Origin of the sequence: Georgenia sp. EYE_87 (assembly GCF_023148685.1) — a bacterium.
Lineage (GTDB): Bacteria > Actinomycetota > Actinomycetes > Actinomycetales > Actinomycetaceae > Georgenia.
On the sequence record NZ_JAHXNL010000007.1, the window covers coordinates 165,901 to 221,513 of the forward strand.

The window sequence follows — 55,613 nt, forward strand, 5'->3', positions numbered from 1 at the left end:
GACGACCGCAATCTTCTCGTCGTAGATGAGCACCCGAACTGGCAGAGCGATCGCAGTTCGGATCTGACCTCCCCGCTCTCGAAACCACTCCGCGTACTCGACAACACCATCGTCGTGCCGGGCGGCTGCCGGATAGAGCGTGCGCAGGCGCACGCCGCGCGCAAGGGCGAGCGCGTCGTCCGACTTCGCCTGGTTGAGAACGTGGGGAAGAGGTGCCTTCGTCACGATCGAGTCGACCGAGGACTCGACGTTCTGCCCGAGCTCCAGAAGGCGGGAGACGATGTGGTCGGTCCCGATGAGGCGTTCGAACTCGCCGTGCCGTGCGTTCTGGATCGTCCGGTGGTACTCGTCCACCAGGGCGGCTGCGCCGGACCGAGCCTGACTGAGCTCTTCCTGCTTGCGATGCAGCTCGATCTCGTGCTGGCCCACGAGCCGCTCGAAGGCGACCTGCGGCGACTCCGTGCGCAGGTTGGTCGGGTCGGAGTGCGATCGCCGGACGAAACCCTTCTCCTCCAGCTGCTCGAGGATCTCCGCGACCTCGCTGTCGTACCGAGAGAGGTGACCGGCAAGCTGGTCGGGCGACATGTCGGGGTTCGCCAGAAGGACGCGGTACGCCGCGACGGCGTCCGCGCTCAGACCCAGCGGCTCGAACATCTGTCTCCCATGTCTCGGACCTGTGCCGATGCTAATCGTCGTCCGCTGTGGAGGACGACTCGCCACGACGACAGCAGTCGACCGTTACCGGACGGCACGCGCAACTCATTTGAAGTGGCAAGTGGCACTTCCTGCCATGGCAGGAAGTGCGTGCTCCTATCCCGGTTGTTTTAGGTCTCGTTCGGGCGATTATCGATGCAGATGGCCAAACGGGCATCGAAAGTATCAGGAGGTGGCGACCATGGTTCGGAAAATTGTGGCGAGCGCGGTGCTCGCGGTTGGGCTGACCGTGACGGCCGCCGCAGTGCCGGCGATCGCGGCACCCAAGGATGACGGCGGCCGCGTCTCGACGGCGTGCACGTTCTGCTGGCCGGAGAAGTCGGCCAGGTAGCGGATCGACCGCAAGGGGCGGTGCGTCCGAAGATGCACCGCCCCTTCGTGCTGCCCGCCGACGTCTAGGTCACCCCAGCAGCTCCGGGAGCCCGCCCGACTCCTCCCCGAGCACGTGCTCGGCCAGGAACCCCAGGACCACCTGGTACCAGATCTTCGCGTGCTGCGGCGTGAGCACCCAGTGGTTCTCGTCGGGGAAGTAGAGGAAACGGTGTGCCGTCGAGCCGTCCTCAGCCTGCGGGAGCCCGGAGGCTGACAGCAGCTCGTACCAGAGGCGCAGGCCCTCGCCGACGGGGACGCGGTAGTCCTTGTCGCCGTGGATCACGAGCACCGGCGTGCGGATGTCCGCGACGTAGCGGTGCGGCGAGTTCACCTCTTGCATCTCGGGGCTCATCTCGCGAGCCCAGTAGTACGAGGCGTCCGTCGTCGGACCGAAGCTGTCCAGCGCCCACAGGCTCGCGTGCGTCACGATCGCGCGGAACCGGTCCGTGTGGCCGGCCACCCAGTTGGCCATGTAGCCGCCGAACGAGCCGCCCATCGCCGCCGTCCGCGACTCGTCGATCTCCGGCAGCGCCACGGCGGCGTCGGTCGCGGCCATGAGGTCCGTGAACGGCTCCAGGCCCCACCGGCCCCAGCCGCGCTGGATCATCTCCTGGCCGTACCCCGTGGACAGCGCCGGGTCGGGCAGCAGCACCGCGTAGCCCCGCGCGACCATCAGCCACGGGTTCCACCGCCAGCTCCAGGAGTTCCACGAGCCCAGCGGGCCGCCGTGGATCCACAGCAGCAGCGGCGCGGGCGCCTCGGCCGAGGCTGTGCGTGGCAGCGCCAGCCACGAGCGCAGCCGCACCCCGTCCGCCGTCGTCTCGACCTCCCTGAGGGTGCCCGGCAGCTCCGGGCGCGGGGCCGGACCGCGCAGCGCGGTCACCTCGGCCCCACCGTCGGAGGCGTCGGAGGTCAGGTCGAGGCGGACCACCTCCGCGGGGTGGGCGTAGGAGGCGCGCAGCGCGTACGCGCTCGCCCCGTCGGGCGCCACGACCAGGTCCGAGAACGCGCCGTCCTCGGTCAGCCGTGTCACGGCCCCGCTCCGGGCGTCGACGTGGAAGACCGGCGCGCGGCCGTCGTCGTCGGCCGTCATGAGCAGGCCGCTGCCGTCGGGCAGCCACCGCACCTCGCCGGGCCAACGGTCCCAGTCCGGTCCCAGCAGACGGCTCTCGCCGGAGGCGAGGTCGAGCACCCGCAGCGTCGGCCGTGGCGCGAGCTCGGTGGTGGAACGTTCCTCGTGAACGTACGCGAGCGACAGCCCGTCCGGGCTGATGCGCGGCGCGGAGTACTCGACGTCCTCGTCCGCGGCGAGGAGCGTCACCCGCTCGCCGGTCGCGAGGTCGATGCGCACCAGGTCCGTGCGCTGGGACCCACGCCCCTCCGGCACGACCCACTCGGTGACGAGGAACGATCCGTCGGGGGCGACGTCGTGGCTCGCCTCGACGAGGTGGGTGCGCGCGTCCGGGGTCAGGTCGCGCAGCGCGAGCGGCTTCTCCTCGGCCGCCGCGGCGTCGGCCGAGACGACGGCGCCGCCGTCTCCGAGCGCCATGGCGTAGAGCTTCGGCGCGGCCGGCCCGAGGTCGTGGTCCCAGTACCGCACCGGGTACCCGGCGTGCAGGATCGCGGAGACCTTCTTCTCCTTGCGCTCCTTGCGCAGCCGCTCCTCCTCCGACAGGTCGCCCGCACGCGGCAGCGCCGAGGCCGTCACCACGACCGTCACGCCCGTCTTGGCCGGGCGCGCGCCCTCGACCCCGCCCGGGTGGCGCGCCAGGACGCGCGCCTCGCCGCCGCCGGCGGGCAGCGTCCACAGGGCGGCGACCTCGTCGTCGTCGGAGCCGTCCGGCCGCGCGGCGACGAAGAGCAGGTCCCCGGCGGGCGTGAATCGCGCCTGCGACTCGCCCTTCGTGCCGCGGGTGAGGCGCCGGGCGGGCCGCTGCCCGGCAGGGTCGACCTCCCACAACGCGGTGACGTACCGGGTGCCGTCCTCGTCGAGGGTGCTCACGCCGGTGACCAGCCGCGTGCCGTCCGGGGACAGGGCGAGGGAGCCCAGCCGCGGGAGCGCGACGTAGGCGTCGAGGTCGTGGAAGGGCGTCGAGGGTGCTGTGGTCTCCGTCACGGGCCCATCCCATCACGGACGGTCACGGTCCGGGAGGAGGCCCGGCCCGCACCGGAGCCCCGCCGGTGTCAGGATTGACCGCATGCCCGAGCCCACCCGTTCCGTCCGCGCCGTGCGGACGCTGCGCGTGCTCGGCGTCGTCCTGCTCCTCGCCGTGGCCGTCGGGGGGCTGCTGCTCGGCTCCCGCCCGTTGCCGGGCGGGCCCTCCGTCGCGCCGGAGTTCCCGACGGCGGAGCCCGCGCCGACGGCGGCGCCGTCGCCGTCGACCCCGGCGAGCCCGGGCGTGCGGCCGCTCGAGGGCGTGCACGTGGTCCTCGACCCCGGCCACAACGGGGGCAACGGGGAGGCGACGGCCGAGGTCAACGCACTCGTGGGCGACGGCCGCGGCGGGAGGAAGGCCTGCAACACCGTGGGCACCTCGACGGCCGGCGGGTACATGGAGCACGCCTTCACCTGGGACGTCACCCGGCGGGCCCAGGAGCTGCTGGAGGCCGACGGCGCCGAGGTGACGCTCACGCGCCAGGACGACGAGAGCGTCGGCCCCTGCGTGGACGTGCGCGGGAGCACGGTGGGCGACGTCGACGCCGACGTGCTCGTGTCCGTCCACGCGAACGGCTCGGAGAACACCACGGCGAAGGGGTACTTCGCGATCGTCTCCGCGCCGCCCCTCAACGACGCGCAGGGCGAGCCGTCCCGGGACCTGGCCACTCACCTGCTCGCCGCCCTGGCCGACGGCGGGTTCACGCCCTCGGGGTCGTACGCGGAGGCGCTGAGCGAGCGGGCCGACCTCGGCACGCTGAACTGGGCCGAGCGGCCCGCCGTCCTCCTCGAGCTCGCGGAGATGCGCAACCCCGAGGAGGCCGCGCTCGTCGAGAGCGAGGAGGGACGGCAGCGCTACGCCGAGGCGATCGTCGCCGGCCTGCGCACCTGGGCGGCGGCTCGCTGACCCGAGGTCTGAGGGCTCGCTGACCCGCGGTCAGAAGGTCTGGAAGCCGGCACGGGCGACGGCGAACCCGCGGCCGGTGAGCGTCGACCAGCACGTCATCCCGCTCTGCTCGCTCGTGCAGGCGAAGAAGCCGGCCGTCGCGGACTGGCCGTACTCCAGCACGCCGTTGCCCGCGGCCGCGGGCTGACCGCAGTCCGGGGCGGCCTCGCCGTCGCGGGGCACGGCCAGGGTGGTCGGGCCGGAGCACCCCTCCGGCGGGGCGAAGTCGTAGTCGTCGATCGTGCACCGGGCGGAGTCCGCCAGGTCGCACGTGATGTTCTGCGACGGCGAGGCGAAGCTGCTGCGCTCCTGCGCGCCGGGCGGAGCGGCGCGGGCGAGGTCGACCCAGCCGGTGCCCGCCTCCGTCACGGTGGTGCGCAGGGCCTCGGGGGCGGCGTCGTCACCGGTGATGGCCGAGGCCACGGCGACGGCGTGGACGTTGTCGCACGAGTCCTGCAGCTGGTCGAGCGTGGTCATCACCAGCTCGCCCGAGGCCGGGTCGGCCCAGGCGCCGTCGGGCGCAGCGGAGGTCGCGAAGGCGGCGAACGCGCTCGCGTCGGCCACGGGGTCGGTGCAGGCCGAGGACTCCGGCAGGGCGACCAGGGCGTCCCGGGCGGCCTGCGCGTCGTCGGTGGCCGTCGGGGTGGGGGTCGGCGACGCCGACGCCGTGGGCTGAGCCTCGCCGGCGGTGGTGGCGGCGGGGGTCGGGCGCTCCTCGTCCTCGCCGCCGGAGAGCTGCCACACGACCAGGAGGACCAGGGCCAGGGCCACCGCGGCCAGGATGGTCAGCGGGAGCCACGAGCGCCGCCCGTGCTCGTCCGTCCGGGCGGCGGCGGCCGGCGCGCCGGCGGCGGCGCCGGTTCCGGCGGTGGCGTGGCGGTCACGGACCGGGGCAGCCCGGTCGGGGCCGCCTGGGTGCGTGGTGCGCCCGGGCCGGCCGGCCCGGGCGGGCGTCCACGCGGGGACGATCCGGGGCATCGCCTCGGTGGGGGAGTCGGTCGGTTCCGCGACGGCGGGCCGCTCCACCGGTTGCGCCGGGGCGAACGTCGGTGGTTCCGCGGCGTCCCGCGCGGGGACGTCCGGGTCGGAGTAGACCGCGGTGGCGTCGGGGTCGAAGGGGGCGCCGTCGCCCGCGCGGGGCCCGGCCTCGGTCGCGGGGACGGTGGGCATCGCCTGGGTCTGCTGGCCGGCCTCGGCCGCGGGGACGGCGGGCATCGCCTGGGTCTGCTGGCCGCCCACGGCGGCCGTGTCCTCGGCTGCAGCGGGACGCACCGCCGTCGGCTCGGTCCCGGACGCGGGCACGTCCGCGCCGGCAGGGGCGGCCGCGCGTGCGTGGGTCACGGGCGGCATGGCCGCGGTCGGAGACGTGTCACTCTCCGGCTCTGCGCCCCGGGCCTCGACCGGCGGCGTGGCGGGCGCGGCGGGGGCCGTCGGGGCGGCGGCCGAGGCGGCCCGACGGGCCAGGGCGGCGTCGACTTCCGGCATGCGCAGCCGTCCCAGCCAGTCCAGCAGCGCCGGGTAGGTGGAGGGGTTCTCGGCGATGGTCGCACGCAGCTCCGGGTGGTGCTGCGCAAGCTGCTGCAGGGTGGTCAGGGGCGTGCCGGGGTTGGCGGCCTGACGCCTCAGATCGTTCTCGCCGTCCATCTCTCACCTCCGCGATCCGACCCGACCCTACACAGATCGCGCACGTCAACGCCCTGGGGCGGCCAGGGGTGGGTCGGGCGGCTACCGCTCCCTGCGGCGCGGGGCGGGCAGGAAGCCGTCCTCGACGGCCCGCCTGTACAGGTCCACCTTGGTGGGCGCCTCCCGGCCGTCGCGGGCGTACTTGGCGCGGATGGAGCGCAGGTGCTCGATGACGGTGTGCTCGCTGATCCCGAGCGTGTGCGCCACCCGCACGGTCTTCTCCCCGGCGGCGTACAGGGCCAGCACCTCGGCCTCGCGCGGGGACAGGGCGGCGGAGTCGAGGTCCGGGTCGCCGTCGATCGCCGCCGCCCACGTGGCGGAGGGGACCGTCTCGTCCTGGGTGGCGGCGAGCACCGCGGTCGTCAGCGTCTCCACCGGGGCCGCCTTCTGCAGGACCCCCACCGCTCCCGCCCCGGCGGCGCGCCGGATGGCGTGCGGGTCGTCCCCCGCGGTGAAGACGAGCACCTTGATCCCCGCATCACGCAGGGCGCGGACGTTGTCGCCGGGGTCCGAGCCGTCCCCCAGCCGGAGGTCCAGCACGGCGACGTCGATCGGCCGTCCCAGCGCCAGGAGCCCCCGCACGGTGTCCGCGGAGCCGACCACCTCCACCGCAGCGTGCTGCCCCAGCGTGACGCGGAGTCCGAGCACCACGGACTCGTGGTCGTCCACGATTCCCACGCGCACTGTCACGTCGCATCCTCCTTCCCCCAAGGGTCGTCATGGTGGCAGAGACGGGCGGGGGGTGCAGTGTTTCGGCCCCGGGAGCCCACATGCCGGGCGGCGCGGACCGAGGGGTGGTCGGTCGGGACTCAGGGTCTTCGTCCGGCGGCGACCCCGCCGCCGGCCCGCATCCCGGTGCGGGCGGCAGGTCGCCTTCCGGGCGGATCCGGTCCGGGCGACCTACGTTGGCCGTATGCGCCGACTCCTCGCCCTGCTCGTCGCCGCCGTCGTCCTGGTGACAGCCGCCCTGGTGGTCGACCGCCTCCTGCGCGCGAGCGCGGAGGACCGGGTCGCGGGCGAGGTCGCCGCGGCCGTGGAGGTCGACGGCGAGCCGGACGTGACGGTCGAGGGATTCCCCTTCCTCACCCAGCTCGCGGCTGGTGAGCTGGACAGCGTGCGGGTCCGGGCGGACGCGATGGCCACGGAGGGCGTCCGGCTCCTGGACGTCACGGCGCACGCCCGGGCCGTCACCGTCGAGGAGCCCGCGACCGCCGGCCGGCTCGACCTCGACGGGACCCTGCCCGACGAGGTGCTGCAGGCGGCTGGTCCAGGAGGAGGTCGAGGGCGTGACGGTCGCGTCCGCCGCGGACGGCGTGCACCTGTCCACCGAGGTGCTGGGGCTCGACCTCGCGCTCGTCGCCGCGCCCGAGGTGGCCGACGGCGGCATCAGCGTGCGCGTGACGTCGGTGCGGCTCGGCGGCGCCGAGCTCGACACGGACGACCTCGCACCACTGCTGGGCGAGGACCTGCTCGAGCTGGAGCTGGACGTGCCCGACCTACCGCTCGGGCTTCGCCTCGTCCAGGTCGTCCCGGCCGACGGCGGGCTGCGGCTGTCGCTGACGGGCGAGGACGTGGTGCTCGCCGACGTCCCGTGACGGCGGCGGCCCCGACGACGGCGCGTCGGACGTCGCAGGACCTGAGGACGACGGGCCCGGCGACGGCGCGTCCGGGGAGTCCACCGCCCCGTCGGGACCGATGGTGGAGCGCCGGGTCCCCTCCGCCGTCTCCACGACGACCGAGGCCACCGCAGCCCGGCGCGGGGGCAGGATCCGGATCACGACCCGTCCGGCGGCCACGCCGTCGAGCAGGCCCGGGATCGGGGCGAGGACGGCCGCGGGGTCGGGCACGTCGGACAGCCCGCCGTCGTCCATCACCTCCACGGCCACCCCACGCAGCCGGGCCGCGCGCACGGCGGCGACGACCCCCGGGACGTCGAGCGCGCCGCCCCGGAGCCGGTCGCGCACCTCGGCCTCCAGCACCGCCAGTCGCGCGCGCTCCTCCTGTCCCGGGAGGTGGCCCTCGGCCAGCCGCTCCAGCGCCGGGCGCACGTTCTGCTCGAGCCAGGCCAGGCGGCGGTGGCGCTCGGCGGCCTCGGCGAGGCGGGCCGCGTGGGCGGCCCGGCGGGAGCGTGCGCGTGCCGCGACGGCGCTGATCTGCCGTGCGGCCCGGTGCAGGACCACGCCGGCGGTCGTGCCGACGACCAGGAAACTCAGGTGCGTGAGCAGCAGGTCCGGCAGCCCGCGCCAGTCCTGACCGGTCGTGCCGAACCAGGCGAGGGTCACGGCCACCAGGCCGGCCATCCCGCACCAGGCAGAGACGAGGTGGCCCCGGGCGGCGAGGAAGAACAGGACGAACGAGCCCGCGCCCAGGTGCCACGCCGAGTAGCCCGGGAACCGGTCGGTGGGCAGGTCCCAGGAGACCAGCAGGGCCAGCAGCCCGGGCACGACGGCGAGAGCGGCCGTGACGGCGCGCGTGAGCCGGCGGCCGGGCAGGAGCGCCGCGGCCGCCGCTGCCGCCGCGAAGATGACGAGCCCGACGACGTGGGGCAGCAGCGAGCCGCGGTCCGGCGACGTCGTGGCGACGAGGAAGACGTTGCAGGCGACGTAGCTGAGCACGACCGTCCAGCCCAGCGGGCCTGCGAGCCGGAGGTCCGGCGCCGACTCCTCGACGGTGCTCATGCCCGCCACCCCACGATCACCTCCGTGCCGGCGCCGGGCCGGGAGCGCACCTCGGCGTTCCCGCCGGGCAGTCGCGACATGCGGCCCAGGATGCTGCCGCGGACACCGAGGCGCCCCGCGGGGACGGAGGCGGGATCGAAGCCGGCGCCGTCGTCGCGGACGCGGACCTCGGCCCGTCCGGGCCGCACCGTCACGGTCACCGTGCGGGCCGCGCCCGGCCCGGCGTGCCGCACGCTGTTACGCAGCGCCTCGGCGGCGGCGGCCACGAGCTTCACTGCGACGAGCTCCGGGATCCGGGCGGGTTCGACGTCGGCCCTCACCTCGGCGCCGGCGCCGATGACGGCGGCGCGGAGCCGGAGGCGGAGCACCAGGTCCCCCGCCTCCACCTCGCCGGTGGCGGTGCTGGGCTGGCGCAGCTCGTCGAGGTCGTCGAGCGCCCGCCGGGCCTCCAGGGCGACGGCGGCGCGCGGGGCGGTCCCGGACGAGCCGGCGAGGAGCGCGGCGAGGACCCCGTCGTGGACGATGGCGGCGAGCCGGTCGCGCTCGGCGGCCCGGGACTCGGAGCGGGCCTCGGCGACGGCGTGCTCCGCGTCCGTCGCGGCGGCGGCGTCGACGGCCCGGGCCGCGCGGAGCACCAGCCAGACGACGGACATCACGATCAGCCCCGACGTGACGGCGTACACCGCGTCCTGCACGGCGAGCAGCGGCCGGGCCCGGCCGGTGTCCCACCACCGCGCGACGCCCCAGAGGGTGCACACCGTGAGGAGGTAGGCCACCGACACCCGCGCACGCCAGGCGAGCGCGGCACTGGCCAGGGCCGCACCGATGAAGCCCGAGATCCACTGGGTCTGGTGGCCCGCCGAGCCCTCCTCGAGCAGGGGGACGCTGGCGACCACCCCGAGGAAGAGCAGCGCCCACGCGCCCGCCACCATCTGCACCGCAGCGGCCGGCACCCGCGTGAGGGGGCCGAGAGCGGCGAGGACCACCAGCCCGCCGACGAGGACCGTGGCCGTGGTGATCCACCAGGGCGCCAGGGCGGCACGATGGGTGCCCGGCAGGTGGACCACGGTGAGCGCGAACGCGAGCCCGCCGACCCCGACCAGGCCCGCGACCACGTGGACCAGGTGCCGGTGCCCGTGATCCGGCTCGGTCCTCATGCCCGCAGGGTAAGGGCAAGCGCCTCGTGCGTGAACCGCCCGCCCGTGCGGAACGGTCGGCGGTCAGGGCTCCGGGGTGGGTCTCGCCTGCTCGCCCGGGGGGCCGGCCTGCCGGACGTCGCCGGCCGCGGGGCCGGTTGGGGCGCCCGCCGGGCCGGCGGGGCGGGCGTCCTGCTCGGCCATGGCGGCGAGCATGGCGTTGTAGGCGCGCAGCTCGGCGTCGTCGTCGCGGTCCGCCGCGCGGTCGGAGCGGCGGGCGGTGCGGGTGTCGTCCTGCGCCCACGCCACCGCGACGCCGATGGCGAGCGCCAGCGTGGGCAGCTCGCCGATGCCCCAGGTGATGGCGCCGCCCTTCTCCTGGTCCGCGAGGGCGTCCACGCCCCACGGCAGGCCGAGCCAGCCGAAATAGTCCGCGGCGAGCAGCGAGGTCTGGGAGATGATCGAGATCCCGAAGAACGCGTGGAAGCCCATCGTCGCCAGCAGCAGGAGCAGCCGCAGCGGGTAGGACGGCCGCGCCGGGCCCGGGTCGATGCCGACCAGGGCGTTCGCGAACAGGTACCCCGCCAGCGTGAAGTGGACGACCATCAGCAGGTGGCCCACGTGCGTGGTCAGCGCGAGCTCGAACAGGGGCGTGTAGTAGAAGACCACGAGCGAGCCGGCGAAGTTCACGCCCGCCACCACGGGGTGGGAGAAGAACCCGGCCCACCGCGAGTGCACCAGGGCCAGCAGCCACTCGCGCGGCCCGCGCGAGCCGTCCCGCCGGTGCGGCAGCGCCCGGACGGCCAGCGTCACCGGCGCCCCGAGCACGACGAAGATCGGCACCACCATCGCCAGCAGCATGTGCTGGAGCATGTGCGCGCTGAAGAGGACCGAGCCGTAGACCGTCGGGCCGCCGTTCGTCACCCAGAGGAACAGGACCATCCCGACGACCCACGAGAACGTGCGGGCGCCGGACCAGCCGTCGCCCCGGCGGCGGAGCCGCGCCGCCCAGCGGACATAGACCACGACCGCGGTGACCGCGACGAGGGCCAGCAACGGCTCGAGCCGCCACTGCGTGAGGTAGGTCAGCGCCGTCGGGAAGGGTGGCACGGAGTTGCCGGTCAGCAGGTAGGCGGGACTCGCGTCAGTGACCGGCTCCTGCGGGACGGGCGGGGCCGACGAGCCCAGCGCGATGGCGACGCCGATCACCACGCCCATGAGCAGCACCTCGCCGCCCGCGAGCCGCCAGAACGCCGCGCCGGGGCGGCCGCCGTCGCCGCCCGTGCGCAGGGCCGGGATGGTCGCACGGCGGTGCGCCCAGCCGGCGAGGCCGAGGGCCGCGGTGAGCAGGATCTTCAGCAGCAGCAGGCGGCCGTAGGGATGGGCGAGGAGGTCGGAGGGGGACCCCAGGCGGATGGCGGAGTTGACCACCCCGGAGTACGCCACGATCACGAAGCACCACAGGGCGACGGCGGAGTAGCGCTCGGCCCCGTCCGCCAGGTCCCGGCCGAGTTGCGCGGCCACCACGCACAGGACGGCGAGCCCGCCCGCCCAGACGCACACCGCGGCCACGTGCAGCCACCACGAGGACACCGCGATCTCGTGGCCGGCGGCGCCGGCGGCGTGGCCGGTCAGGGCCGTGGGGACGAGCGCGACGAGCGCGAGCACGCCCGCCCAGGCGGCGGAGGCGTAGCCGGCGACCGCGGCGGCGAGCAGCGCCACCAGCGCGGTGATCAGCGTGGCCCACATGAGGTTGCGGCCCAGCTCGATCTCGGTGACGAACTGCAGGAGCTGCGCCCCGAAGTCCGGGCCGCCGAGGGTGCCGACGACGGACGCGTAGGTCAGGATCACGTGGGCCAGCTGCGCCAGCGCCCAGACCACGGACGCGACGGCGCCCACGCGGGCCGACAGGGACCAGGCCCGGCCGTCGCCCGGCGTGGCCCGCGAGGGCCGGGCCGCGCGCTGGCCGGCGGCGTCGGCGCCCCGGCCCGGCGGTTCGGCCCTCGGCGGCGCGGGCAGTACGAGCGCGCACAGCGCGAAGGCGCCCACGGTGATCGCGGCGCCGGCGTGGCTCAGCACGGTGACGGCCGGCAGCCCCCAGCGCACCAGCGGTCCCGGGTCGAACAGCGGCGACGGGGCCGCCGCCCCGGTGACCACGAGCCCCGCGACCACCGCCAGGAGGGCGGCGGGCAGGGCGCCCAGCGCCCACGCCCAGGTGCGGTCGGGGACGGTTCGGGTGGTCGTGTCGGGCACCCGTCCAGGGTAGGCGCCGCCCGGAGGGCGCCTCGCGTCCGGTGACGGGTCTCACGCGGGGCGTGCGGCCCGGCTCACCGGGCGTGGGTCGCGTGCCATACGCTCGACCGCGTACCGGGACAAAATGGGGGCAGGATGAGTGAGTCGGCGGTGCGTCAGCACCAGGTGATCACCGAGTCGGAGACGGAGCGCGCCACGCGCCTCGTCTCGCGGGTCTCTGCCATCTTCGGCGAGCGGGTGGTGGGCCAGGACGGCCTGCGGGTCGCGCTGATCTCAACCCTCCTGGCCGGCGGTCACGTGCTGCTCGAGTCCGTGCCGGGTCTGGCGAAGACCACCGCCGCCCAGACCCTCGCCGGGGCCGTGTCGGGGACCTTCCACCGCATCCAGTGCACGCCGGACCTCATGCCCAACGACATCGTGGGCACCCAGATCTTCAACTACGCCACCAACGACTTCTCCACCCAGCTCGGGCCCGTGCACGCCAACTTCGTGCTGCTGGACGAGATCAACCGCTCCTCCGCCAAGACGCAGTCGGCGATGCTCGAGGCGATGCAGGAGAAGCAGACCTCGATCGGCGGCGAGGTCTACCCGCTGCCCAGGCCGTTCATGGTGCTGGCCACCCAGAACCCCATCGAGGAGGAGGGCACCTACGTCCTCCCCGAGGCGCAGATGGACCGCTTCCTCATGAAGGAGGTGCTCACCTACCCGACCCCGAACGAGGAGGTCGAGATCCTGGAGCTGACCTCGGCGGGCGCGTTCGACGAGCCGATCGACCACGAGCCGATCACCCTCGACGACGTCCACTTCCTCCAGGCTCTGGTCAACCGGGTCTACGTCGACCTCTCCATCAAGCAGTACATCGTGGCGCTGATCAACACCACCCGCGGCGGCGGGCCGCGCCCGCTGCCGAACTTCCACCAGCACGTGCGCGTGGGCGCCTCGCCGCGCGGGGGGATCGCGCTCATGCGCGTCGCGCAGGCCGTCGCCCTCCAGGAGGGCCGCACCTACGTCGTGCCCGACGACGTCAAGAAGCTGCGTCACCCGGTGTTGCGCCACCGGCTCGTGCGCACCTACGACGCGCTGGCCAACAACGTCGCCCCGGAGTCGCTCGTCGACGCCGTCTTCGCCACCGTCCCCACCCCCTGAGAAGCCCGGGACCCGCCGGATGTCCTCCACCACCTCCCGTCTCGCGAAGGTCCGCGCCCGGCTGGACCTGCCCACGGTCCGCCGCGCCGCGGGCATGCTGGAGGGGCGCCACCGGTCGATCTTCTCCGGCCACGGGCAGGACTTCGACGACCAGGTGGAGTACCGCCCGGGCGACGACATCGGGGACATCGACTGGAAGTCCTCCGCGCGCGCCGGGCACCCGATCATCCGGCGGTTCGTGCGCGAGTCGAACCTGGCGATGGTGCTCGCCGTCGACACCGGCCGGAACATGGCGGCCACCGCCCCGTCGGGCGAGGCGAAGTCGGCGGTGGCGATGTTCGCCGCCGACGTCGTGGCCTACCTGGCACGCGCCCGCGGCGACCTCGTCGCGCTCGTCGCCGGGGACGCCGAGCGAATGGTCCAGCTGCCCGGCCGCGGCGGCACCGCCCACCTCGAGATGCTGCTGCGCACCGTCGAGCGCTCGCTCAGCCTCGACGCCCCTCCCTCGGACCTGGGCCGCGTCCTGGACCGGGTGCTCACCTGGTTCACGCGTCGCTCGCTCGTCGTGGTCATCACGGACGAGGCCCGCCCCGGCCCCGAGCACGAGGACGCCCTGCGTCGCCTGCGAACCCGGCACGAGGTGATGGTCATCGCCGTCGCGGACGCGCTGCCCACGGCGCCCGGCGCCGGGCCGACCGCCGACGTCGACGGCGCCGCCGCGCTCCCCGCGTTCCTCCGGGACGACCAGAAGCTCCACGAGGAGGCGCTCGCCGCGGTCGAGGCCCGTAAGGGGGAGGTCCGGGCCGTGCTGCGACGTCGGGGCATCGAGGCGGTCACGGTGGCCGGCGAGGACGACCTGGTGGACCGCCTCATCGACCTGCTGGGGAGGCAGCGCCGTGTCGCCCGACGCTGACCTGCTGCCGCCGGAGGCCTACACCTGGTGGGTGCCCGCCCTCGGGGTGCTGCTCCTGCTGCTCGTCGCCGCCTGGTACGTCTTCGTCCACCGCTGGACCGACCCCGCCCGGGTGGCGGAGCGGGCTCGGCGCCGGCGCGCCCCGGTGACGATGAGCAACAACCTCCGCCAGCGCTTCGCGGCCGAGGTGGACGAGCACCACGGGCGCTACCGCGAGGGCGAGTACGACCTGCGAGAGCTCCACCTCGAGCTGTCCCGGACCATGCGCGAGTTCGCCTCGGAGCGGATCGGCACGGACGTGCGCGCCTGGACGCGCGGCGACGTCGCCGGCTACGACCCCACGCGACGGATCGGCGGCCTGCTCGCGCAGTGGGAGGAGCCGAGCTTCGCCGCCCGCTCCGACGCCGAGGCGGCCGAGTCGGCCCGGCACGCCAAGGAGGTGATCGCCCAGTGGTGAGCCCGTGGCTCGTGCCCGTCGTCCTGGTGGTGATCGCCGCCGCCGCGGCCGCGGGCTGGTTCGCCCGCCGCCCGGAGCGGCGGGCCGGCGCCGTGACGTGGGTGGCGAACTCCGGCTACCTGCGGTCCCTGGCCGGCTACCGCCGCCGGATCCGGGTGCTGCGCGGGGGGCTGGCGCTCGGCGCCGCGGCCCTGGCCCTGACCTCGCTGGCGACGGCGTCCCTCACCGCGCGCCCGGTGGACCGCGACGTGCGCTCGGAGATCCTCGCCACCCGCGACATCGTGCTGTGCCTGGACGCCTCGGGGTCGATGATCGAGCTGGACACGGAGATCGTGCAGAAGTTCTCCGAGATGGTGGAGTCCTTCGAGGGCGAGCGCATCGCGCTGAGCGTCTGGAACAACACCTCCCGGACCGTCTTCCCGCTCACCGACGACTACGCGCTGGTGAAGGAGGAGCTCGACGCCGCGGCGTCGGCCCTGGACTTCGACCTCGACGCCTGGGTGTACGACCAGGAGGCGCTGGAGAAGCTGGAGAACTTCCTCGTCGGCACCGTCTCCCTCGACAACGAGTCCTCGTCGCTGGTGGGGGACGGGCTGGCCACCTGTGCGCTGGCGTTCGACGCCTCCGACGCCGAGCGCTCGCGGACGATCATCCTCGCCACCGACAACCTCGTGCTCGGCACGCCGATCTACACCCTGCCCGAGGCGGCGAGCTTCGCGGCCGAGCGGGGCATCACCGTCCACGGCATGTACGCCTCCCTCACCGACGCGGACTCCGCAAGCGCGAAGGCCGAGATGCAGGAGGTGATCACCGGCCACGGCGGCCTGTTCCTGGAGGCGGACGACCCGGCCGCGGTGTCCGGCATCATCGAGGACATCGAGGCGCAGCAGGCGGTCGACCTCGACGCCGACCCCCAGCTCGTCGTCACCGACCGCCCGGACCGCTGGTACGGCTGGCTCGTCGCCGGGCTCGCGGCCTTCCTCCTCGTGGTCTGGAGGGTCCGCACATGATCCTCCGGATGGTCTGGCCCGTGTGGGCGCTCGTCCTCGTCGTCGGCCCGATGCTGGTGCTGTGCGCGCTCGCGTGGTGGCGCGCGCGACGCACCCGGGACGGCACGGAGCGCGCTTGGCTGCGCCGGACCGGCATGGTCCTGGCGACCCTGGCGATCGGGCTCGCCCCTGCGGTGCCCACGGAGACCGAGACGGTGGAGACGAACGCCGAGGTGTTCTTCGTCGTCGACCGGACCGGATCGATGGCCGCCGAGGACTACAACGGCGACCAGGCCCGGCTGGAGGGTGTGCGTCACGACATCGTCGCCGTCATGGAGGCGCTGCCCGGCGCGCGCTACTCCGTGATCGGGTTCGACTCCCAGGCCACGCGCCAGCTCCCGCTGACCACCGACTCGCGGGCCGTGCGGTCCTGGGCGGAGACGCTGCGCCAGGAGATCACCTGGTACTCGGCCGGCTCGACGATCGACCGTCCCGCGGCCACGCTCACCCAGACCCTCGAGGCGGCCGCGGAGCGCAACCCGGCCAACGTGCGGCTGGTCTTCTTCCTGTCCGACGGCGAGAACACCGACGGCGACAACTCCTCCGCGACGCCGCAGGAGGGCGCCTACGCCCACCTCGACCCGCTCGTCGACGGCGGCGCGGTGCTCGGGTACGGCACCGCGGAGGGAGGGCGGATGCGCTCCTACGACGGCACCGACGCCTCCGGGCCGGGCACCGACGCGCCCTGGATCACCGACGAGACCCAGCCCGGCGCGCCGCCGGCGGTCTCGCGCATCGACGAGACGAACCTGCGCCGCCTGGCGGAGGACCTCGGCGTGGAGTACGTCCACCGCATCGAGCCCGGCCCGGTGGACCAGCTCGTCGCCGGCATCGACGTCGAGGAGCTCGCCGCCGACGGGCGCCGCGAGATCGACACGTTCCGGGACGTGTACTGGCCGGCAGCGGCCCTCCTCGCGCTGCTCACGGCGTGGGAGGCGTTCGAGCTGGCCGCGCGCTGGCGCCGTCTGCGGGAGGTGGCCGCATGAGCGGGCAGCAGCGCGCACCGGGCCGGGGCCTCGGCCGGAAGAGCCCGCGCCCGCCCATCCCGGAGCACCTCGGGCTGCGCCGGCGGATGCTGGCGCTGTCCTCCCCGTTCGTCCTGGTCCTGCTCCTGGCGGGCAGCCTCCTGCTGGGCGTCACCTTCGGGAACCTCCACGCCCGCGCCGCGTACGACGACGCCCGCTACGTGACCGCCGCCGAGCGGTACGGCTACCAGGTGCCGTTCACGTCCGGGGTGATCGAGCCGTGGAAGACCTGGTTCAACGCGGGGACCGCGGAGTTCCAGGCTCAGGAGCACTTCCGGGCCGTCGAGGACCTGCGGGAGGCGCACCGGCTCGTCCCGCCCGGCACCACGGACCGGGACGGCAACCCGGACCCCACGACGCCGGAGTGCCGCGTCCGCACCAACCTCTCCCTGGCCCTGGAGGCGATGGGCGACGACGCGCAGGAGGCGGGGGACCCCGCCATGGCCGTCGTGCACTACAACGAGGCGATGGACACGATCGGCCCGTGCACCTCCGACGGGGAGTCGGAGTCCGACGAGCAGCCCGACGACCCGTCGCAGAACCCGCCGCAGGACCCCGGCGAGGACCCCTCGCAGCAGCCGGACCAGCCGTCCGAGCAGCCCGACGACCAACCCTCCGAGCAGCCGTCTGACCAGCCCTCCGACGAGCCGAGCAGCGGTGGGTCACAGAACCCCGGCGAGAACCCGTCGCAGACCCCGGGTGAGGACCCGAGCCAGCAGCCCGGCGAGGACCCGAGCCAGCAGCCCGGGGAGGACCCGAGCCAGCAGCCCGGCGGTGGCACGCCCGACGAGACCGAGCAGCGTCAGCGGCAGAAGGCCGACCGGTCGCAGCAGGACGCCCAGGGCGGTCGGAGCGGCGAGTCCCAGGACCAGCCGGGCGGTCAGGGGCAGGACGACCCGCAGGGGGGCCCGGGTCCCAGTGAGGAGGACGCGCCGTCCGGCGACGGATCCCAGGAGCCGATCGACCCCAGGCAGCGCGAGCTGGAGGAGCGCAACAGGGAGGCCGAGCGCGACCGCCAGGAGCAGGAGCAGCAGGAGGGCGGCGGGTTCGGCGGCGGCCAGAACTGGTGAGCTGGGGTCAGGCGACCTCGGCCTCGGCCTCGACCTCGGCCGCGCGGAACGCAGCAGGGCTGGTGACCGCGGCACCGACGGCGCGCAGCACGAACTCCTCGGTCGCAGCGACGAACGCGGAGCGGCCCGGCTCCTCCTGCGGCCCGCGCCGCCCGCTCAGGCACGCGTGCACGAGCGGCACGACCGCGTCGAGGTCCTGGGCCGGGATGGCTCCGGCCTCGATGGCGCGGGTGAGGATGTTGCGCAGCAGGCTCTCGACCTGACTGACGTGGGCACGCAGGTCGCGGGCTGCCTCGTGCGAGACGACCTCGCGCAGGTCCGGCCCGGGGGCGAAGTGGTACGCGGGCGCGAGGGCCAGCTGCTGGCGGACGTAGACCCGCAGCTGCTCCACCGGCTCGGCGACCTCTCCCAGCGACGCCTCGAGCGAGCGGACGTACGACGACGTCTCGTGCTCGATGAAGGCCAGGAGCAGTGACTCCTTGTCGGGGAAGTGGTTGTAGACGGCGGTACGACCGACGCCGGCCCGTCCGGCGATGTCCGCGAGGGAGATGGCGTCGAAGCCGCGCTCGGTCATGAGTTCCGACAGCGCGGCGAAGAGCGCGGTGCGGGTGCGCTCGCGGTGCTCCGCGAGGGAGCCGCCGATGATCTTGGGCATGGGACAGATCATGCCACTTGCTGACGAAGATGTACGAATCGTCGTGAAGAAGTTGTCCCAATTGTCGTGAAGGACCTGGCGGTCTGTCGTCATCCGCGTCCCGAGGATCGCTTTTCGGCGCTCCGGGGGTCATGCCCTAATCTCCGACCAGGACCGCCCGAAAAGAGGACCCGCATGACCGGCCCCGACCAGTTCTCCGCCTACGACGCCAGCAACCCAGTGACCCCGCCCGAGGTGCTGGCGCAGATCGCCGAGCACCGTCCAGAGCTGCGCCCGCTCGTGGCGGCGAACCCGTCGACGCCGGAGCCCGTGGCGCAGTGGCTCGGCGGACTTGGCGACGTCGCGGTGGACGCGGCGCTGCGCCGTCGAGCGGGTGCCGACTCCTTCGCCGCGCCCTCGGGCGGAAGCTCCAGCCCGGCGGGCGGTCCTGGTGCGTCCGCGGACCGGTGGCAGCAACCCGACGCGGGACCGCAGACGGCGTACGGTCAGCCCGCCACGTTCACCAGCGGCTACGGCCAGGAGCCGGGTGGGTACGGCCTGCAGTCCCACGGGCAGCAGCCTTTCGGTCAGCAGCCGGGCGGGTACGGCCAGCAGCCGTTCGGCCAGCAGCCGGGCGCCTACGGCCAGCTGCCGGGCTCGTACGGCCAGCAGCCGGGCGGGTACGCCCAGCAGCAGGGCGCCTACGGCCCTCAGCCCGGGTACGGCTACCCGGGCGGGCCCACGGCCGGTCCGTGGACCACCGCGCAGCCGCGGAGGTCCGGCTCGGCGGTGAAGTGGATCATCGCCGGGGCAGCCGTGGTGATCGCGATCGTCGTCGCCGCCATCGTCGCGCTGGCCAACGCCGGAGGTGAGGCGTACGGCGACGACCCGGCCCTCGACGCGCTCTGGGACGCCTGCGAGGCGGGCGACGCCCAGGCCTGCGACGACCTCTACCTGGACTCGCCCCTCTGGTCCGAGTACGAGGAGTTCGGCGGCTCGTGCGGCGGGCGGTTCCCAGGCACGGACCAGTACTGCACCGAGCTGATGTGACGGCGGGACGCGGGCTCAGGCCGTCGCGTCCCGCAGCGCCCTGACGATCGGCCGGTCGGGCTCCAGCCAGTCGAGGTCCTCGAGCGCCTCGCGGCCCACCCAGCGCAGCTCCGCGTGGTCCTGCAGGGGCGCGGCGGCGCCGTCGGTGATCTCGGCCAGCCAGACCCGCATCCTCAGGTGGTCCAGGATCGGCCAGTCGGTGCCGTCGTCGGCCGGCACCTGCCGCCCCAGGCGCACCTGGACCCCCAGCTCCTCCGCGAGCTCGCGGTGCAGCGCGGTCACCGGGCTCTCGTCCGGCTCGACCTTGCCGCCCGGCAGCTCCCACTTGCCGGCCAGCGCGGCGGGCGCGGAGCGGCGGGCGCAGAGCATCGACGTCGGCCGGTCGAGCGAGTCCACGATGGCCGCCGCGACCACCAGCCGCCGGGAGGCCCGCGACTCGCCCCCGCTCACGCCAGCCTCGCAGGGAAGCCGCCGGTGGCCACCGGCCCCCACGACTCCACGGTGACCCGAACCAGGGACTTGCCCTGCTCCTGCATGGCGCGCCGGTACTCGTCCCAGTCCGGGTGCTCGCCCGAGATCGAGCGGTAGTACTCCACGAGCGGCTCGAGCGCCTCGGGCAGGTCCAGCACCTCCGCCGTGCCGTCCAGCTGGATCCAGGGGCCGTCGAAGTCGTCCGAGAGCACGCACAGGGAGGCGCGGGGATCGCGCCGGAGGTTCACCGCCTTGGCCCGCTCGGGGTAGGTGGACACGACCACGCGGCCCGCGCCGTCGAGCCCGCACGTCACCGGGCTCAGCTGCACGCCGCCGTTGGCTCGGTGGGTGAGCAGCACGGCGTGGTGGCGGGCGGCGACGAACTCCTGCATGTCCTCGCGCGAGACGGTCGTCGAGGTCGCGATCTTCCTGGCCATGCCCCGGAGCCTAACGCTGCGGCGCCCGGCGGCCCGGCGGCCCGGCGGCCCGGCGTCAGGCTGCTGCGGCGTGCGGGGCGAGCAGGCTCTCCACCGCGCGCCACTGCTGGCCGGCGCTGCGCCGGCCCGGGCGGTGGAGGTCGCGGACCATGATGCCGCGCGCCGCGAGCTGGCGCCGCAGCAGCTCGGCGTCGCCGTGGGCGCCGTCGGTCAGGGCCGCGGACCGTGCCTCGAGGAGGCGCAGGTCGGAGGTGGTGAGCCCGCCGGCCGGGCACACCGGGACGAACGCGTCGTCGTGCGGGTCCTCGGTGAGCGGCTCCGGGTAGCCGTGCGCGTCGAGCGCCCGGCGCAGGGCGGCGCGGTCGACGTCGAGCCGGACCCGGGCCAGCTCGACGGTGCCGGGACCGATCAGCACGAGGTCCTCCGCCAGCACGACGGCGGAGACGAGGTGGCGGGGCACGCTCACCCGGGCGTCGTCCCACTCGAGGGTGAGGGACCGGGGGGTGACCCGGGCCCGCAGCGACTCGCCGTAGATCGTGCCTGCGAGCAGGACGCCCACCAGCGCGCCCAGCCCCGCCAGGACACCGAGCGCCACCGGCTCGCCCACATGGGTGCCGGCGCCGAGCAGGCCGTCGAAGCCGGTGCTGGCCTGAGCCAGCCACTCGAGGCCCAGGCCGGCCAGCAGGCCGAGCAGCACCCCGGCGGTGGGGTGGCCGACGAAGAGGGCGGTGCGCAGGCGGCGGGGGAGACGGACCGACGTGGCGCCGACCATGTGTGCCTCCTCATCCCGTGCTGCGGCCCGAGCCGCCCGACACGTCAAGCGTGCCGTGCGGGCTCGGGCGGGTGCATCACCTTTTGGGATGAAAGAACCCTGATCCTCTGCTGCCCCGGTCGTAGGGGGCTCCCCCTACGGGCGGGGCCGCGGAACCCTGAGACGCGGGCCGGAGGTCACGGCAGGCGGCGGTCCCCGGGGCGCTGCACCCGCAGCCAGCGGTAGCCGTACCCCTCCAGCGCGAGATCCACGCTGCGGCGCTCGTCGAGGCGGCACTCGCCCTCCTCCAGGAGGTCGACGAGCAGGGTGCCCTCCTCGTCGTCGTCGAGGGTCAGGGGCACCACCACGGACTCGGGGCCGAGGTTGTGCAGCAGCACCATCGACGCCTCGTCCCACGTGCACCGGTGGGCCAGCACGGAGATCTCGGGCTGCTCGAGGACGCGGAACTCGCCCCACCCCAGCTCCGGGCACTCCCGGTAGCGCTGGGCCATGAGCGTGATGTGCCGCAGCAGCGAGTCCGGGTCGTGCCTCGCCGAGGCCACGTTGACGTGCTCCGGCCCGAAGCCGCCGGTGACGACCGGGGCGACGAGCTTGCGCGCCGGGGCGGTGGAGAAGCCGGCGCCGGGCTCGTCGGTCCACTGCATCGGGGTGCGCACGGCCATGCGGCCCGACAGCTCCAGGTTCTCACCCATGCCGATCTCCTCGCCGTAGAAGAGCACGGGGGTGCCGGGCAGCGCGAAGAGGAGGGAGTAGGCCATCTTGAGGCGGCGCGGGTCGCCCTCGAGCATGGGGGGCAGGCGGCGCTTGAGGCCTCGCCCGAAGAGCTGCATCTCCGGCTCGGGCCCGAAGGCCGCGAAGACCTCCTGGCGCTCGGACTCGGAGAGCTTGTCGAGGGTGAGCTCGTCGTGGTTGCGCAGGAAGTTCGCGTACTGCGAGTCGGGCGAGATCTGGTCCAGCGGGCGCTGCTCGAGCGCCTTCGCCAACGGCCGGGCGTCGGCCCGCGCCATCGAAAGGTAGATGGCCTGCATGCCGATGAAGTCGAACATCATGGTCAGCTCGTCGCCGTTGGTGCCGCCGAAGAACTCCACCTGGTCCTCGAACGGCACGTTGACCTCCCCGAGAAGGATCGCCTCGCCGCTGCGGCGCTGGAGGAACTGGCGCAGGGAGCGCAGGTACTCGTGCGGCTCCGAGAAGTCGTGCTTGTCCCGGTCGGACATCCCGAGGTCGTTGAGGAAGAACGGCACCGCGTCCACCCGGAAGCCGTCGATGCCGAGCTGGAGCCAGAACCCCATGACCTTGGCGATGGCGTCCTGGACCTGGCGGTTCGCGATGTTCAGGTCGGGCTGGTGCTTGTAGAAGTGGTGGAGGTACCACTCGCCGGTCTTCTCGTCCTTCTCCCAGATCGAGTCCTCCTGGTCCGGGAAGACCACCTGGTCGGAGGTGTCGGGCGGCGGGTCGGAGCGCCACACATAGTAGTCCCGGTAGGGGTTGTCCTTGCTCTTGCGGGCCTCCTTGAACCAGGGGTGCTGGTCCGAGGTGTGGTTCACCAGGAGGTCGACGATCACGCGCAGGCCGCGGTCCTTGGCGGTGCGGACCAGCTCGACCACCTCGCCGTGGGTGCCGAGGCGCGGGTCGACGCCGTAGAAGTCGGAGACGTCGTAGCCGTCGTCCTTGCCGGGCGTCGGGTAGAACGGCATGAGCCACAGGCAGGTGACGCCGAGCTCGGCGAGATAGTCCACACGCTGGGCGAGGCCGGCGAAGTCCCCCACGCCGTCGCCGTCGGAGTCGAAGTACGTCTCGACGTCGAGGCAGTAGATGACGGCGTTCTTCCACCACAGGTCGGAGGTGTCGGTGATACGCACGGTCAGGACTCCTTCAGGGCGGGGAGGACCTCGGTGGCGGCCACGTCGAGCCACCGGGCCTGCTGCTGGCCGACGAAGTGCAGGTAGATCTCGTCGAATCCGAGCTCGGCGTACTCGCGGATCCACTCCACGTGCTGCGCGGGTTCGGCGGAGACGCGCACCGCGCCCTCGACGGTGGCCACCGTGACGTCGCGGCTGGCGACGTCGAAGTGCTCGGGGGTGTCGGCGTCCAGGCTGAGGGGGGCGTCGAAGACGTTCGAACGCCACTGGTCGTGGGCGATCGCCTCGGCCTCCGACCGGGTCGGCGCCCAGGACAGGTGCAGCTGCAGCGCGAGGGGGCCGCGGCCGCCGTTGTCGCGGTAGGCGGACACCACCTCGCGCAGCTTCTCGTGCGGCTGGTTGATCGTGATCATCCCGTCCGCCCACGCGGCCGCCCGGGCCGCCGTCGGCGCGGTGATCGCGGTCGCGAGCAGCGGCACGGGCTCGGCGGGCAGGTCGTACAGGCGGGCCCGGTCCACCCGGACCAGGCCGTCGTGGCTGACGTCCTCGCCGGCGTGCAGGCGGCGGATGACGTCCACGCACTCCTCCAGCCGCCGCATCCGTGTCTCCTTGTCGGGCCAGCGGTCGCCGGTGATGTGCTCGTTCATCGCCTGGCCGGACCCGAGCGCCACCCAGTACCGGCCGGGAAACATCTCGCCGAGGGTGGCGGTCGCCTGGGCGACGACGGCCGGGTGGTAGCGCTGCCCCGGCGCGTTGACCGAGCCGATGCGCAGCGACGTCGTCGCCAGCGCGGCGCCGAGCCAGGACAGCGTGAAGCCCGAGTGGCCCTGCCGGGAGCTCCACGGGAAGAAATGGTCGGAGGACATCGCCATCTGGAAGCCGGCACGCTCCGCGGCCTGGACGTCCGCGAGCAGCTGGCTGGGCGCTATCTGTTCGTGCGAGCAGTGGAAGCCGTAGGTGGTCACGGCCTCTTGTCTATTGCCAACGGGGCGGGTCCGCCTCCCGAGCGCGTCGTGCGCGGCCGGAGGCGCCCGTCCGCCGGGGGAGGATGGGGCCCGTGGGAGAGACCATGGACGACGTCGGAGCCTGGCTCGCGCAGGCCTGGTCCCGGCTCCAGCCCGGCCCGGTCCCGGCCGAGAGCCCGACGGTCCTCGCAGCGGTGCTGGCCGCCGTCGTCGCCGCGGTCGCGGTGCCCGTGCTGTGGCGTCACCTGCGGGTGGTGGTCACCGTGGTCCACGAGCTCGGCCACGGGCTCGTCGGCGTCCTGCTCGGCCGCCGCTTCACCGGTCTGGTGCTGCGCGCGGACATGTCCGGCCACGCGGTCACGGTCGGACCCGCCCGCGGTGCGGGGCGGGTGGCCTCGACCTGGGCCGGCTACCCGGCCCCCGGGCTCGTCGGGGCGGTGCTGGTGCGGGCGGCCGGCACCGGCTGGGCGCCGACCCTGCTCGGCACGGCCGCCCTCGTGCTCCTCGTCTCGATCGTCCGGGTGCGCTCCTGGTACACCGCGCTGGTCATGGTCGTGCTGACCGCGGGCACGGGCGTGCTCTGGTGGTGGGGGAGCGCGGCGCTGCAGGCGGCGGTGCTCCTGGGCGTGGGCCTGTTCCTGCTCGTCGGGGCGTGGCGCCACCTCGGGGCGCTGCTGGGCAGCCGTTCACCCGGGTCGGACCCCTCGGTCCTCGCCGGCCTGACGCGGGTGCCGCGCTGGTGCTGGATCCTCAGCTTCGCCGTCGTCCTCGGGCTCGCGACCTGGTTCGCGCTCGCCCCCTCGCTGGCGCTGGCCGGTCTCGCCTGACGGCCCTCAGACGCGCGTCGGCGTCGCGAGGACGGTGGCGAGGGAGTCGAGCGCGCCGGGGACCAGGGTGTAGTGGACGTTCACGCCGCGCTTGTCCCGGGTGAGGATGCCGGCGTCGACGAGGACCTTGAGGTGGTGGGACACGGTCGGCTGGCTGAGCTGGACGGGTTCGGTCAGGTCGCACACGCACATCTCTCCGTCCGGGGCCGCCGCGATGAGGGAGAGCAGGCGGAGCCGGGTCGGTTCGGCGAGGGCCTTCAGGCGCCCGGCGAGCTCGACGGCGGCGTCGTCGGCGATCGGCTCGTGGACCAGCGGGGCGCAGCACGGCTCCGCGGCCAGGGGCAGGGTCCGAAGGTTGCTCATGGCGCTCAGGATACCCGTCAAGATTGACCGCTGTCGATATTGACGAGCGTCGATGCCTGTGGCATCGTCCTTACACATCGACGACGATGGATGGAAAGATTCTCGATGAACGGGACGGACGACCTGCGCGAGCGAGTGAGGGTCAGGTACGCCGCCGCGGCCACGCAGGTGCGCGCCACGGGTGCCGGGTGTTGCGGCGCCGGCTGCGGCACCGGTGACGGCGGCTGCTGCACCGCGGAGGTCACCGGCACGGAGGAGTCCTTCGGTGCGCGGCTCTACGGCGAGCGGGACCGCGCCGCGCTCCCCGAGTCCGCCGTGCTCGCCTCGCTGGGGTGCGGCAACCCGGTGGCGGTCGCCGACCTCCACCCCGGCGAGCGGGTCCTCGATCTCGGCTCGGGCGGCGGCATCGACGTGCTGCTCTCGGCCCGTCGCGTCGGCCCGGAGGGCTTCGCCTACGGCGTCGACATGACCGAGGAGATGCTCGGGCTCGCCCGCGCCAACGCCGCCGAGGCAGGCGCGACCAACGTCGAGTTCCTCGCCGGCACGATCGAGGACGTGCCGCTGCCCGACGGTGCCGTCGATGTGGTCATCTCGAACTGCGTCGTCAACCTCTCGGGGGACAAGCCGGCCGTGCTCGCAGAGATGTTCCGCGTCCTCGTCCCCGGCGGCCGGGTCGGCATCAGCGACGTGGTCGCCGAGGACCACCTCACCCCGGCCCAGCGGGCCGAGCGGGGCAGCGACGTCGGCTGCATCGCCGGGGCGCTCTCTCGCGCGGAGTACCTCGACGGGCTGCGCGCCGCCGGCTTCGTCGACGCCGAGGTCACGTTCACCCACGAAGCCGCCCCGCAGATGCACGGCGCGATCGTCCGTGCCCGCAAGCCCCTCACCGCCGACAGCCCCATCGAGGACAGTACGAAGGAGCAGCTCCGATGAGCGACATCTGGCTCTACCTGCACGACGTCCGTGCGCGCGACCTGGAGGAGGAGGCGCGCCGGGCGATGCACCGGCGGGCGGCCGCCGAGCTTCGGCGCCGCGAGCGGGAGCACGCCCGTCGCGCCGCCTGGGCGCGGCTGGTGAGCGTGCTGCGCGGGAGCGAGCGGCGGGTGGTGAGCGCCCTGCGCGGGCGCGACGCGACGCCGGTGCCCTGCCCGACCTGCTGACGGTCGGTAGCGCTCGGTCGCTCGGGGACGGGGCCGGAGACGGGAGAAGCCGCACCGGCGGACCGGTGCGGCTCCTGCTGCTCGGAGCGGGTGACGGGAATCGAACCCGCGCTATCAGCTTGGGAAGCTGATGTTCTACCATTGAACTACACCCGCAGTACGCCTCATGAGTGCGCCGCCACTATACCCAACGACGGGTGGCAAGTACGAAATCCGCGATCCCGGGGCGGCGTGACCTGCGCCGCACCCGGACGGCCGCGGGGCCGGCTGCGAGGCGATGGCAGGATGGGCGCCGTGCTGCTCTCCGACCGCGACATCCGCGCCCAGCTCGACTCCGGCCGCGTGCGGCTGGACCCGTACGAGCCCGAGATGATCCAGCCCGCGAGCCTCGACGTGCGCCTCGACCGCTACTTCCGGTTGTTCGACAACCACCGGTACCCGGTCATCGACCCCTCCCAGGACCAGCCCGAGCTGACCCGGCTGGTCGACGCCGGGCAGGACGACCCGCTGGTCCTGCACCCCGGCGAGTTCGTCCTGGGCGCGACCTACGAGCAGGTGACGCTGCCCGACGACATCGCCGCGCGCCTGGAGGGCAAGTCCTCGCTGGGCCGCCTCGGCCTCCTCACCCACTCCACGGCCGGGTTCATCGACCCCGGCTTCACCGGGCACGTCACCCTCGAGCTCTCCAACACCGCGACCATGCCGATCATGCTCTGGCCCGGGATGAAGATCGGGCAGCTGTGCTTCTTCCAGCTCTCCTCGGCGGCCGAGCACCCGTACGGCTCGGGCGCCAAGGGCTCTCGCTACCAGGGCCAGCGCGGGCCCACCGCGTCGCGCTCGTACCTCAACTTCCACCGGACGCCGGTCGAGTGAGCGCGCCCCTCGTCCGTGCGCTCGCCGAGCCGCACCATCTGCTGGTGCTGCCCGCCGACATCCACCCCGACGAGCTGGAGGCGCTCGCCGTCTCCCGCAGCGAGACGGCAGGCTGGACCGGCGAGGCCGACCTGCGCCTCGCCCCCGGTGTGCACCTGACCGGGCCCTGGTCGCTGGACGCCGGCCTTCGCACGGCCTTCGACCTGCCCGCCTGGTCCGCCGAGGCCTACCTCCTGCGGTGCCCCGTCCAGCGCGGCGGGCCGCTCCCTGCCGAGCTGCGCGGGATCGACCCGCTGCTGGACGCGTTCCCGGAGGGCGTCCCGGTCGGTGTCGAGCAGGAGTCGCTCGACCACCTGCGCGCCTTCGCCCGCCGCCTCGGCGGGGCGCTGCGGTTGGCCGGCTCGGGCGCCGTCGTCGTGCCCGACCCGGAGGCGGCCACCGACCTGACGGTCCTCGCGCCGGTCTGGCTCGACCACGACGCCTGCCTCCAGGTGCTCGAGCAGTCCCTCCCGCACGTGCGCTCCCTCCTCGACGACGTCCCCGACGCCGCGGCCGCGGACCTCCAGGGCTACGGGATCGTCTCCGAGCTGGCTGGCGGCGATCTGGTCGAGCTCATCGCCTCCGGCTCCGCCCGCACGCCCACGGTGCTGCGCGGCGAGGAGTGGGCGGCCGACGGCGTCGTCACCTACGAGCTGCGGTGGCGCCCGGCCCGCCCGGAGACCGCCTTCGCCGCCCGGCCGCCGCTCGGGCAGCGCCGGGCCCGGTCCGAGGCCGCTGCCCTGATCGAGCGGGCGGCCGTCGCGCTCCACGCCGTCGTCGGCGGCGAGATCAGCGACGACGACGGCTTCCTCGTGGACCCGGCCGACCTCGACGGCTGAGCGGTCACCACTCGCGGGGCGGGTCGGCCCGCTGCACGCGCAGGCCGCCGGAGACGCCGAGAGCCGACACGCCGGGACGACACGCCGAGTTCTCGGAAGCCGCTCGACGCCCGTCGACCCAGCGCCGTTGACGCGGTTGCGGCGCGATTGTGGCGCGTCGTCGCAGGTGAGCGGAAAGTGGGGGAAGTCGTGAGAAATCAATGAAAACCGCGTCTGTGGCTGGTGGGACGGCCCTGATGAAGCGATTGTGACGCGTTTCGGGTGGCGCGGTTCCCGGAGGGGTGTCTACCTTCGAACCCGAGGCCAACCTCGAAGCGCACCTCACTCAGGACGGTGCAGCGAGCGTGACTTCCGAACCAGAAGGAGTGCATCAACTGATGGTTACCACCGAGCAGGTCCAGAACCTCATCGACCGCAAGGCCACAGTGCACGCGCAGGACGGCGACAAGATCGGCACCGTCGGTCAGGTCTTCCTCGACGACGAGACCAGCACGCCGAACTGGGTCACCGTCAAGACGGGCCTCTTCGGCACCTCCGAGACGTTCGTGCCGCTGGACCGGGCGACCGTCCAGGGCGACGAGGTCCACGTGCCGTACACCAAGGACATGGTCAAGGACGCGCCCCGGATCGACGTCGACCAGCACCTGAGCGTCGAGGAGGAGGACGAGCTCTACCGCTACTACGGGCTCGACTCCGGCGCGGCGTACGGCACGGCCGGGCACGACACGACCCGCAGCGCCGACTACGACACGCGCAGTGCCGACTACGACACGACCCGCAGTGCCGACTACGACACCACCGCGGGCGTGGCCGGAACGACCGGCGCGGCCGGCACGACCGGCGCCGGCACCACGGCTGCGGCTCACGTGGACCGTGACCGGGACGCCTCCGTGGTCCGCTCCGAGGAGCAGGTGGACATCGGCACCCGTCGCCGCGAGGCCGGCAAGGCCCGGCTGCGCAAGTACACCGTCACCGAGAACGTCACCAAGACGGTTCCGGTCACCCGCGAGGAGGTCCGGGTCGAGCGCGAGCCGATCGCGGCCGGTGACTCCGCCCGCGGAGCCTTCGGTGACGACGAGGCGGAGGTGACCCTGCACGAGGACGAGGTCGTCGTGGACAAGGAGTCGAGGCCCGTCGAGCGAGTCAGCCTCGACACGGACACGGTGACCGAGGACCGCCAGGTCACGGAGGAGGTCCGCAAGGAGCGGGTCGACACCGACATCGACGCCGCCCGCGACCGCCGCGACCGCCTCTGAGCAGAGGGATGCCGCCATCCGGCGGCTCGAACGGGGCGAGGGCCCGGCCACCGGCCGGGGCCTCGCCGTGCGTCAGCGGCGCTGCGCCGGGGTGCGCCTGGCCCTGGCGAGCAGGATCAGGACCGGCACCACGCACAGCCCGGAGACGACGGCGAGCCCGGGGAAGTCCGCCACGGCGAGCAGCGGCCCGGAGACGATCGCCCCGACGGCGGCCGCTGCGTTCATCAGCGCGTCGCCGGTGCCCTGAACGAGCGGTCTGGAGCGGGCGGGCACCGACTGGGACAGCAGCGCGGAGGCGGGCACCGTCACCACCGACCAGCCGAGCCCGAGCAGGAACAGGCCGGTCGCGACGGCCGTCGTAGAGGCGGCGCCGAACAGGTTGACCGCCGCGGCGAGGACGAGGACGCCCTGGCCGGCCACGATGGTCGGCACCTGGCCGAAGCGGTCCGCCGCGGCACCGACCACGGGCGCCAGGGCGAACATCCCCAGCACGTGCAGGCTGATGGTCAGGCCCACCACACCGACGCCGTGCCCGAGGTGCGCCAGGTGCACCGGCGTCATCGTCATCACCGAGACCATCGCCACGTGCGCGAGGACCAGCGACGTCAGCGCCAGCGTCCCGGCGGGCGAGGCGCGGACCTCCCGCAACGCCGCCGCCAGCCCGGCACGACCCGGGACCGGGGGAGCGCCGCCGGGGACGGCGTCGACGGCGGTGTGCCGCTGCGCCAGCAGGAGCGGGTCGGGCCGCAGCCCGAGTGCGACGACGCCGGCCGTCACGGCCAGCAGCACCGCGCCGATCGCGAACGCGCCCGCCAGGGGCGCGAGGCCGAGCCGCTCCTCGACCCATTCGCCGGGGACGCCGAGGTTGGGCCCGACGACCGCCCCGAGCGTGCCGATCCAGACCACCAGCGCGAGGCTGCGCGCCCGGTGCGCGGGCTCCGCGAGGTCGGTCGCGGCGAACCGCGACTGCAGGCCGGCCGCCGTCCCGGCGCCGGTCCCGAGCATGCCGAGCACCAGCAGCACGGTCGAGCCGGTCTGGGCCGCGCCCACCAGCAGGAGCGTGCCCAGGGCCGCCACGGTCCACGCGAGGGTCAGCGACCCGGCGCGCCCCCACCGCGCCGCGAGGGCGCCGAGGGGGAAGGCCGCCAGGGCCGCACCCACCGTCGTCGAGGACCGGGCGATCCCGGCCCACGTCTCCGAGGCGGTCACCTGCTCGGCGAGGAGCACCCCGACCGACGGGGCGGCGCCGATCCCGAGGGTGCCGAGCACCTGTGCGAACAGCAGGGTGGTCAGCGTGCGACGGCGCGCCAGGACGACCTCGGGCAGCTCCAGCCACGCGCCGGGCGGCTCCGGGTCGCTCACTCCCGGTCCTCGCCGCGCCGGACCCCGGCCAGGAGCAGCTGGGCCACGTCGAGGACCTCGACGTCGTCGCCGTTGGCGGCCACGCCGTCGGAGAGCATCGTGGTGCAGAACGGGCACGCGGTGGCGACGGCGGAGGCGCCGGTCCCGGCCGCCTCGCGGGCGCGCTCGACGTTGACGCGGGTGCCGATCTTCTCCTCCATCCACACCCGGGCGCCGCCGCCCCCGCAGCACATGGCGTCCACGCCCGACCGCGGCATCTCGGCCACCTGCACGCCGTCCAGCGCGCCGAGCAGCTCGCGCGGCGGCGCGTACACCTGGTTGTGGCGGCCGAGGTAGCAGGGGTCGTGGTAGGTCACGGTGCGTGCCCCGTCGGCCCCCGGCGCGGGCGGGACGGGGCGGAGCCGCTCCTCGCGCACGAGGCGGTTGAGGAGCTGGGTGTGGTGGACGACCTCGTAGCGACCGCCGAGCTGGGGGTACTCCCGCGCCAGGGTGTTGAAGCAGTGGGCGCACGTGACGACGATCTTCGTGGCGCCGGCCTCGGCGAGGGTCTCGACGTTCTGGGCTGCGAGCATCTGGAAGAGCAGCTCGTTGCCGGACCGGCGCGCGGGGTCGCCGGTGCAGGTCTCGCCGTCGCCGAGGACGGCGAAGGTGACGCCGGCCGTGTGCAGCAGCTCCGCCACGGCGCGGGTGGTGCGCCTGGCGCGGTCCTCGAAGGCGCCCGCGCACCCGACCCAGAACAGGTAGTCCACCTCGGCGGCCGACTCGACGTCGGCGCCGACCACGGGCACCTCGAACTCCAGGTCCTTGGCCCAGTCGAGGCGCTTGCGCGGCGCCATGCCCCACGGGTTGCCCTTGGACTCGAGCTTCTTGAACATCTGCCCGAGCTCGGCCGGGAACGCGGAGGCCATGAGCACCTCGTGCCGCCGCAGGTCGAGGATGTGGTCGACGTGCTCGATGTCCACCGGGCACTGCTGGACGCACGCCCCGCAGGTCGTGCAGGCCCACAGCACGTCGGGGTCGATGACGTCCGGCACCAGCGCGGACGGGGTGGCGGAGACCCCGCCCGGACCGGTCGCGCCCGCGGCGGCGAGCGCGCCCAGGACGTCTCCGGTGTGCGGGCGGAAGCCGTCGCGCCCGCCGAGGGCGGCGGCGACGTCGGAGCCTGCGACGTCGGGGCCTGCGACGCCGGAACCGGCGGCGTTGGAACCGGAGGCACCGTCGGCGCCGGGAGCCGCGGACCCTCCGGCCGCCCGCGCCGCCCGCAGGAACGGCGCCGAGGCGGCCGCGTGGTCGCGCAGGGCGAGCGTGAAGAGCTTGGGGGAGAGCGGCTTGCCGGTGTTCCAGGCCGGGCACTGCTCCTGGCAGCGGCCGCACTCGGTGCAGGTGGAGAAGTCGAGCAGCCCCTTCCAGGTGAAGTCCTCGATGCGGCCGACCCCGAGCGTGGCGTCCTCCGGGAGGTCCTCGAGCGCCGCCACGTCCAGCTCCTGGCCGTCCACGACGACGGGCTGGAGCGGGCCGAGGGCGGGTGCGCCGTCGGGCTCGCGGCGGGCGTAGACGTTGACGACGGCGAGGAACCGGTGCCAGGCCACGCCCATCGTGGGCTGGAGGCCGATGACCACGAGCCAGGCCAGCGAGACGAGGATCTTCACGGCGGCGACCGCGGCGACGGCGCCGCCGAGCACACCGCGGTCCACGCCGGCCAGCAGCTCCCCGAGCCAGGCGGTGAGCGGGAAGTGCAGCGGCGTCGCGAGCGCGACCTCCGCCGGGCCGCCCCCGGAGAGCCACGCGTGCTCGAGGGCCCGCAGCGCCAGCACGCACACGACGACGACGAGGATGACCGCCTCGACGACGTAGGCCTGCCAGCGGGTGGACCCGAAGAACCGGGACCGGCGGGCGCCCTCGACGGGCTCACCGCGGTCGGGCTGGGTCCGGAGCCGGAGCAGGACGAGCCACAGGATCCCCGCCAGGCTCAGCCACGCGATCGCCTCCGTCAGCCACTCCCACGGCGGGAGGTGCCCGACCAGCGGGAGCGCGAACCCCGGGTCGACGAGCTGGCCGTACCCCGTCACGAGCGTGAGGAACAGCACCGGGAAGGACACCATCACCGCCCAGTGCGCGACGCGGACCGCCGGCCGGTGCTGGAACCGTCCGTGCCCGAGCACCTCGGTGACCAGGGTGAGGGTGCGCCGCCCGGCGGGCGCGAGCCGACCCGGGGCCGGGCGGCCGACGCCGACCTGCCGCACGACGGCTGCCGCACCGCGGACGAACACGGCGAGGGCGACCACGGTGGCGAGCGCGACGATCACGAGCAGAACGGTCTGCAGCACGGCGATCCTTCCGGCCGGTGGGGCACGGCACACGGTACCGCCGCGGACACCGCCGGTCCGCCCCGCGCCGGCTTGTTAAACTGGGCCTCGATCCCCCTGTCCGCACCGTTGCTCGGTGCCTGGGCCGTCTCGTCCGCCGTGTCGCCCGGGGGCGTACTGACCTGACCGAACACCGAGCTCCCGGAGCGGCCCGTGCTACAGCTGCTGGCGATCCATGTGGTGGCGGCGGTGCTCGCGCCCATGGTCGTCGGCCGCTTCGGCCGCCGGGCCTTCATCGGCCTCGCCGCGGTGCCGGCCTCCGCGGCGGTGTGGGCCGCGACGCAGACGTCCCGCGTGCTCGCCGGGGACCACCCGGTCCAGTCGGTGCCGTGGGTGCCCGCGCTGAACCTCGACCTGGTGTTCCGGCTCGACGTCCTGTCCTGGCTGATGGTCCTGGTCGTCGGCGGCATCGGCGCCCTCGTGCTGGTGTACTGCGCCGCCTACTTCTCCGCCTCGGCCACCGCCCTGGGCCGGTTCGCCGGCGTCTTCGTGGCGTTCGCCGGGGCGATGCTCGGCCTGGTCGTCACCGACAACTCCCTGATGCTGTACGTGTTCTGGGAGCTGACCACCGTCTTCTCCTACCTGCTCATCGGCCACTACCACGAGCGCCAGTCCTCCCGGCGTGCGGCCATGCAGGCCATCATCGTCACCACCCTCGGCGGCCTGGCCATGCTGGGCGGGCTCATCCTCCTCGGCGAGGTCGACGGGGGTTCCTACCTGCTCAGCGAGCTCGTCGCCTCCGCCGCCGCCGGCGAGCTCGGCGCGGGTGCCCACCCCGCCCTGGTGCCGGTGGCCGTCGCCGCCGTGCTCCTCGGCGCGCTGAGCAAGTCCGCCCAGGTGCCGTTCCACTTCTGGCTGCCGGCCGCCATGGCCGCGCCGACGCCGGTCAGCGCCTACCTGCACGCCGCCGCCATGGTCAAGGCGGGCGTCTACCTCGTCGCGCGGCTGGCCCCCGGCCTGGCGGACCAGGCCGTGTGGCGCTGGATGGTGATCGGCCTCGGCGTGCTCACCATGCTCGTCGGCGGGTACCGGGCGCTGCGCCAGCACGACCTGAAGCTGGTCCTCGCCTTCGGGACCGTCTCCCAGCTGGGTCTGATCATCGTGCTGGTCGGGCACGGCGACCGCGCCGTCGCCCTCGCCGGCCTCGCCATGCTGCTCTCCCACGCCCTGTTCAAGGCGTGCCTCTTCCTGCTGGTCGGCGTCATCGACTGGTCGGTCGGCACCCGTGACCTGCGCCAGCTCTCCGGCCTCGGGCGGCGGATGCCGGTGGCGGCGACGGCGGCCGGGCTCGCCGTCGCCTCGATGGCGGGCGTGCCGCCGACGCTGGGCTACGTGGCCAAGGAGGCGGCGCTCGAGTCCCTCGTGCACCTGGGCACCCGCGCCGACCTCTGGGTCCTCGCCGCGGTGGCGCTCGGTTCCGTCCTGACCCTGGCCTACGGGCTGCGCCTGTGGTGGGGCGCGTTCTGGGACAAGCCCGGCGTGGAGCAGCGGGAGGCGCAGCGCACCTCCCGGCTGATCATGGCCTCGCCGGTGGCGCTCGCCGCCCTCAGCCTCGCCGGCGGCCTCGTCCCGGGCACGGTCGAGCGCGCCCTCGCCCCGTACGCCGACACCTACCCGGGAGAGGCCGGCCACCTGACGCTCTGGGGCGGGTTCGGCGTGCCGCTGGCGGTCACCGCCGGCGTGCTGGTGCTCGGCTCCGCGATGTTCGTCTGGCGCAGGCCGGTCGAGCGGTTCCAGCGCTCCTTCCGCGACGTCGAGGGTGCCGAGGGCCTGTACCGCCGGTCCCTGCGCGCCCTGGACAACCTCTCCGCCGACGTCACCGCGCTCACCCAGCGCGGGTCGCTGCCCGCGTACCTCTCGACGATCCTCATCACCGTCGTCGTCGTCGCCCTGGGCGCCGTCGCGGTCGGCGGGGCGGCCTGGCCCGAGCGGTTCCGCGTCTGGGACAGCCCGGCGCAGCTGGCCACCGCCGTCGTCATATCCGTCGCCGCCGTCCTGGCCGCCCGCGCCCGCCGTCGTCTCAAGGCGGTGCTGCTGCTCGGGGTCGCCGGCTACGGCGTCGCCCTGCTCTACGAGCTGCACGGCGCGCCCGACCTGGCGCTGACGCAGGTGCTGGTCGAGACCGTCACGCTCGTCGTCTTCGTCCTCGTGCTGCGCCGCCTGCCCGCGTACTTCTCCAACCGGCCGCTGGCCACCTCCCGCTGGTGGCGGGCCATCCTCGGCGTCGTCGTCGGGCTGACGGCCGCCGCGCTCGCGGTCCTGGCCGCCGGCGCCCGCGTGCACGCGCCGGTCTCCGTCGCGTACCCCGACGAGGCCTACCAGTACGGGTACGGCAAGAACATCGTCAACGTCACCCTCGTCGACATCCGCGCCTGGGACACCATGGGCGAGATCTCGGTGATCCTCGTGGCGGCCACCGGGGTCGCCTCCCTCGTCTTCCTGCGCAGCCGCATCGGGCACATCGACCGCGCGGCCGACGCCCGCCGCGCGCCGGTCTGGGCCCCGGGGGCGGGGGAGAGCGACGGCGGGGCTCGCCTGCGCCGCGGCATGCTGGACAGGCCGCGCCAGGACCGCGTCCCCGGCCGCGGCCGGACCTGGCTAAGCGCCGGGGCGACCGTGCCCCCGCAGCGGCGCAGCGTCATCTTCGAGGTCGGCACCCGGATGGTCTTCCACACCATGCTGGTGTTCTCGGTGTTCCTGCTCTTCTCCGGCCACAACGCCCCCGGCGGCGGGTTCTCCGGCGGGCTCGTGGCCGGCGTCGCCCTGACCGTTCGGTACCTGGCGGGCGGGCGCTACGAGCTCGGCGAGGCCGCCCCTGTCCACCCCGGCCACCTGCTGGGCACCGGGCTGTTCCTCTCGGCGGGGGCCGGCGCCGTGCCCGTCCTCTTCGGCGGGACGATCCTGCAGTCCACGATCGTCGACGTCACCCTGCCGGTCTTCGGCGACGTCCACCTGGCGACCGCCCTGTTCTTCGACATGGGCGTCTACCTCGTCGTGATCGGGCTGGTGCTCGACATCCTGCGCTCCCTCGGTGCCGAGGTGGACCGCCACGGCGAGATCGAGGGCAAGCAGGCCCCCGACGTCGCCTACGACGACCCGGCCCGCGTCCGCGACGACGCCGCGCCGGCGCCCGACGCCCGCCGCGAGGACGAGGCCCTGGCCCCGCGAGGAGGTGCCCGGTGAACATCGACATGGCGCCCAGCCTCACGCTGATCGTGCTCGTCGCCGTCCTGGTCGGGACCGGCGTGTACCTGCTCCTCGAGCGGTCGCTGAGCCGCGTCATCATCGGCATCGCCCTGATCAGCAACGGCGTCAACGTGCTCATGCTCGTCGCCGGCGGCAGCGCCGGCGGGCCCCCGATCCTCGGCGAGACGGCCCCGGAGGAGATGTCCGACCCGCTCCCGCAGGCCATGGTGCTCACGGCCATCGTCATCACCCTCGGCATGACGGCATTCCTGCTCGCGATGGCGTACCGGTCCTGGCAGCTCAACGGCCACGACGAGGTCCAGGACGACCTCGAGGACCGCCGCATCGCCCGCCGCGCGGCACGCGACGAGCTGTCCGAGCGGGTCACCGACGACTCCGGCGCGACCCTCGCCGAGGACGCCGCGAGCACCCGGGACGAGACGGCCCGGGGCGAGGACGCGCACGCCCGGGCCGGCCACCACCCTGCCGCCATGGGGGCCGACGACGAGGAGGCCAAGCCATGACCTGGCTCGTCGCGCTGCCCGTCGTCCTGCCGCTGATCGGCGCGGGCGTGGCCCTTGCGCTCGCCCGCTACCCGCGGGTCCAGGGCGTCGTCTCCGTCTCGGTGCTCTCCGTCGTGCTTGCCGTCTCCGTCGCGCTGCTCGTGATGGTCAACTCGGGACCGATGGTGCTCGACGTCGGCGGCTGGGCCGCTCCGGTGGGCATCTCCCTCGTGGTGGACCGGCTGGCCGCGCTCATGCTCGTCGTCTCCGTGACGGTCACGCTGGCCGTCCTGCTGTACTCGCTCGCGCAGGGTGTGGCGGACGGGGACGAGGGCGCCCCCCTGGCGGTGTACCACCCGACGTTCCTGGTCCTCTCCGCCGGGGTCTCGAACACCTTCGTCTCCGGTGACCTGTTCAACCTCTACGTCGGCTTCGAGATCCTGCTGGCGGCGAGCTTCGTGCTGATCACCCTCGGCGGCACGCGCGACCGGATCCGGTCCGGGACCATCTACGTGGTCGTCTCGCTGATCAGCTCCGTGGTGTTCCTCGTGGGCATCGCCCTGATCTACGCGGCCACGGGCACGGTCAACCTCGCCCAGCTCGCCATGCGGCTGCCGGAGATAGACCCGGGCATGCAGCTGATCCTGCAGCTCATGCTGCTGGTCGGGTTCGGGATCAAGGCGGCCGTCTTCCCGCTCTCCGCGTGGCTGCCGGACTCCTACCCGACCGCGCCCGCCCCGGTGACGGCCGTGTTCGCGGGCCTGCTCACCAAGGTCGGCGTCTACGCGATCATCCGCACCCAGGTGCTCCTCTTCCCCGACGGGCGGCTCGACGACCTGCTCAAGGTGGTGGCCCTGGCCACGATGGTGGTCGGGATCCTCGGCGCCGTGGCGCAGGAGGACATCAAGCGTCTGCTCTCCTTCACCCTGGTGAGCCACATCGGCTTCATGATCTGGGGCATCGCCACCTCCTCGGAGGCGGGCCTGTCGGCGGCGATCTTCTACGTCGCCCACCACATCACCGTGCAGACCGCCCTCTTCCTCGTGGCGGGCCTGATCGAGCGCCGCGGCGGAACCACCTCCCTCGTGCGGCTGGGCTCGCTCGCCCGCCTCGCCCCGCTGCTGGCCGTCCTCTTCTTCGTCCCGGCCATGAACCTCGCCGGCATCCCGCCCATGAGCGGGTTCCTCGGCAAGGCCGGCCTGATCGAGGCGGCGGCGCAGGACGGCTCCGGGCTGTCCTACACGCTCATCGCCGGCGGGCTGGTCACCTCGCTCCTGACCCTCTACGCGATCGTGAAGACCTGGAACATGGCGTTCTGGCAGGAGGCCCCCGAGCCGCTGCCGGAGACGACGACGCCGCGCGGCATGGTCGGACCGGCCGCCGGGCTGGTCGTCTTCTCCCTGCTGCTGGCCGCCCTCGCCGGGCCGCTGTACGACTACACCGACCGCGCCGCGCGCGACCTGCGCGCCCGCGTGCCGTACATCATCTCCGTCCTGCCCGAGGGGGGCCGGGGCACCGGGCAGTCGCCCGAGGTGACCCAGGAGGGGGAGCGCGGCGCGCCGGAGGACACCGGTGAGACGGACGGGGGTGAGGGCGGATGACCGGACAGACGGACTCACGCGTGCCCGGGGCGACGGGCGCGCCGCCGCACGACCGTCGCAGGGCCCGCTGGCCGCGGGCGTCGTGGGGGATGCTCGCCTGGCTGACCGCGGTGTGGGTCCTGCTGTGGGGAGACATCACGGTGGCCAACGTGGTCGCGGGCCTCGGCGTCGCGCTGCTCGTCACCACGGTCGCACCCCTGCCGCGGACCCCGTTCGACGGCCGCTTCCGGCCGTGGGGCGTCCTGGTGCTGGCGACGCGCTTCGCGTACGACGTCGTCGTCGCGTCGCTGCAGATCTCCGCCATGGCCCTGTCCGGGCGGCAGCCCCGGGGCGCCGTGATCCGCGTCCGGCTGCGCTCGCACTCCGACACCTACCTCACCGCGACCGCCGGCTTCTCGTCCCTCGTCCCGGGTTCGATCGTGGTCGAGGCGCACCGGGTCACCGGCACGTTGTACCTCCACGTCTTCGACGTCGAGATGCACGGCGGCCTCGACGCGGCCCACCGGACGGTCCTCGAGCAGGAGGAGCGCATCCTGCGTGCCGTGGCGTCGCGGGCGGAGCTCGTCGACGCCGGGTACGTGCCCGGCTCCTCCCGCCGCGCCGGTCGCCTCCCGCGCACCGAGGGGGTGGGGCGATGACGGAGACCATCGTCTTCGCGTACTGCCTCGTGGTCATCGGCATCGCCGCGCTGGTGGCCCTCGTCCGGATGGAGAAGGGCCCCACCATGCTGGACCGCGTGGTGTCGCTCGACGTCGTCACCGCCGCCGTCCTGGGAGCGGTGGCGCTGATCAGCGCCCGCTCCGGCCGCACCGACCTCGTCCCGGTGCTCGTGGTGCTGGCGATCGTCGGCTTCGTCGGATCGGTGACCATCGCCCGCTTCGCCGCGGTGGAGGCCCCCGAGGAGGCCCGCATCCTCACCAAGGAGGAGCTCGCGGAGGTGCTCGCCCAGCAGCGCGCGCTCAGCGACGAGGACGCCCCGGTCCACGACCCCGACGCCGACGACGGCCCGTCGCGCCCGGGCGTGGACCCCGGGGACGACGCCGCCGCGGCGGCGTCGGTGGACGCCCGCCTCGACGGTGACGCAGGGGAGGGGGGCCGATGACCGCCGCCGGCATCGCCGACGTCGCCGGGATGGTGCTCCTGGTGCTCGGCTCCACCCTCACCCTCGTCGCCGCGATCGCGGTCCTGCGGTTCCGGGACCTGTTCTCGCGGATGCACGCGGCGACCAAGCCCCAGGTGCTCGGGCTGACGCTCATGATGGCCGGGCTGGCGCTCACGGTGCGCAACCCGGTGGTCGGCTGGACCCTGGTGCTGGTGGTCGCCTTCCAGCTGATCACCGCGCCCATCTCCGCCCACATGGTCGGCCGTGCCGGCTACCGCACCGGGAAGGTCGACTCCGCGGCCCTCGTCGTCGACGAGCTGACCCAGGACCTCGAGGCCTCCGAGAACCTCTCCGACGAGGAGGTCGAGCGGCGGATCGCCGTGCTCGACCGCGACCTCGCACGGTCCGGCGACGGGCGGGCCGGGGACGGGCGGGCCGGGGACGGACGGTCCGGGGACGGGCGGTCCGGGGACGGCAGGGCCGGGGACGGACGGGTCGACGGCGCCACGGGGCCCGGCAGGGGCTGACCGGCGCGTCGGCGATGTGCGCCCGCTCGCGACCGGGTCCGTCCGGCGGTGTCGCGGGCAGATGGAGCTGCGACGGCCCGCCGGCCGGTCTGGAGTGGCTGGACGCCATCGCCCGTATGCAGGCGGCGGCGGCGTCGGGCATGATCGAGGGGCACGCACGAGCCGCCGTGGACGGCGCACGCATCGATCAGGGAGCACCGCATGGACATCGGCTGGAGAGTCGTGAGCACGGGGGCGACGCTCGCCGCCACCCTGCTCACCACCAAGGCGGTCACCGCCGGCTGGAAGGCCGTCACGGGCAGGGACGCGCCCGTGGACGAGGACGACCCCGAGGTGGAGTGGTGGGAGGTCATCGCGTTCACCGTGGTCTCCGGCGCGCTCCTCGGCCTGGCCCGCCACTTCGCGCTGCGCGGCGCCACCAAGTTCTACGGCGGTCCGGTGGAGAAGCGCATCGACAAGGTCTGACCTCCGCGGTGCTAAGGTGCCGGTGATACGACAGGGGAGCGCCGACCGGGCGCTGAGAGTGCGGACATCCGCAGACCCTCGAACCTGCACCGGTTAGCACCGGCGAAGGAAGTCGGGACTTCTCTCCCCGTGGCCGCGCACCAGCGCCCGGCCGCGGGCCCTCCTGCACCTCGGGAGGACACGATGACCAGCACCATCACCCGCCGCCGGCCCACCTCGGGCCGTCGCGCCGCCTCGGCCGTCTCGGCGACCACCGCCGTCGCCACCCTCGTCCTGGCCGGCTGCAGCCTGGGCGGCGGGGACGGCGGCGGCGCGGACGTCGGGGCGACGGCGAACGGCGGCGCCGCGGGCGGCGGCACGCTCACCGTCGTCACCCACGACTCCTTCGCCCTCAGCCAGGAGCTCCTGGACCAGTTCGAGGCGGACACCGGCTACCAGCTCGAGATGGTCGCCCCCGGCGACGGCGGCGCGCTGGTCAACCAGCTCGTCCTCACCGCCGACTCGCCGCTGGGCGACGTGGTCTATGGCATCGACAACTCCTTCGCGGCGCGCGCGATCGACGCGGGCGTGCTCGAGCCGTACACCCCCGCGGACCTGCCCACCTCCGCGGAGCAGCACGCCGTGGACGACGCGGGCTCGCTCACCCCGGTCGACATGGGCGACGTGTGCCTGAACGTCGACCACCAGTGGTTCACCGAGCAGGGCGTCCCCGAGCCCACCACCCTCGAGGACCTCACCGACCCCGCGTACAAGGACCTCCTCGTCGTCACCAACCCCGCGACGTCGTCGCCCGGCCTGTCCTTCCTGCTCGCCACGGTCGGCGCCTTCGGCGAGGACGGCTGGCAGCAGTACTGGGAGGACCTGAAGGCCAACGGGGTCAAGGTCGTCGAGGGCTGGTCCGACGCCTACTACGTCGACTTCTCCGGCTCCGAGGGTGCCGGTCCGCGCCCGATCGTGCTCTCCTACGCCTCCTCGCCGGCGGCGGAGGTGCCCGAGGGCGGCGGCGAGCCGCGCACCGGCGCGATGCTCGACACGTGCTTCCGGCAGGTCGAGTACGCCGGCGTGCTGGCCGGTGCGGAGAACCCCGACGGTGCGCGCGCCTTCGTGGACTTCCTCGTCTCGCCCGAGGTGCAGGCCGACATCCCGGGCCAGATGTACATGTACCCCGTGGACGACACGGTCGAGCTCCCCGAGGCGTGGGCCGAGCACGCCCCGCTCGCCGAGGAGCCCTTCGCCGTCGACCCGGCAACGATCAGCGCCAACCGCGAGGAGTGGATCTCCACCTGGTCCGAGATCGTGATCGGCTGATGGCCCGGCGGCTGGGATGGGCGCTGGCGACGGCGGTGCCGCTGGTCTTCCTCGGCACCTTCTTCGCCTGGCCCGTCCTGGCCATCGTCGGCCAGGGGTTCTTCCCCGACGGCGCCCTCGACCTCTCCGCCGTCGGCGAGGTCTTCTCCCGGTCCCGGACCTGGCGGATCGTCGGCCTGACCGTGGCACAGGCCGTGGCCGGCACCGCGCTGGCGGTGCTGCTCGGCGTGCCCGGCGCCTACGTCCTCTACCGGTGCCGCTTCCGCGGCCGCGGGCTCGTGCGTGCGTTCGTCACGGTCCCGTTCGTGCTGCCCACCGTGGTGGTCGGCGTCGCGTTCCGCGCGCTGCTGGCGGAGGGCGGGCTGCTCGGCTTCCTCGGGCTGGACGGGACGTTCGCCGCGATCGTCGCGGCGCTGGTGTTCTTCAACTACGCCCTCGTGGTCCGCACCGTCGGCGGGCTGTGGGCACGGCTGGACCCGCGCGCGGAGCAGGCCGCCCGCGCGCTCGGCGCCTCGCCCGCCCGCGCGTTCCGCACCGTGACGCTCCCGGCGCTCGGCCCGGCGATCGCCTCGGCGGCATCGATGGTGTTCCTCTTCTGCGCCACCGCCTTCGGGGTGGTGCTCGTCCTCGGCGGGCTGCGCTTCGGCACCATCGAGACCGAGATCTGGATCCAGACCACCCAGTTCCTCGACCTGCGGGCCGCCGCGGTCCTCTCCGTGGTCCAGCTCGTGGTGGTCGCCGCCGCGCTCACCCTCGCCGGGCGCAGCCGTCGGCGTCAGGAGCGCGCCCTGCGGCTGCGCACCGACAACGACGCCGGCAACCAGCTGCGCCTCGTCGTCCGCCGCGGCGGCTCGCTGCGCCCCGGGCCGGATCTCGGCCCCGCCCTGGTGACCGCCGCCGTCGTCGTGGGACTGCTCGGCCTGCCGCTGGCGGGCCTGGTGGTGCGGTCCTTCCGCACCCCCGACAGCGGCTGGGGCCTGGCCAACTACGTCAACCTCGGCACCACCGGCGGCCCCAACGCCCTGACGGTCACCGTCTGGGAGGCCACCGCCAACTCCCTGCGCGTCGCCGTCGACGCCACCGTCATCGCCGTCACGGTCGGCACCCTGGTCGCGCTGGTCGTCTCCCGCCGACCCCGCCGCCGCGCCGCCCGCCGGGCGGTGAACCTGCTCGACGCGCTGTTCATGCTGCCGCTCGGCGTCTCCGCGGTCACCGTCGGCTTCGGGTTCCTCATCACCCTGGACCGCCCGCCGCTGGACCTGCGCAGCTCACCGGTCCTCGTCCCGATCGCCCAGGCGGTCGTGGCCACGCCCATGGTGGTGCGCACGGTGCTGCCGGTGCTGCGCGCCATCGACCCACGCCTCCGCGAGGCCGCCGCGACCCTGGGTGCGTCGCCCGGGCGGGTGCTCGCCACCGTCGACGGGCCGTTCCTCGTCCGTGGCCTGGGCCTGGCGATCGGCTTCGCCTTCGCCGTCTCGCTCGGCGAGTTCGGCGCCACCTCGTTCCTCGCCCGGCCCGACCGGCCCACCCTGCCGGTGGTCGTCTTCCGGCTCATCGGCCGCCCCGGCGCCGAGAACTACGGCATGGCGATGGCGGCCGCCGTCGTGCTCGCGGTCCTCACCGCGACGGTCATGGGTCTCGCCGAGAAGCTGCGCACGAAGGAGGCCTCCGAGTGGTGACCAGAGACCTGCGGTTCCGGACCGCTCCCGCTGCGGCGGCCGCGCCGTCGTCCCCGGCCGCCGGCCCTCAGCCGGACCCCGGCCGGCGCCCAGGCCTGGCAGTGCGCGGCCTCGTCGTCCGCTACGAGGGGCCCGGGAAGGCCGGGACGACGGCGGTGGCCGGGGTCGACCTGGACGTCGCCGTCGGGGAGGTCGTCGCTCTGCTCGGGCCGTCCGGCTCGGGCAAGTCGTCGCTGCTGCGCGCCGTGGCCGGGCTGGAGCCCGTGGCCGCCGGCACGGTGACCTGGGACGGGCGGGACGTCACCGGCGTGCCCGTGCACCGCCGCGGCTTCGGGCTGATGTTCCAGGACGGCCAGCTCTTCCCGCACCGGTCGGTGGCGGGCAACGTCGGGTACGGCCTGGCGGCGGCGGGGCTGACGCGGGCGGCCCGGGACGCGCGCGTGGCGGAGCTGCTCGAGCTCGTCGGGCTGGCCGGCTACGGCCCGCGCGCCGTCACCACCCTCTCGGGCGGGCAGGCGCAGCGGGTGGCGCTGGCGCGGTCCCTCGCCCCGGCGCCCCAGCTGCTGCTGCTCGACGAGCCGCTCTCGGCGCTGGACCGGGGGCTCCGCGAGCGCCTCACCGGCGAGCTGCACGACATCCTGCGCCGCACCGGCACCACGGCCCTGTACGTCACGCACGACCACGACGAGGCGTTCACGGTCGCCGACCGGGTGGCGGTGATGATCGACGGGCGCCTCGCCCAGGTGGACGAGCCGGGCCGGCTGTGGCGGGCACCGGTCGATCGCGCCGTGGCCGCCTTCCTCGGGTACGGGCCGTTCCTCCCGGCCGAGCGACGCGGCGACGTGGCCAGCACGGTGCTGGGGGAGGTGCCGGTGCGCGGGACGGGCCGGGCGGTGCTCAGCGAGCCCGGCGACGTCGTGGTCGGCCTGGGGCCGGGGGCGCTCCAGGTGGTCACCGGCGAGGGGTGGGCCGGCGGGCACGACCTGCAGGTGCCGGTGGCCGCGAGCCGGTTCGTCCGCGGCCGCACGGAGGTGGACGTCGAGCTGCCTGGCGGCCTGCTCGCATCCGCGGTGGCGGCGGGTGCGGTCGAGGTGGGGTCGCTGGTGCAGGTGCGGCTGGACCCCGACGGCGCCGTCGTCGTCCCCGCGGGCCCGACCGACTGACACATCGTCACGAGCCCCAACTGCTCGTCGGGCGTCACCACCTCTGACGAGCATGCCCTCACTGCTCGTCGGGCGGCAGCCCCTCTGACGAGCATGCCCTAAGTGCTCGTCGGGCAGGTCAGACGGGCGGTCAGGGCGTGTTCGGCCACCGGGACCTGCCGGCTCAGCCGGCTTCGCCGTAGTTCTCCACGACGGCGACGTCGAGGGCGAACTCGACCGGGAAGTTGCCGAAGAGCAGCCGGCCCGCCCGGGCGGCGGACTCCCGCACCGCCGCGGCGACGTCGTCCGCGAGCTCGGCGGGGGTGTGCACGATGACCTCGTCGTGGAGGAAGAAGACCAGGTGCGGACCGGTCGCCGCCCCGCCCTCGGCGCCCGGACCCAGGGAGCGCAGCCGCAGCCGGAGCTCCGCCATCCAGCACAGCGCCCACTCCGCCGCCGTGCCCTGCACCACGAAGTTGCGGGTGAAGCGGCCCCAGTCGCGCGCGAACTGCCTCGCGCGCCGGGTGTCCGCGTCGGTCGCGTCGGGCTCGCTCGCGCGGCGCTGGGCCTGCTGCCAGGACGCGGGCGGCGGCGGCGACGTGCGGCCCAGCCACGTGCTCACCACCCCGCCGCGCTCGCCGGTCCGGGCGGCCTCCTCCACGACGGCGGTCGCGCGCGGGTAGGCACGCACGAGCCGGGGCATGAGCTGCCCCGACTCCCCGGTGGTCGCGCCGTACAGCGCGCCGAGCATCGCCACCTTGGCGCGGGCGCGGGTGTCGACGACGCCGTCGTCCACGAGCCCCTGGTACAGGTCCGCACCCCGCCCGGCCTGCGCCATCGCCGAGTCGCGGGACATCGCGGCGAGCACGCGCGGCTCGAGCTGCGCGGCGTCGGCGACGACGAGCCGCCACCCCGGGTCGGCCGCGACGGCGGCCCGTACCTGCTTGGGCAGCTGGAGCGCGCCGCCGCCGCTGGTGGCCCACCGGCCGGTGACGACCCCGCCGGGGACGTAGTCGGGGTGGAAGCGTGCGCGCCCGTCGCTCGCGCGCGGACGGATCCACGCGTCCATCCAGGCCCAGCCGTTCGCGCTGAGCAGGCGCGCGAGCTTCTTATACTCCAGCAGGGGCGCGATGACCGGATGGTCGTAGCGTGCCAGCTCCCACTTCCGGGTGGTGCTCACCTCGACCCCGGCCGAGTGGAGGGCGCGCAGCAGCTCGGCGGGGGAGTCGGGGTTGAGCGCGGGCGCTCCCAGGTGGCCGCGGATCTCGGCGGCGAGGCTCTCGAGACGCGCGGGCCGAGCCCCGGCCGGCGGGCGCGGGCCCAGCAGCTCTGTGAGCAGGCGGTCGTGGACCTCGCGGTCCCACGGGAGCCCGTCGTGCGCCATCTCGGCGGCCAGGAGCGCGCCGGCGGACTCGGCCGCGAGCAGCAGCCGGAGCCGGCCGGGTTCGGAGGCGGCGTCGACGGCGGCGGTCTGGCGGTCGTGCTCGGCGAGGACCTCCTCCGCGCTGAGCGCCGGACCGACGGCGTCGAGCAGCGTCGGCTCGTGCGCGGGGTCGGTGGCGTGGTCCCAGGGGCCGTCCGGGCCGGTGGCGAGGGCAGAGGCGGCGCTGGCGGCCGCGTTCCGGAGGATCACGTGGCACAGCCGAAGGTCGTGGCAGCGCTCCACCCTGACGCCGGCGCGCAGCAGCGGCGGGTAGGTGGTCGCGGTGTCCGCCCACACCCAGCGCGGGCGGTGGTCCTCCTCGAGCCGGCGGACGCGCTCGGGCAGGTCGCCGGCGGCGACGACGTCCCCGGCGCCCGCGAGGCCAGCGGCACCTGGGCGGTCACCGGTACCTGCGCCGTCGGCGAGCGGCCTCAGGTGCGCGCCGCCGTCGACGGCGGAGACCACGATCCTCACCGCCGCAGCGTATGCGGGGCGCTCACCCTCACCGCGCACGTGGCGTCGGTCCCGGCCACGGCCGGCGTCGGTCCCGCTGGCACGTGCCGTCGCTCGCGGCGGCGCGGGTGGCGTCGCTCCCGGCGGCGGGGGGCGGTCGATCCCTGGCGGGGAGCCTCAGTCCTCCGGCTGCGCGGCGAGGCCCGCGTAGTAGCTCGACTGCGCCGGGTAGTAGTCCTCGAACTTCACCGGTGCCAGACCAGCTTGAGCGGCCAGCAGGTTGTCGAGGTAGTACTCCCAGCCGGGTCCGACGTCGGCGGGGTCGGCGGCCGCGTCGAGGTGGTGGACGAGGGTGACGGTGCTGCCCCCGCCGGTCTCCGCCACGAACACCTCGAGCGGCCAGCCGCCGGCCTCGTCGCTGAGCCTGACGGCCAGGTGGCGCGGCGGCTCGCACGCGGTGATCGTCACGGCCGACTCGGGGTTTCCCTCCTCGAAGTTCAGGGTGAACCGGACCGTGCTGCCGGCTCCCGGCGTGCCCGACCAGCCGCCGATCCAGCGGGCCGTCTTCTCCGGCTCGGTCAGCCACGCCCACAGCTCCTCGACCGGGACGTCCAGCGTCCGCGCGAGCCTCAGGTCTCTGCCGTCTTCGGTCGCGACGAGCGACCCCGTCGGTGTGGTGTTCATGCGTGCACCTCCGGCAGTCCCTTGCCGCCGACGACGGCGAGGTCGGCCTGGTCCGGCGCGTGAGTCATGGGCCCACCGTAGGGCGCGTACCCGGGCCACGGCGCGCTATGACGACGCGTCTCCGCGCCGCCGGGCCACGGCTCTCACGAGGCCGCGAGGTCCTGCACCGAGCGGGACAGCACGCAGAACTCGTTGCCCTCCGGATCGGCCAGCACCACCCAGCTCACGTCCGGGCCCTGCCCCACGTCCGCCCGGACCGCGCCGAGCGAGATGAGGCGCTCGACCTCCTCAGCCTGGGTGGAGCCGTCGGCGCGCAGATCGAGGTGCAGCCGGTTCTTCACCGTCTTGGGCTCGGGCACGTGGATCACGTCGATGCCCGGGCCGCCGTCACGGGGCCCGATGCTGATGATGCCGGAGTCGATCTCGAGCTCGACCCAGCCGAGCGCAGCGAGCCAGAAGTCGGCCACTCGGCGCGGGTCGTGCGCGTCGATGGCGAGGGCGGCGATGGTCGCGGTCATGCGCCGAGCATGCCGTTCGGGGCCCGTTGCCGCACGACGCCCGGCCGTCACCCGGTGAGACCGGACGGCCCCAACGCGATACGGGCGGGGCGCCTGTCGGTCAGAGCTGGGCGATCCGCCGGGCGTGAGCCAGCTCGGCCGCGGTGACCTGAACCTCGTAGCGCGAGGCCTCGAGGCCCTTGACCGAGGCGAAGTCGCGCTTGCCCCGGGTCGACCAGTGGGCGAGGAAGCCGAAGAGGGCGCCCCACACCGCGCCCAGGACGACGGCGGTCAGCAGGACGGTGAGCCAGGCGGCACCCGGCAGGAACAGGCCGAGCAGCAGGCCCATGAGCAGCCCGAACCAGGCGCCGCTGCCGGCGCCGCGCAGCGCGGCGGATCCGTTGGTGACCCGCCTCGTCACCTGCTCCACCGAGTGCAGCCCGGTGCCGATGATGCGGACCTGGCCGACGGGGAAATCGTTGTCGGAGAGATGGTCGACGAGGCTCTGCGCCTCGGTGTAGCTGTCGAGCTCGACGAGCGGACGGTAGTCGCTCGCCGTGCCGGTCGTGGGGGTCAGAGTCGGGCTCGTGGTCGGCGTCGTGGTCATACGGCCTCCTCAGCAGTAGTAGTTGGACTGTGCCAACGTATTGCCGGTGCTGTGGCGAAGCATCTTGAGGTGGCGCGCGTCACGCCCGGTTGGCGTGCGCGGCGAGGGTCTCGCGCAGCACGTCGGGCCGGTCGGTGATGATCCCGGCGACGCCGGCGTCGGCAAGGCGCCGGATCGTGGGGACGTCGTTGACGGTCCACGCGACGACGCCGAGCCCGAGGTCAGCGGCCATCTGCACCAGCCGACCGGTGGTGCGGGGGTCGGCGAGGACGGGCACCCGGCCGTAGCGCAGGCTCACGTGGGCGAAGGAGCCGGTGGCGACGCCGGAGCTGGCACGCACCCCCGTCCGCGCGGCGACGATCAGTGCCGTCAGGGCCCGCCAGCCGAGCGCCGTCGTCAGGGCAGCACCGCACGCCCGGCGGATCGCCGCCAGCCAGGGGTCCCAGCCGCCGGCCACGCAGACCCGCGCGGCGGAGCCCGTGCGCCGGATCGCCTCGATGGTGGGCACGACGGCGCGCTCCTCCTTGACGTCGATCGTGACGCAGGCGTCGGGGAAGGCCGCGAGGAGGTCCTCCAGGCGCAGGACCGGCTCGGTGCCGAGCACGCGGGTGCGGCTGATCTCGGCCCAGGTCCGCGCGGCCACCGGGCCGCGGAGGCCTGTCACCCGGTCGAGCGTGCGGTCGTGGAAGGCAAGGGGGACGCCGTCGGCGGTGGTGCGGACGTCCGTCTCGAGGTAGGTCAGTCCCAGGCCGACGGCGCGGTCGAAGGCCGCGAGGGTGTTCTCCGGCGCGAGCTCCATGCCGCCGCGGTGGGCGAACGCCCACGGGCCGGGGTGGGAGCCGTAGCTGCCGGCCGGCCGCGGGGCGTGACGGCCGGGGGCGAGAGGGGGTGCGGTGCGGGCGGGGCGAGGGGCTGCTGCGAGCGTGGCCACGACCCCCATCATGGTGATACGGACGGGCCGCGGGTGCGGCGGCGGCCGCCCAGCGCCAAGGATTCACCGACCCGCCACCGCGCCGTTGCCCCGGGGTCGCCCGTGGTTCCGGAATGGGGCGGGCCGGTCCGTTGTTGCCCCGGCATGGACACCTCAGTGCGCGCTGCCGAGAACCGGTTCGAGATCCTGGTCGCGGGTGACGTCGTCGGCGTCGCCGAGTACCTCGACGACGGAGGCCGGCGCATCTTCCACCACACGCGCGTCGACGATGCGATGTCGGGCAAGGGACTCGCCGGGCGTCTCGTCGGGCACGCCCTCGACGAGACCCGCAAGGAGGGCCGGCGGATCGTGCCGGTGTGCTCCTACGTCAACTCCTACGTGGGGCGCCACGACGAGTACGCCGACGCGGTCGACCCCGCCACCGAGGCGGACGGCGACCTCGTCGAGTCCCGGGCCTAGCAGAGACTCAGCTCAGACGCCGGATGGCCTCCAGGTCCTGCGGCGCGACGAGCATGCCCTCCTCGTGCCGGACCCACCACTGACGGGTCCGGCGCAGCTCCTCGAACGTGGAGTACCGGTACCGGAAGACGCGGGCGCGCACGTACCTGGGGCGCTGCCCCGCGAACGGGTCGTGCGCGAGGAGTCGCAGCGTGGGTCGGTCCGCCTCGAGCAGGCGGCGCAGCAGCACGGTGAACCACCGGTACTGCGACGGTGAGCCGAGGGCCAGGAACCACATGCCCCAGTCCAGCCGCAGGTGGTAGGGGGCGTACTGGCGCGGCCGGCGCCCTGTGCTGCCCGGCTTGCCCTTGAACTCGTACTCGCGCCAGTCGCTCGTGAACGGGTCGTCGTCATCCGTTCCCTCCACGACCACCTCCGAGCGGCGCCGGGTGATCGAGCCGAACGCGCCGTAGGCGCCGACGAGGTGCCACTGGTTGAACGAGGCGTTCATCGCCTGGTGCTTCGAGAGCAGGTTCTTCGCCGGCCACCAGCTCAGCACCACGAGCAGCACGCTGACCGCGAGCACGATCACCACGAACCACGCGGGCGACGGCGCGTGGGTGGCCTCCCGCAGGGGGAGGAACTGGTCGAGCACATCGTCGGAGACCGCGGAGAAGGCGAGCACCATGGTGAGCCAGTTGAGCCAGGCGAAGTTGCCCGAGAGCACCAGCCAGCCCTGCGTCACGACGATCACCGCCGCGGCCGCCGAGGCCACCGGCTGCGGGAGGAACAGCAGCCACGGGACCACCAGCTGGGTGACGTGGTTGGCCGCCACCTCCACCTTGTGCAGCGGCCTGGGCAGGTGGTGGAAGAACCAGGAGAGCGGGCCCGGCATCGGCTGGGTCTCGTGGTGGTAGTACAGCGCCGTGAGGTCCCGCCACACGACGTCGCCGCGCATTTTGATCATCCCGGCGCCGAACTCCACCCGGAACACGAGCCACCGGAACAGGAAGATGACGACGACCGGCGGCGCCACCTCGTCCGAGCCGAGGAAGGCGGCCAGGAACCCCGCCTCCAGGAGCAGCGACTCCCAGCCGAAGCCGTAGAACACCTGGCCCACGTTGACCACCGACAGGTACAGCCCGTACATCGCTAGGAAGACGAGCATCGGCACCCACGGCGGCCCGCTCTGCGGGAGGCCGGCGACGACGCTGAGCGCCAGCACCACGCCGGCCCACCCCACAGCCAGCACGAGCCGGTCGGAGTAGCGACGGCGGAAGAGCGTCGGCCCCGTGCGGGCACCCACCCGGTCGAGGTAGCGGGGGACCGGCAGCAGGCCGTGCTCACCGAGCAGGGGGCGGAACTGGCGCAGCACGGCGACGAAGGCGACGAGGTACAGCAGGGCGATGCCCCGCTGCAGGACGAACCGGGCGGCGTCGTAGTCCTCGGCGGCGAACCACTCCACGGCGTGCCTCCTCCTCCCTCGACATTGCACACCCAAGGGTGCTCTCGGCGCAGCAGAGAGCACGGTGCGGCTGATTGACGCGCGTCATGGTCGCGGTGGGGGAGGGCTCCTAGCGTCGCGATCAGCACCTCGGAGGACCGGGGTGGAGGAACCACAGAGAGGACGAGCCATGAGCACCGAAGCCCCCGTCACCACCCGCACGATCCTGCGCGCGGAAGGGTTCTCCTGCCCCTCCTGCGTCTCGAAGATCGAGAAGCAGGTGGGCCGTCTCGACGGCGTCGAGGCCGTGACCGTGCACTTCGCCAGCGGGCGCGTCGAGGTCGACCACGACCCCGACAGGGTCGGCGTCGACGAGCTGGTCGCCGCCGTTGGCAGGGCGGGCTACGTCGCCCGACCGTCCGCCTTCTGAGCGCCGTGGCCCGGGCCGCGTCACACGCAACGCGGCCCGGGGCGGGCACGGGTCCCGGGACGGTCACGCGCCCCGCGCGGCCGGCCCGCGTGATCGGTTGTCGTGTCCGGCTACCGCGCGCGCTGCGGCTCCGCGGTCTGCCCCACGCTCGTGACCGTGGTCAGCAGGAAGACCGAGTCCTCGAGCGCATGCACCGAGTGTCGGTCGTGGGTGAGGACGGCCAGCTGGCCGGCGCCGAGCTCCACCGTCTCGCTGCCGGTGACCGTCACCCGGCCGAGCAGCACCTGGATGCTGGCCGCGTCGGGGGAGTTGTGCTCGCCGAGCTCGGTGCCCGCGACGAGCGCGATGATGGTCTGCCGCAGCGGGCCGTCGTGCACGAGGAGCTCGGGGCTGCGACCGCGCTCGTCGGCCTTGGCGGCGGCGAGATGGGATGCGGCGAGCTGGGACAGGTCGGCCACGGGATCCTCCTCCGTCGGGTACGTGCCACTATGCCGCCACGACCGGTCTCGCGCACCGCGCGGCCGTCACTGGCGTCGGCGTGGCCTCGTTCGCCGACGTGAGGCTCGCGGTCCGCCGTCGTCCCTGGGGAGTCGGGCCTGCGTCGAGGGGGAGTCAGAGCTGCGGCGCGGCGGCCGGAGCAGGCCCCGGCACCTGGCCCGCCCGGATGTGCACCGCGTCCACGATGATGGCGACGCACTCGTCCAGGGAGAGCGACCCGGTGTTCAGCACCATGTCGTAACGGTCGGGCCGGCGGGGGTCCCAGCCGTAGAAGTCCTTCGACATCTGCGCGCGGACCTCGTCCTCCCGCTTCTGCCGCCTGGCGGCCCGCTCGTGGCTGATGCCGGTGTCCCGCGCCGCCCGGGCGACCCGCTGCTCGACCGGTCCGTCGAGCAGGACGTGAAGGGTGGCGGGGCGGCCGGCGAGGATGACGGCGCCGTTGCGGCCCATGACGACCCCACCCCGCGCGGCCTCCTCCTGGACGATGCGGGTGTTCTCGAGGGCCAGCTCGTAGCTGTCGCGCTGCGCCGCCGGCACCGCGCCGCCCTCCGGGCCCGCGTAGCCGGGTCCCATGGCGCTGAAGACGCGCGAGAGCAGGCTCTCCTTCTCGCGCCGCTCCTCCTCCGCCTCGAGCTGCTCGGAGCTGAACGCCTGCTGGTGGAAGGGCAGCCCGAGCGCCTCGGCCACGCGCGGCCCGACGTAGCTCGCACCGGCGCCGTAGGTCTCGAAGAGGGTGACCACCGGCCTGACCGGTGACTGGTCGCTGCTCGACATCGCTACTCCGCATCGCCGTCGACGCTGTCGGGCGTCGCCCGCAGTCGCCGTGACCACTCTAGGAGCCCTCCGGCGGGTCCGCTCCGGAACCTCGGGCGACGGCGCAGCCGGGCAGCCCGGGCAGCCGGGCGGGCCGGGCAGCCGGGCAGCCCCGCGTGCGGGGGCTTGGGTGCTCGGGCGCGCGAACCCGCCACGACGTGTCGGTCACCGCCGGACGCGTGGACGCTCTTCCGTCCGGTGCATATCGTCGTCGCGGGGCACGGGCCGACAGTGCCGCGCAAGGGAGGGGGCCGGACGTGTTCGAGCGCGTGGACCCGTTCATCGGCACCGAGGTGACCGATCTGCCGCAGCCGTCCGGCCTGGCGGCCACGTGGTGGTGGCCCAAGCCGCAGGTGGGCAACACCCACCCCGGCGCCGCCTACCCGCTCGGCATGGTCTCCGCCTGCGCGTACTCCGGCGCGTACCCGACGGGCTACGGGCGCTACGAGCTGAGCACCGAGGGCGTCCCGCGCACCATGCACGACCGCCAGGTCGCCTCCGGGTTCACCCACTTCCAGCAGTCCGGGACGGGCGCGATCCGGAAGTACTACAACTACTTCCGTGTCACCCCCATGCTGGAGCCGCTCGACGCGCTGGGGACGCTGTGGGACGTCGAGGACGAGGAGGCCGAGCCCGGCTGGTACGCCGCGACCCTCTCCTCGGGCATCCGCTGCGAGGTCACCGTCGGCCCCAAGAGCGCAGTCCACCGGTACACGTTCCCCGCGCACCGCAACGCCCGCCTCGTCATCGACCTCTCGCTCGGCGGCCTGGCGATCCCCTACGGCAGCACCATTCCCCTGCGTGCGCACCTGCAGTCGCTCGGCCCAGGGGTCGCCGAGGGCGAGATCGTCATGGAGGGGGCCCCGCTGGCGGTGCACCTCGAGTGCGACGCCGACCAGTGGCGGCAGATGCTCTGGTACGACCGCCGGCTCATGCCCGGCGGCACCAGGCTGGACTTCGACTACATCCGCCCGACGACGCTGCGCCCCTTCGGCCTGATGTGGGCGGGACCCGCGGAGCCCGGCCAGGTGGTCGAGCTCCGCCTGGGCTTCTCGCTGCGCGGGAAGGAGCAGGCGCGCGAGAACCTCTACCGTGACTGCGGGCCGGGGCCGCACAGCTTCGCCGCCCGCCGCGAGGCCACGGCGCGCAGCTGGCGCGAGCACCTCGGCACGATCGCCGTCGACACCCCCTCGCCCGAGCGGGAGACGGTCTTCTCGACGGCGCTCTACCACTCGCTCCTCAAGCCGTGCCTGGCCCGGGGCGAGAGCCCGTTCTGGCCCACCGGCGGCCCGTTCGCGTTCGACATCAGCACGATGTGGGACATCTACCGCACTCAGCTGCCGCTGCTCACGACGCTCGTGCCGGACCGGGCGGTCGAGCTCGCCGAGGCGCTCCTCCACATCTGCGAGGAGGAGGGCAACCTGCCCATCGGCTACCGCATGTCCCGCGGCGCCGACCAGTTCTCGCGACAGGGCTCCGCCCTGGCCCACACGTTCCTCGCCGACCTGTGCCAGCTGGGGCTGCCCGGCATGGACTGGGAGTGGGCGCTGGTCCACATGCACAACGACCTGCGCCGGATGTACGGCGAGGACTTCCTGCTGCGCGGCGAGGCGCACCCGATCAGCCACACCCTGGACCTCGCGTTCGGGTACTGGTGCACGGCGAAGATCGCCGCGCAGGTGGGTGACCGGGCCCTGGTGGCCGAGTTCGCCGGGCTGGCGCAGCAGTGGCGCAACGCCTTCGACCCGTCCACCGGCCTGCTCAAGGACTCCACGTTCTACGAGGGCGGGCGGTGGAACTACTCCTTCCGCCTCGTGCACGACATGGCGGCGCGCATCGCGCTCGCGGGCGGCGACGAGAGGTTCGTCGGCCTGCTCGACCGCTTCTTCGGGGTCGGCGCGGGGCCGGTCACCCAGCCGGGCGTGCGACCCACGGCGGAGGAGATGGCGCGCGGGTACGCGCTCGGCCGGTTCGAGGGGCTGAACAACGAGCCCGACATGGAGGCCCCCTGGGCGTACCAGTACGCCGGCCGCCCCGACCGGACGGCCGACATCGTCCACGCGGCCGTGCACCACCAGTTCGGCACCGGCCGCGGTGGCCTGCCCGGCAACGACGACTCCGGCGGGCTGAGCTCCTGGTACGTCTGGGCGTCCCTGGGGCTGTTTCCGGTGGCGGGGCAGAACGTGTTCCTGCTCAACGCACCCTCGTTCCGGGAGGCGCGGATCGACGTGGGCGGCAACGCCCTCGAGATCGCCACCACCGGGTTCGTGGAGCCGGAGCCCGGCGGCCCTGCGCAGTACGTCCGTTCGGCCCGGCTCGACGGCGTGCCGCTCGAGCGCAGCTGGCTGAGCGGCAACGAGCTCCACGCGGGTGGCACACTTCTCCTCGAGCTCGCGGCCACGCCGTCGGACTGGGGCACGGCCCTGGCCCACCGGCCGCCGTCGTCGCCCGGGCCCACCCCTCCCGCCGAGATGTCACGAGCTCGGTGAGACGTCGCCAGCTCGTGAGCTCTTACCGAGAGAATGGCGTCTCACCGAGGAAGTGACGGCTCACCGCCCGCCCGCCCGCACGAACCACTCCGCCCGCTCGACTCACCCGCCCGCGCGCTGGCCGCCGCCCGCCGCAAGAAACCCTGAGACCCCCGTGGAGGTACCGCGCCCATGACCACCCCTGACCGCCGCCTGGTGATCGTCGTCCGGGCCGACCCGGTGATCTGCGGGCACTCGGGCGAGGCGCGCAACCTCGCCGAGGCCGCCCTGACGCGGGGATTCGACGAGGTCCGCATCGTCACGTGGCCGATCGAGCGGCTGCAGGCCACCGGGCTGCCGCTGAAGCCGCTGGACCACGTGCTGCCCTACAGCGACGGGATCGTGGTCGAACGGCCCGGGCCGGTGGGGGACTACAAGGTCCCCGACGGCCGGTACCTCGCCGGGATCACCGGCCGGCTGATCGAGCTCTTCACCGACGGCGTGCCCACCGTGTGCATGTCGCTGTACCTGAGCCCGCACA

54 protein-coding genes, 1 tRNA gene, 1 pseudogene and 1 riboswitch (2 of these 57 only partly in view) are annotated in these 55,613 nt (G+C 74.2%); of the genes and pseudogenes, 30 read left to right on the forward strand and 26 right to left on the reverse strand.

Translation table 11 applies throughout. The annotated features are described in order from the left end of the window. The 3 genes from KZX45_RS12050 to KZX45_RS12060 form a co-directional block, all read right to left on the reverse strand. Positions 1-654, reverse strand: partial view of a LuxR family transcriptional regulator gene (locus KZX45_RS12050; protein ID WP_248257981.1) — the 5' portion only. 324 nt of this gene lie to the left of the window's left edge; 654 of the gene's 978 nt are visible here — the first part of the coding sequence; the start codon lies at positions 652-654; the stop codon falls past the left edge of the window. A gap of 225 nt (positions 655-879) precedes the next feature. Then, positions 880-1,059, reverse strand: coding sequence for a hypothetical protein (locus KZX45_RS12055; RefSeq protein ID WP_248257982.1), 180 nt, complete (start codon positions 1,057-1,059; stop codon positions 880-882). 55 nt (positions 1,060-1,114) lie between these two features. Then, positions 1,115-3,202 carry a S9 family peptidase gene (locus KZX45_RS12060; RefSeq protein ID WP_248257983.1) on the reverse strand — a complete coding sequence of 696 codons (2,088 nt, stop codon included), beginning with the start codon at positions 3,200-3,202 and terminating at the stop codon, positions 1,115-1,117. 82 nt (positions 3,203-3,284) lie between these two features. Between KZX45_RS12060 and KZX45_RS12065 the strand changes: the two genes are divergently transcribed. Then, on the forward strand, positions 3,285-4,148 hold the full coding sequence (locus tag KZX45_RS12065) for an N-acetylmuramoyl-L-alanine amidase (protein ID WP_248257984.1): 864 nt from the start codon (positions 3,285-3,287) through the stop codon (positions 4,146-4,148). 30 nt (positions 4,149-4,178) lie between these two features. Here the strand turns inward: KZX45_RS12065 and KZX45_RS12070 are convergent, their stop codons facing one another. Together KZX45_RS12070 and KZX45_RS12075 are read right to left on the reverse strand one after the other, a co-directional pair. Continuing rightward, positions 4,179-5,831: a hypothetical protein gene (locus tag KZX45_RS12070; protein WP_248258049.1), complete on the reverse strand. Its 1,653-nt coding sequence runs from the start codon at positions 5,829-5,831 to the stop codon at positions 4,179-4,181. An 81-nt stretch (positions 5,832-5,912) separates the two neighbouring features. Beyond that, a complete protein-coding gene (locus KZX45_RS12075) occupies positions 5,913-6,560 on the reverse strand; it encodes a response regulator transcription factor (protein ID WP_248257985.1) in 648 nt (215 codons plus the stop codon). 223 nt (positions 6,561-6,783) lie between these two features. Here KZX45_RS12075 and KZX45_RS20500 point away from each other — a divergent pair. Together KZX45_RS20500 and KZX45_RS12080 are read left to right on the forward strand one after the other, a co-directional pair. After that, a pseudogene (locus tag KZX45_RS20500) lies at positions 6,784-7,134 on the forward strand (DUF2993 domain-containing protein); the annotation flags it as partial. A gap of 22 nt (positions 7,135-7,156) precedes the next feature. Next, complete coding sequence (locus KZX45_RS12080) at positions 7,157-7,465, forward strand: hypothetical protein (RefSeq protein WP_248257986.1); 309 nt, start codon at positions 7,157-7,159, stop codon at positions 7,463-7,465. Here KZX45_RS12080 and KZX45_RS12085 read toward each other — a convergent pair. The 3 genes from KZX45_RS12085 to KZX45_RS12095 all read right to left on the reverse strand — a co-directional run bounded on the left by KZX45_RS12085 (position 7,367) and on the right by KZX45_RS12095 (position 11,937). Further along, positions 7,367-8,548, reverse strand: a complete 1,182-nt coding sequence (locus KZX45_RS12085) for a hypothetical protein (protein WP_248257987.1) — start codon at positions 8,546-8,548, stop codon at positions 7,367-7,369. The two genes, KZX45_RS12080 and KZX45_RS12085, sit on opposite strands and share 99 nt — an antisense overlap. After that, positions 8,545-9,705 (reverse strand): sensor histidine kinase, encoded by a 1,161-nt coding sequence (locus KZX45_RS12090; protein ID WP_248257988.1) that lies wholly within the window; start codon positions 9,703-9,705, stop codon positions 8,545-8,547. The genes KZX45_RS12085 and KZX45_RS12090 overlap by 4 nt, the downstream gene beginning before the upstream one ends. Before the next feature lie 63 nt (positions 9,706-9,768). Continuing rightward, entirely contained in the window at positions 9,769-11,937 is a 2,169-nt protein-coding gene (locus KZX45_RS12095) for a cytochrome c oxidase assembly protein (protein WP_308221738.1), read from the reverse strand. A 135-nt stretch (positions 11,938-12,072) separates the two neighbouring features. On the opposite strand from KZX45_RS12095, the gene KZX45_RS12100 reads away from it, so the two are divergent. Genes KZX45_RS12100 through KZX45_RS12125 form a run of 6 tightly spaced genes read left to right on the forward strand, consistent with a single transcriptional unit; the run spans position 12,073 to position 17,597 of the window. After that, entirely contained in the window at positions 12,073-13,083 is a 1,011-nt protein-coding gene (locus KZX45_RS12100) for a MoxR family ATPase (protein WP_248257989.1), read from the forward strand. A 19-nt stretch (positions 13,084-13,102) separates the two neighbouring features. Next, a complete protein-coding gene (locus KZX45_RS12105) occupies positions 13,103-13,996 on the forward strand; it encodes a DUF58 domain-containing protein (protein ID WP_248257990.1) in 894 nt (297 codons plus the stop codon). Next, on the forward strand, positions 13,980-14,453 hold the full coding sequence (locus KZX45_RS12110; RefSeq protein ID WP_248257991.1) for a hypothetical protein: 474 nt from the start codon (positions 13,980-13,982) through the stop codon (positions 14,451-14,453). The genes KZX45_RS12105 and KZX45_RS12110 overlap by 17 nt, the downstream gene beginning before the upstream one ends. Beyond that, positions 14,450-15,463: a VWA domain-containing protein gene (locus KZX45_RS12115; RefSeq protein ID WP_248257992.1), complete on the forward strand. Its 1,014-nt coding sequence runs from the start codon at positions 14,450-14,452 to the stop codon at positions 15,461-15,463. The genes KZX45_RS12110 and KZX45_RS12115 overlap by 4 nt, the downstream gene beginning before the upstream one ends. Positions 15,464-15,471: 8 nt before the next feature. Next, a complete protein-coding gene (locus KZX45_RS12120; protein ID WP_248257993.1) occupies positions 15,472-16,488 on the forward strand; it encodes a VWA domain-containing protein in 1,017 nt (338 codons plus the stop codon). After that, positions 16,485-17,597 carry a hypothetical protein gene (locus KZX45_RS12125; RefSeq protein ID WP_248257994.1) on the forward strand — a complete coding sequence of 371 codons (1,113 nt, stop codon included), beginning with the start codon at positions 16,485-16,487 and terminating at the stop codon, positions 17,595-17,597. The genes KZX45_RS12120 and KZX45_RS12125 overlap by 4 nt, the downstream gene beginning before the upstream one ends. 7 nt (positions 17,598-17,604) lie before the next feature. On the opposite strand, the gene KZX45_RS12130 is transcribed toward KZX45_RS12125, so the two are convergent. Continuing rightward, positions 17,605-18,252, reverse strand: a complete 648-nt coding sequence (locus KZX45_RS12130; RefSeq protein WP_248257995.1) for a TetR/AcrR family transcriptional regulator — start codon at positions 18,250-18,252, stop codon at positions 17,605-17,607. A 174-nt stretch (positions 18,253-18,426) separates the two neighbouring features. On the opposite strand from KZX45_RS12130, the gene KZX45_RS12135 reads away from it, so the two are divergent. After that, on the forward strand, positions 18,427-19,281 hold the full coding sequence (locus KZX45_RS12135) for a hypothetical protein (protein ID WP_248257996.1): 855 nt from the start codon (positions 18,427-18,429) through the stop codon (positions 19,279-19,281). Between the two features lie 15 nt (positions 19,282-19,296). Here KZX45_RS12135 and KZX45_RS12140 read toward each other — a convergent pair whose 3' ends face one another. The 5 genes from KZX45_RS12140 to KZX45_RS12160 form a co-directional block, all read right to left on the reverse strand. Next, positions 19,297-19,731 (reverse strand): (deoxy)nucleoside triphosphate pyrophosphohydrolase, encoded by a 435-nt coding sequence (locus KZX45_RS12140; protein WP_248257997.1) that lies wholly within the window; start codon positions 19,729-19,731, stop codon positions 19,297-19,299. Beyond that, positions 19,728-20,189: a PPOX class F420-dependent oxidoreductase gene (locus KZX45_RS12145; RefSeq protein ID WP_248257998.1), complete on the reverse strand. Its 462-nt coding sequence runs from the start codon at positions 20,187-20,189 to the stop codon at positions 19,728-19,730. Before KZX45_RS12145 ends, KZX45_RS12140 begins: the two co-directional genes overlap by 4 nt. Positions 20,190-20,244: 55 nt before the next feature. Beyond that, positions 20,245-20,961 (reverse strand): hypothetical protein, encoded by a 717-nt coding sequence (locus KZX45_RS12150; protein WP_248257999.1) that lies wholly within the window; start codon positions 20,959-20,961, stop codon positions 20,245-20,247. A 176-nt stretch (positions 20,962-21,137) separates the two neighbouring features. After that, positions 21,138-22,823, reverse strand: coding sequence for an alpha-amylase family protein (locus KZX45_RS12155; RefSeq protein ID WP_248258000.1), 1,686 nt, complete (start codon positions 22,821-22,823; stop codon positions 21,138-21,140). A gap of 2 nt (positions 22,824-22,825) precedes the next feature. Beyond that, positions 22,826-23,788, reverse strand: coding sequence for a TIGR03885 family FMN-dependent LLM class oxidoreductase (locus KZX45_RS12160; RefSeq protein ID WP_248258001.1), 963 nt, complete (start codon positions 23,786-23,788; stop codon positions 22,826-22,828). Between the two features lie 92 nt (positions 23,789-23,880). On the opposite strand from KZX45_RS12160, the gene KZX45_RS12165 reads away from it, so the two are divergent. Further along, on the forward strand, positions 23,881-24,615 hold the full coding sequence (locus tag KZX45_RS12165) for a M50 family metallopeptidase (protein WP_248258002.1): 735 nt from the start codon (positions 23,881-23,883) through the stop codon (positions 24,613-24,615). 6 nt (positions 24,616-24,621) lie between these two features. On the opposite strand, the gene KZX45_RS12170 is transcribed toward KZX45_RS12165, so the two are convergent. Beyond that, positions 24,622-24,978 carry a helix-turn-helix transcriptional regulator gene (locus KZX45_RS12170; RefSeq protein WP_248258003.1) on the reverse strand — a complete coding sequence of 119 codons (357 nt, stop codon included), beginning with the start codon at positions 24,976-24,978 and terminating at the stop codon, positions 24,622-24,624. Between the two features lie 105 nt (positions 24,979-25,083). Between KZX45_RS12170 and arsM the strand changes: the two genes are divergently transcribed. Together arsM and KZX45_RS12180 are read left to right on the forward strand one after the other, a co-directional pair. Next, positions 25,084-25,911 (forward strand): arsenite methyltransferase, encoded by an 828-nt coding sequence (gene arsM / locus KZX45_RS12175; RefSeq protein ID WP_248258004.1) that lies wholly within the window; start codon positions 25,084-25,086, stop codon positions 25,909-25,911. Then, complete coding sequence (locus KZX45_RS12180) at positions 25,908-26,138, forward strand: hypothetical protein (protein ID WP_248258005.1); 231 nt, start codon at positions 25,908-25,910, stop codon at positions 26,136-26,138. Before arsM ends, KZX45_RS12180 begins: the two co-directional genes overlap by 4 nt. Positions 26,139-26,223: 85 nt before the next feature. On the opposite strand, the gene KZX45_RS12185 is transcribed toward KZX45_RS12180, so the two are convergent. Further along, positions 26,224-26,294: transfer RNA gene (locus tag KZX45_RS12185), tRNA-Gly, on the reverse strand. A gap of 138 nt (positions 26,295-26,432) precedes the next feature. Between KZX45_RS12185 and dcd the strand changes: the two genes are divergently transcribed. The 3 genes from dcd to KZX45_RS12200 all read left to right on the forward strand — a co-directional run bounded on the left by dcd (position 26,433) and on the right by KZX45_RS12200 (position 29,145). Then, positions 26,433-27,011 (forward strand): dCTP deaminase, encoded by a 579-nt coding sequence (gene dcd / locus KZX45_RS12190; protein ID WP_248258006.1) that lies wholly within the window; start codon positions 26,433-26,435, stop codon positions 27,009-27,011. After that, positions 27,008-27,889: a hypothetical protein gene (locus KZX45_RS12195; RefSeq protein WP_248258007.1), complete on the forward strand. Its 882-nt coding sequence runs from the start codon at positions 27,008-27,010 to the stop codon at positions 27,887-27,889. The genes dcd and KZX45_RS12195 overlap by 4 nt, the downstream gene beginning before the upstream one ends. A 377-nt stretch (positions 27,890-28,266) precedes the next feature. Continuing rightward, entirely contained in the window at positions 28,267-29,145 is an 879-nt protein-coding gene (locus KZX45_RS12200; protein ID WP_248258008.1) for a YsnF/AvaK domain-containing protein, read from the forward strand. Between the two features lie 72 nt (positions 29,146-29,217). Here the strand turns inward: KZX45_RS12200 and KZX45_RS12205 are convergent, their stop codons facing one another. Together KZX45_RS12205 and KZX45_RS12210 are read right to left on the reverse strand one after the other, a co-directional pair. Continuing rightward, complete coding sequence (locus KZX45_RS12205) at positions 29,218-30,507, reverse strand: MFS transporter (protein WP_248258009.1); 1,290 nt, start codon at positions 30,505-30,507, stop codon at positions 29,218-29,220. Continuing rightward, positions 30,504-32,840: a (Fe-S)-binding protein gene (locus KZX45_RS12210; protein ID WP_248258045.1), complete on the reverse strand. Its 2,337-nt coding sequence runs from the start codon at positions 32,838-32,840 to the stop codon at positions 30,504-30,506. Before KZX45_RS12210 ends, KZX45_RS12205 begins: the two co-directional genes overlap by 4 nt. Positions 32,841-33,026: 186 nt before the next feature. Between KZX45_RS12210 and KZX45_RS12215 the strand changes: the two genes are divergently transcribed. From KZX45_RS12215 to KZX45_RS12260, 10 genes are all read left to right on the forward strand, one after another. Beyond that, positions 33,027-36,056 carry a Na+/H+ antiporter subunit A gene (locus KZX45_RS12215; protein WP_248258010.1) on the forward strand — a complete coding sequence of 1,010 codons (3,030 nt, stop codon included), beginning with the start codon at positions 33,027-33,029 and terminating at the stop codon, positions 36,054-36,056. Between the two features lie 8 nt (positions 36,057-36,064). Beyond that, entirely contained in the window at positions 36,065-36,583 is a 519-nt protein-coding gene (locus tag KZX45_RS12220) for a Na(+)/H(+) antiporter subunit C (RefSeq protein ID WP_248258046.1), read from the forward strand. Continuing rightward, the gene (locus tag KZX45_RS12225; RefSeq protein WP_248258011.1) at positions 36,580-38,163 is read left to right on the forward strand and encodes a Na+/H+ antiporter subunit D; all 1,584 of its coding nucleotides are present in this window, start codon (positions 36,580-36,582) and stop codon (positions 38,161-38,163) included. The genes KZX45_RS12220 and KZX45_RS12225 overlap by 4 nt, the downstream gene beginning before the upstream one ends. Next, positions 38,160-38,801: a Na+/H+ antiporter subunit E gene (locus tag KZX45_RS12230; RefSeq protein WP_248258012.1), complete on the forward strand. Its 642-nt coding sequence runs from the start codon at positions 38,160-38,162 to the stop codon at positions 38,799-38,801. Before KZX45_RS12225 ends, KZX45_RS12230 begins: the two co-directional genes overlap by 4 nt. Beyond that, positions 38,798-39,265, forward strand: coding sequence for a monovalent cation/H+ antiporter complex subunit F (locus KZX45_RS12235; protein WP_248258013.1), 468 nt, complete (start codon positions 38,798-38,800; stop codon positions 39,263-39,265). The genes KZX45_RS12230 and KZX45_RS12235 overlap by 4 nt, the downstream gene beginning before the upstream one ends. Then, a complete protein-coding gene (mnhG, locus tag KZX45_RS20305; protein ID WP_308221739.1) occupies positions 39,262-39,792 on the forward strand; it encodes a monovalent cation/H(+) antiporter subunit G in 531 nt (176 codons plus the stop codon). Before KZX45_RS12235 ends, mnhG begins: the two co-directional genes overlap by 4 nt. Before the next feature lie 201 nt (positions 39,793-39,993). After that, on the forward strand, positions 39,994-40,257 hold the full coding sequence (locus tag KZX45_RS12245) for a DUF4235 domain-containing protein (RefSeq protein WP_248258014.1): 264 nt from the start codon (positions 39,994-39,996) through the stop codon (positions 40,255-40,257). A 22-nt stretch (positions 40,258-40,279) separates the two neighbouring features. Then, positions 40,280-40,385: riboswitch (TPP riboswitch) on the forward strand. 55 nt (positions 40,386-40,440) lie between these two features. Beyond that, complete coding sequence (locus KZX45_RS12250; RefSeq protein WP_248258015.1) at positions 40,441-41,565, forward strand: thiamine ABC transporter substrate binding subunit; 1,125 nt, start codon at positions 40,441-40,443, stop codon at positions 41,563-41,565. Next, complete coding sequence (locus KZX45_RS12255; protein ID WP_248258016.1) at positions 41,565-43,244, forward strand: iron ABC transporter permease; 1,680 nt, start codon at positions 41,565-41,567, stop codon at positions 43,242-43,244. The genes KZX45_RS12250 and KZX45_RS12255 overlap by 1 nt, the downstream gene beginning before the upstream one ends. Next, positions 43,241-44,407, forward strand: a complete 1,167-nt coding sequence (locus KZX45_RS12260; protein ID WP_374112590.1) for an ABC transporter ATP-binding protein — start codon at positions 43,241-43,243, stop codon at positions 44,405-44,407. Before KZX45_RS12255 ends, KZX45_RS12260 begins: the two co-directional genes overlap by 4 nt. 163 nt (positions 44,408-44,570) lie before the next feature. Here KZX45_RS12260 and KZX45_RS12265 read toward each other — a convergent pair whose 3' ends face one another. The 5 genes from KZX45_RS12265 to KZX45_RS12285 all read right to left on the reverse strand — a co-directional run bounded on the left by KZX45_RS12265 (position 44,571) and on the right by KZX45_RS12285 (position 48,981). Then, on the reverse strand, positions 44,571-46,283 hold the full coding sequence (locus KZX45_RS12265) for a bifunctional 3'-5' exonuclease/DNA polymerase (protein ID WP_308221740.1): 1,713 nt from the start codon (positions 46,281-46,283) through the stop codon (positions 44,571-44,573). 156 nt (positions 46,284-46,439) lie between these two features. Then, positions 46,440-46,946 (reverse strand): SRPBCC family protein, encoded by a 507-nt coding sequence (locus tag KZX45_RS12270; protein WP_248258017.1) that lies wholly within the window; start codon positions 46,944-46,946, stop codon positions 46,440-46,442. A 143-nt stretch (positions 46,947-47,089) separates the two neighbouring features. After that, positions 47,090-47,464, reverse strand: coding sequence for a VOC family protein (locus KZX45_RS12275; RefSeq protein WP_248258018.1), 375 nt, complete (start codon positions 47,462-47,464; stop codon positions 47,090-47,092). Between the two features lie 100 nt (positions 47,465-47,564). Beyond that, positions 47,565-48,050, reverse strand: a complete 486-nt coding sequence (locus KZX45_RS12280) for a general stress protein (RefSeq protein ID WP_248258019.1) — start codon at positions 48,048-48,050, stop codon at positions 47,565-47,567. Positions 48,051-48,129: 79 nt separating this feature from the next. Continuing rightward, positions 48,130-48,981, reverse strand: a complete 852-nt coding sequence (locus KZX45_RS12285) for a glycerophosphodiester phosphodiesterase family protein (protein WP_248258020.1) — start codon at positions 48,979-48,981, stop codon at positions 48,130-48,132. 156 nt (positions 48,982-49,137) lie between these two features. Here KZX45_RS12285 and KZX45_RS12290 point away from each other — a divergent pair, with 156 nt between their 5' ends. Then, positions 49,138-49,440, forward strand: coding sequence for a GNAT family N-acetyltransferase (locus KZX45_RS12290; RefSeq protein WP_248258021.1), 303 nt, complete (start codon positions 49,138-49,140; stop codon positions 49,438-49,440). Between the two features lie 7 nt (positions 49,441-49,447). Here KZX45_RS12290 and KZX45_RS12295 read toward each other — a convergent pair whose 3' ends face one another. Further along, positions 49,448-50,884: a lipase maturation factor family protein gene (locus KZX45_RS12295; protein WP_248258022.1), complete on the reverse strand. Its 1,437-nt coding sequence runs from the start codon at positions 50,882-50,884 to the stop codon at positions 49,448-49,450. Positions 50,885-51,053: 169 nt separating this feature from the next. Between KZX45_RS12295 and KZX45_RS12300 the strand changes: the two genes are divergently transcribed. Beyond that, positions 51,054-51,293 (forward strand): heavy-metal-associated domain-containing protein, encoded by a 240-nt coding sequence (locus tag KZX45_RS12300; RefSeq protein WP_248258023.1) that lies wholly within the window; start codon positions 51,054-51,056, stop codon positions 51,291-51,293. 110 nt (positions 51,294-51,403) lie between these two features. On the opposite strand, the gene KZX45_RS12305 is transcribed toward KZX45_RS12300, so the two are convergent. Both KZX45_RS12305 and KZX45_RS12310 read right to left on the reverse strand, forming a co-directional pair. Then, positions 51,404-51,751, reverse strand: coding sequence for a cupin (locus KZX45_RS12305; RefSeq protein WP_248258024.1), 348 nt, complete (start codon positions 51,749-51,751; stop codon positions 51,404-51,406). 154 nt (positions 51,752-51,905) lie between these two features. Then, entirely contained in the window at positions 51,906-52,565 is a 660-nt protein-coding gene (locus tag KZX45_RS12310; RefSeq protein ID WP_248258025.1) for an AAA family ATPase, read from the reverse strand. 296 nt (positions 52,566-52,861) lie between these two features. Between KZX45_RS12310 and KZX45_RS12315 the strand changes: the two genes are divergently transcribed. Both KZX45_RS12315 and KZX45_RS12320 read left to right on the forward strand, forming a co-directional pair. Beyond that, on the forward strand, positions 52,862-55,093 hold the full coding sequence (locus KZX45_RS12315) for a glycoside hydrolase domain-containing protein (protein ID WP_248258026.1): 2,232 nt from the start codon (positions 52,862-52,864) through the stop codon (positions 55,091-55,093). Between the two features lie 171 nt (positions 55,094-55,264). Next, positions 55,265-55,613, forward strand: partial view of a glycosyltransferase gene (locus tag KZX45_RS12320; RefSeq protein WP_248258027.1) — the 5' end (the start) only. The gene runs 944 nt beyond the window's last position; the window shows 349 of its 1,293 coding nt (coding positions 1-349); its start codon is at positions 55,265-55,267; its stop codon lies off the right edge, out of view.

Coding starts and splice junctions, on each gene's coding strand:
- KZX45_RS12070 (WP_248258049.1), bottom strand. CDS start 5,831: ATGGACGGCGAGAACGATCTGAGGCGTCAGGCCGCCAACCCCGGCACG.
- KZX45_RS12225 (WP_248258011.1), top strand. CDS start 36,580: ATGACCTGGCTCGTCGCGCTGCCCGTCGTCCTGCCGCTGATCGGCGCG.
- KZX45_RS12220 (WP_248258046.1), top strand. CDS start 36,065: ATGGCGCCCAGCCTCACGCTGATCGTGCTCGTCGCCGTCCTGGTCGGG.
- KZX45_RS12275 (WP_248258018.1), bottom strand. CDS start 47,464: ATGACCGCGACCATCGCCGCCCTCGCCATCGACGCGCACGACCCGCGC.
- KZX45_RS12280 (WP_248258019.1), bottom strand. CDS start 48,050: ATGACCACGACGCCGACCACGAGCCCGACTCTGACCCCCACGACCGGC.
- KZX45_RS12120 (WP_248257993.1), top strand. CDS start 15,472: ATGGTCTGGCCCGTGTGGGCGCTCGTCCTCGTCGTCGGCCCGATGCTG.
- KZX45_RS12300 (WP_248258023.1), top strand. CDS start 51,054: ATGAGCACCGAAGCCCCCGTCACCACCCGCACGATCCTGCGCGCGGAA.
- KZX45_RS12105 (WP_248257990.1), top strand. CDS start 13,103: ATGTCCTCCACCACCTCCCGTCTCGCGAAGGTCCGCGCCCGGCTGGAC.
- KZX45_RS12090 (WP_248257988.1), bottom strand. CDS start 9,705: ATGAGGACCGAGCCGGATCACGGGCACCGGCACCTGGTCCACGTGGTC.
- KZX45_RS12125 (WP_248257994.1), top strand. CDS start 16,485: ATGAGCGGGCAGCAGCGCGCACCGGGCCGGGGCCTCGGCCGGAAGAGC.
- KZX45_RS12180 (WP_248258005.1), top strand. CDS start 25,908: ATGAGCGACATCTGGCTCTACCTGCACGACGTCCGTGCGCGCGACCTG.
- KZX45_RS12200 (WP_248258008.1), top strand. CDS start 28,267: ATGGTTACCACCGAGCAGGTCCAGAACCTCATCGACCGCAAGGCCACA.
- KZX45_RS12130 (WP_248257995.1), bottom strand. CDS start 18,252: ATGCCCAAGATCATCGGCGGCTCCCTCGCGGAGCACCGCGAGCGCACC.
- KZX45_RS12170 (WP_248258003.1), bottom strand. CDS start 24,978: ATGAGCAACCTTCGGACCCTGCCCCTGGCCGCGGAGCCGTGCTGCGCC.
- KZX45_RS12065 (WP_248257984.1), top strand. CDS start 3,285: ATGCCCGAGCCCACCCGTTCCGTCCGCGCCGTGCGGACGCTGCGCGTG.
- KZX45_RS12100 (WP_248257989.1), top strand. CDS start 12,073: ATGAGTGAGTCGGCGGTGCGTCAGCACCAGGTGATCACCGAGTCGGAG.
- KZX45_RS12085 (WP_248257987.1), bottom strand. CDS start 8,548: ATGAGCACCGTCGAGGAGTCGGCGCCGGACCTCCGGCTCGCAGGCCCG.
- KZX45_RS12150 (WP_248257999.1), bottom strand. CDS start 20,961: ATGGTCGGCGCCACGTCGGTCCGTCTCCCCCGCCGCCTGCGCACCGCC.
- KZX45_RS12270 (WP_248258017.1), bottom strand. CDS start 46,946: ATGAACACCACACCGACGGGGTCGCTCGTCGCGACCGAAGACGGCAGA.
- KZX45_RS12235 (WP_248258013.1), top strand. CDS start 38,798: ATGACGGAGACCATCGTCTTCGCGTACTGCCTCGTGGTCATCGGCATC.
- arsM (WP_248258004.1), top strand. CDS start 25,084: ATGAACGGGACGGACGACCTGCGCGAGCGAGTGAGGGTCAGGTACGCC.
- KZX45_RS12250 (WP_248258015.1), top strand. CDS start 40,441: ATGACCAGCACCATCACCCGCCGCCGGCCCACCTCGGGCCGTCGCGCC.
- KZX45_RS12230 (WP_248258012.1), top strand. CDS start 38,160: ATGACCGGACAGACGGACTCACGCGTGCCCGGGGCGACGGGCGCGCCG.
- KZX45_RS12245 (WP_248258014.1), top strand. CDS start 39,994: ATGGACATCGGCTGGAGAGTCGTGAGCACGGGGGCGACGCTCGCCGCC.
- KZX45_RS12310 (WP_248258025.1), bottom strand. CDS start 52,565: ATGTCGAGCAGCGACCAGTCACCGGTCAGGCCGGTGGTCACCCTCTTC.
- KZX45_RS12135 (WP_248257996.1), top strand. CDS start 18,427: ATGACCGGCCCCGACCAGTTCTCCGCCTACGACGCCAGCAACCCAGTG.
- mnhG (WP_308221739.1), top strand. CDS start 39,262: ATGACCGCCGCCGGCATCGCCGACGTCGCCGGGATGGTGCTCCTGGTG.
- KZX45_RS12145 (WP_248257998.1), bottom strand. CDS start 20,189: ATGGCCAGGAAGATCGCGACCTCGACGACCGTCTCGCGCGAGGACATG.
- KZX45_RS12255 (WP_248258016.1), top strand. CDS start 41,565: ATGGCCCGGCGGCTGGGATGGGCGCTGGCGACGGCGGTGCCGCTGGTC.